51 protein-coding genes, 2 tRNA genes and 1 riboswitch (1 of these 54 only partly in view) are annotated in these 56,997 nt (G+C 63.8%); of the genes, 34 read left to right on the forward strand and 19 right to left on the reverse strand.

Annotated elements, in window-relative coordinates; translation table 11 throughout:
- The 4 genes from NGM99_RS19445 to rpsL all read right to left on the reverse strand — a co-directional run.
- Positions 1-123: GTP-binding protein (locus NGM99_RS19445; protein WP_252815864.1), on the reverse strand; the 123-nt coding region annotated here is incomplete at its 3' end.
- A 66-nt stretch (positions 124-189) separates the two neighbouring features.
- A complete protein-coding gene (gene fusA, locus NGM99_RS19450) occupies positions 190-2,280 on the reverse strand; it encodes an elongation factor G (RefSeq protein ID WP_252822058.1) in 2,091 nt (696 codons plus the stop codon).
- 30 nt (positions 2,281-2,310) lie between these two features.
- Complete coding sequence (rpsG, locus tag NGM99_RS19455; protein ID WP_252822060.1) at positions 2,311-2,781, reverse strand: 30S ribosomal protein S7; 471 nt, start codon at positions 2,779-2,781, stop codon at positions 2,311-2,313.
- Positions 2,782-2,835: 54 nt separating this feature from the next.
- Positions 2,836-3,207, reverse strand: coding sequence for a 30S ribosomal protein S12 (rpsL, locus tag NGM99_RS19460; protein ID WP_252822062.1), 372 nt, complete (start codon positions 3,205-3,207; stop codon positions 2,836-2,838).
- Positions 3,208-3,623: 416 nt separating this feature from the next.
- Here rpsL and NGM99_RS19465 point away from each other — a divergent pair, with 416 nt between their 5' ends.
- The 5 genes from NGM99_RS19465 to dprA all read left to right on the forward strand — a co-directional run bounded on the left by NGM99_RS19465 (position 3,624) and on the right by dprA (position 7,987).
- Positions 3,624-3,917: a transcriptional regulator gene (locus tag NGM99_RS19465; protein WP_252822064.1), complete on the forward strand. Its 294-nt coding sequence runs from the start codon at positions 3,624-3,626 to the stop codon at positions 3,915-3,917.
- A gap of 82 nt (positions 3,918-3,999) precedes the next feature.
- A complete protein-coding gene (locus tag NGM99_RS19470) occupies positions 4,000-4,962 on the forward strand; it encodes an aspartate carbamoyltransferase catalytic subunit (RefSeq protein ID WP_252822066.1) in 963 nt (320 codons plus the stop codon).
- Positions 4,959-6,257: a dihydroorotase gene (locus NGM99_RS19475; RefSeq protein WP_252822068.1), complete on the forward strand. Its 1,299-nt coding sequence runs from the start codon at positions 4,959-4,961 to the stop codon at positions 6,255-6,257. The genes NGM99_RS19470 and NGM99_RS19475 overlap by 4 nt, the downstream gene beginning before the upstream one ends.
- Positions 6,254-6,853 (forward strand): glycerol-3-phosphate 1-O-acyltransferase PlsY, encoded by a 600-nt coding sequence (gene plsY / locus NGM99_RS19480; protein ID WP_252822070.1) that lies wholly within the window; start codon positions 6,254-6,256, stop codon positions 6,851-6,853. Before NGM99_RS19475 ends, plsY begins: the two co-directional genes overlap by 4 nt.
- Before the next feature lie 3 nt (positions 6,854-6,856).
- Entirely contained in the window at positions 6,857-7,987 is a 1,131-nt protein-coding gene (dprA, locus tag NGM99_RS19485) for a DNA-processing protein DprA (RefSeq protein ID WP_252822072.1), read from the forward strand.
- Here dprA and NGM99_RS19490 read toward each other — a convergent pair.
- Positions 7,949-8,200, reverse strand: coding sequence for a hypothetical protein (locus NGM99_RS19490; RefSeq protein WP_252822074.1), 252 nt, complete (start codon positions 8,198-8,200; stop codon positions 7,949-7,951). The two genes, dprA and NGM99_RS19490, sit on opposite strands and share 39 nt — an antisense overlap.
- Before the next feature lie 248 nt (positions 8,201-8,448).
- Between NGM99_RS19490 and topA the strand changes: the two genes are divergently transcribed.
- From topA to rpmG, 4 genes are all read left to right on the forward strand, one after another.
- On the forward strand, positions 8,449-11,079 hold the full coding sequence (gene topA, locus NGM99_RS19495) for a type I DNA topoisomerase (protein ID WP_252822411.1): 2,631 nt from the start codon (positions 8,449-8,451) through the stop codon (positions 11,077-11,079).
- Between the two features lies 1 nt (position 11,080).
- Positions 11,081-13,381: a ribonuclease R gene (gene rnr, locus NGM99_RS19500; RefSeq protein WP_435371460.1), complete on the forward strand. Its 2,301-nt coding sequence runs from the start codon at positions 11,081-11,083 to the stop codon at positions 13,379-13,381.
- A 3-nt stretch (positions 13,382-13,384) separates the two neighbouring features.
- A complete protein-coding gene (locus tag NGM99_RS19505; RefSeq protein ID WP_252822076.1) occupies positions 13,385-13,840 on the forward strand; it encodes a DUF983 domain-containing protein in 456 nt (151 codons plus the stop codon).
- A gap of 132 nt (positions 13,841-13,972) precedes the next feature.
- On the forward strand, positions 13,973-14,140 hold the full coding sequence (gene rpmG / locus NGM99_RS19510; RefSeq protein ID WP_252822079.1) for a 50S ribosomal protein L33: 168 nt from the start codon (positions 13,973-13,975) through the stop codon (positions 14,138-14,140).
- A gap of 73 nt (positions 14,141-14,213) precedes the next feature.
- On the opposite strand, the gene NGM99_RS19515 is transcribed toward rpmG, so the two are convergent.
- Complete coding sequence (locus NGM99_RS19515) at positions 14,214-14,570, reverse strand: response regulator (RefSeq protein ID WP_289852587.1); 357 nt, start codon at positions 14,568-14,570, stop codon at positions 14,214-14,216.
- A gap of 125 nt (positions 14,571-14,695) precedes the next feature.
- On the opposite strand from NGM99_RS19515, the gene NGM99_RS19520 reads away from it, so the two are divergent.
- From NGM99_RS19520 to NGM99_RS19585, 14 genes are all read left to right on the forward strand, one after another.
- Positions 14,696-14,986 carry a DUF3572 domain-containing protein gene (locus NGM99_RS19520; RefSeq protein WP_252822083.1) on the forward strand — a complete coding sequence of 97 codons (291 nt, stop codon included), beginning with the start codon at positions 14,696-14,698 and terminating at the stop codon, positions 14,984-14,986.
- A complete protein-coding gene (locus NGM99_RS19525) occupies positions 14,983-15,639 on the forward strand; it encodes an HAD family hydrolase (protein ID WP_252822085.1) in 657 nt (218 codons plus the stop codon). Before NGM99_RS19520 ends, NGM99_RS19525 begins: the two co-directional genes overlap by 4 nt.
- A gap of 72 nt (positions 15,640-15,711) precedes the next feature.
- The gene (locus tag NGM99_RS19530; protein WP_252822087.1) at positions 15,712-17,085 is read left to right on the forward strand and encodes a DNA polymerase IV; all 1,374 of its coding nucleotides are present in this window, start codon (positions 15,712-15,714) and stop codon (positions 17,083-17,085) included.
- Between the two features lie 709 nt (positions 17,086-17,794).
- Complete coding sequence (gene dnaE / locus NGM99_RS19535) at positions 17,795-21,334, forward strand: DNA polymerase III subunit alpha (protein ID WP_252822089.1); 3,540 nt, start codon at positions 17,795-17,797, stop codon at positions 21,332-21,334.
- A 403-nt stretch (positions 21,335-21,737) separates the two neighbouring features.
- The gene (locus NGM99_RS19540) at positions 21,738-22,865 is read left to right on the forward strand and encodes an S-(hydroxymethyl)glutathione dehydrogenase/class III alcohol dehydrogenase (protein WP_252822092.1); all 1,128 of its coding nucleotides are present in this window, start codon (positions 21,738-21,740) and stop codon (positions 22,863-22,865) included.
- Positions 22,866-22,869: 4 nt separating this feature from the next.
- Entirely contained in the window at positions 22,870-23,331 is a 462-nt protein-coding gene (locus NGM99_RS19545; protein ID WP_252822094.1) for a YaiI/YqxD family protein, read from the forward strand.
- A complete protein-coding gene (locus NGM99_RS19550) occupies positions 23,328-24,005 on the forward strand; it encodes a DUF1345 domain-containing protein (RefSeq protein WP_252822096.1) in 678 nt (225 codons plus the stop codon). Before NGM99_RS19545 ends, NGM99_RS19550 begins: the two co-directional genes overlap by 4 nt.
- 104 nt (positions 24,006-24,109) lie before the next feature.
- Entirely contained in the window at positions 24,110-24,958 is an 849-nt protein-coding gene (locus NGM99_RS19555; protein ID WP_252822098.1) for a cytochrome b/b6 domain-containing protein, read from the forward strand.
- A complete protein-coding gene (locus tag NGM99_RS19560) occupies positions 24,955-25,743 on the forward strand; it encodes a molybdopterin-binding protein (protein WP_252822100.1) in 789 nt (262 codons plus the stop codon). The genes NGM99_RS19555 and NGM99_RS19560 overlap by 4 nt, the downstream gene beginning before the upstream one ends.
- Before the next feature lie 58 nt (positions 25,744-25,801).
- Positions 25,802-25,890: riboswitch (glycine riboswitch) on the forward strand.
- A gap of 149 nt (positions 25,891-26,039) precedes the next feature.
- Entirely contained in the window at positions 26,040-27,134 is a 1,095-nt protein-coding gene (gene gcvT / locus NGM99_RS19565) for a glycine cleavage system aminomethyltransferase GcvT (protein WP_353937441.1), read from the forward strand.
- 5 nt (positions 27,135-27,139) lie between these two features.
- A complete protein-coding gene (gcvH, locus tag NGM99_RS19570; RefSeq protein ID WP_252822102.1) occupies positions 27,140-27,508 on the forward strand; it encodes a glycine cleavage system protein GcvH in 369 nt (122 codons plus the stop codon).
- A gap of 14 nt (positions 27,509-27,522) precedes the next feature.
- Complete coding sequence (gene gcvP / locus NGM99_RS19575) at positions 27,523-30,306, forward strand: aminomethyl-transferring glycine dehydrogenase (protein ID WP_252822104.1); 2,784 nt, start codon at positions 27,523-27,525, stop codon at positions 30,304-30,306.
- A gap of 181 nt (positions 30,307-30,487) precedes the next feature.
- A complete protein-coding gene (parE, locus tag NGM99_RS19580) occupies positions 30,488-32,578 on the forward strand; it encodes a DNA topoisomerase IV subunit B (protein ID WP_252822106.1) in 2,091 nt (696 codons plus the stop codon).
- Between the two features lie 74 nt (positions 32,579-32,652).
- Positions 32,653-33,549 (forward strand): DMT family transporter, encoded by an 897-nt coding sequence (locus tag NGM99_RS19585; protein ID WP_252822108.1) that lies wholly within the window; start codon positions 32,653-32,655, stop codon positions 33,547-33,549.
- Between the two features lie 95 nt (positions 33,550-33,644).
- Here NGM99_RS19585 and NGM99_RS19590 read toward each other — a convergent pair whose 3' ends face one another.
- Both NGM99_RS19590 and NGM99_RS19595 read right to left on the reverse strand, forming a co-directional pair.
- A complete protein-coding gene (locus NGM99_RS19590) occupies positions 33,645-34,763 on the reverse strand; it encodes a DUF2336 domain-containing protein (RefSeq protein WP_252822110.1) in 1,119 nt (372 codons plus the stop codon).
- Positions 34,764-34,851: 88 nt separating this feature from the next.
- On the reverse strand, positions 34,852-35,433 hold the full coding sequence (locus NGM99_RS19595; protein ID WP_252822111.1) for a nitroreductase family protein: 582 nt from the start codon (positions 35,431-35,433) through the stop codon (positions 34,852-34,854).
- Between the two features lie 87 nt (positions 35,434-35,520).
- On the opposite strand from NGM99_RS19595, the gene NGM99_RS19600 reads away from it, so the two are divergent.
- Positions 35,521-36,657: an RgsD C-terminal domain-containing protein gene (locus NGM99_RS19600; protein ID WP_252822112.1), complete on the forward strand. Its 1,137-nt coding sequence runs from the start codon at positions 35,521-35,523 to the stop codon at positions 36,655-36,657.
- Here NGM99_RS19600 and NGM99_RS19605 read toward each other — a convergent pair.
- The 4 genes from NGM99_RS19605 to NGM99_RS19620 form a co-directional block, all read right to left on the reverse strand.
- Complete coding sequence (locus NGM99_RS19605; protein WP_252822115.1) at positions 36,584-37,477, reverse strand: lysophospholipid acyltransferase family protein; 894 nt, start codon at positions 37,475-37,477, stop codon at positions 36,584-36,586. The two genes, NGM99_RS19600 and NGM99_RS19605, sit on opposite strands and share 74 nt — an antisense overlap.
- Positions 37,478-37,611: 134 nt before the next feature.
- A complete protein-coding gene (gene thrS, locus NGM99_RS19610) occupies positions 37,612-39,609 on the reverse strand; it encodes a threonine--tRNA ligase (RefSeq protein WP_252822116.1) in 1,998 nt (665 codons plus the stop codon).
- A 97-nt stretch (positions 39,610-39,706) separates the two neighbouring features.
- On the reverse strand, positions 39,707-40,015 hold the full coding sequence (gene yidD, locus NGM99_RS19615) for a membrane protein insertion efficiency factor YidD (RefSeq protein WP_252822118.1): 309 nt from the start codon (positions 40,013-40,015) through the stop codon (positions 39,707-39,709).
- A complete protein-coding gene (locus tag NGM99_RS19620; RefSeq protein WP_252822120.1) occupies positions 40,015-40,455 on the reverse strand; it encodes an iron-sulfur cluster assembly scaffold protein in 441 nt (146 codons plus the stop codon). Before NGM99_RS19620 ends, yidD begins: the two co-directional genes overlap by 1 nt.
- Positions 40,456-40,599: 144 nt before the next feature.
- Here NGM99_RS19620 and folE point away from each other — a divergent pair, with 144 nt between their 5' ends.
- From folE to NGM99_RS19635, 3 genes are all read left to right on the forward strand, one after another.
- Positions 40,600-41,238, forward strand: a complete 639-nt coding sequence (gene folE, locus NGM99_RS19625) for a GTP cyclohydrolase I FolE (RefSeq protein ID WP_252822122.1) — start codon at positions 40,600-40,602, stop codon at positions 41,236-41,238.
- Positions 41,235-41,651, forward strand: coding sequence for a phosphoribosyl-AMP cyclohydrolase (gene hisI, locus NGM99_RS19630; RefSeq protein ID WP_252822124.1), 417 nt, complete (start codon positions 41,235-41,237; stop codon positions 41,649-41,651). The genes folE and hisI overlap by 4 nt, the downstream gene beginning before the upstream one ends.
- Positions 41,652-41,804: 153 nt before the next feature.
- Entirely contained in the window at positions 41,805-42,743 is a 939-nt protein-coding gene (locus tag NGM99_RS19635) for a patatin family protein (RefSeq protein WP_252822126.1), read from the forward strand.
- On the opposite strand, the gene recJ is transcribed toward NGM99_RS19635, so the two are convergent.
- The 4 genes from recJ to NGM99_RS19655 all read right to left on the reverse strand — a co-directional run bounded on the left by recJ (position 42,735) and on the right by NGM99_RS19655 (position 47,531).
- Entirely contained in the window at positions 42,735-44,516 is a 1,782-nt protein-coding gene (gene recJ / locus NGM99_RS19640) for a single-stranded-DNA-specific exonuclease RecJ (RefSeq protein ID WP_252822128.1), read from the reverse strand. The genes NGM99_RS19635 and recJ overlap by 9 nt on opposite strands.
- A 16-nt stretch (positions 44,517-44,532) precedes the next feature.
- Positions 44,533-45,846, reverse strand: coding sequence for a homoserine dehydrogenase (locus tag NGM99_RS19645; RefSeq protein ID WP_252822130.1), 1,314 nt, complete (start codon positions 45,844-45,846; stop codon positions 44,533-44,535).
- Positions 45,847-45,876: 30 nt separating this feature from the next.
- Positions 45,877-47,097 carry an LL-diaminopimelate aminotransferase gene (locus NGM99_RS19650; protein WP_252822132.1) on the reverse strand — a complete coding sequence of 407 codons (1,221 nt, stop codon included), beginning with the start codon at positions 47,095-47,097 and terminating at the stop codon, positions 45,877-45,879.
- 89 nt (positions 47,098-47,186) lie between these two features.
- Positions 47,187-47,531, reverse strand: a complete 345-nt coding sequence (locus tag NGM99_RS19655; protein WP_252822134.1) for a hypothetical protein — start codon at positions 47,529-47,531, stop codon at positions 47,187-47,189.
- A gap of 88 nt (positions 47,532-47,619) precedes the next feature.
- Between NGM99_RS19655 and NGM99_RS19660 the strand changes: the two genes are divergently transcribed.
- From NGM99_RS19660 to NGM99_RS19670, 3 genes are all read left to right on the forward strand, one after another.
- Positions 47,620-49,446, forward strand: a complete 1,827-nt coding sequence (locus NGM99_RS19660; protein WP_252822136.1) for a PHA/PHB synthase family protein — start codon at positions 47,620-47,622, stop codon at positions 49,444-49,446.
- Positions 49,447-49,649: 203 nt separating this feature from the next.
- Positions 49,650-50,834 carry a D-Ala-D-Ala carboxypeptidase family metallohydrolase gene (locus tag NGM99_RS19665; protein WP_252822138.1) on the forward strand — a complete coding sequence of 395 codons (1,185 nt, stop codon included), beginning with the start codon at positions 49,650-49,652 and terminating at the stop codon, positions 50,832-50,834.
- A gap of 145 nt (positions 50,835-50,979) precedes the next feature.
- A tRNA-Glu gene (locus NGM99_RS19670) sits at positions 50,980-51,055 on the forward strand.
- 93 nt (positions 51,056-51,148) lie between these two features.
- Here the strand turns inward: NGM99_RS19670 and NGM99_RS19675 are convergent.
- A complete protein-coding gene (locus NGM99_RS19675; RefSeq protein WP_252822140.1) occupies positions 51,149-51,733 on the reverse strand; it encodes a GNAT family N-acetyltransferase in 585 nt (194 codons plus the stop codon).
- A gap of 140 nt (positions 51,734-51,873) precedes the next feature.
- Between NGM99_RS19675 and NGM99_RS19680 the strand changes: the two genes are divergently transcribed.
- The 4 genes from NGM99_RS19680 (at position 51,874) to radC (ending at position 55,272) form a co-directional block, all read left to right on the forward strand.
- Positions 51,874-52,929, forward strand: coding sequence for an alpha/beta hydrolase (locus NGM99_RS19680; protein WP_252822142.1), 1,056 nt, complete (start codon positions 51,874-51,876; stop codon positions 52,927-52,929).
- 23 nt (positions 52,930-52,952) lie between these two features.
- Positions 52,953-53,486, forward strand: coding sequence for a DUF4142 domain-containing protein (locus NGM99_RS19685; RefSeq protein ID WP_252822144.1), 534 nt, complete (start codon positions 52,953-52,955; stop codon positions 53,484-53,486).
- Positions 53,487-53,644: 158 nt separating this feature from the next.
- Positions 53,645-54,472: a type I methionyl aminopeptidase gene (gene map / locus NGM99_RS19690; protein ID WP_252822146.1), complete on the forward strand. Its 828-nt coding sequence runs from the start codon at positions 53,645-53,647 to the stop codon at positions 54,470-54,472.
- Positions 54,469-55,272: a RadC family protein gene (radC, locus tag NGM99_RS19695; protein ID WP_252822147.1), complete on the forward strand. Its 804-nt coding sequence runs from the start codon at positions 54,469-54,471 to the stop codon at positions 55,270-55,272. Before map ends, radC begins: the two co-directional genes overlap by 4 nt.
- A 105-nt stretch (positions 55,273-55,377) precedes the next feature.
- Here radC and tig read toward each other — a convergent pair whose 3' ends face one another.
- Both tig and NGM99_RS19705 read right to left on the reverse strand, forming a co-directional pair.
- On the reverse strand, positions 55,378-56,850 hold the full coding sequence (gene tig, locus NGM99_RS19700) for a trigger factor (RefSeq protein ID WP_252822149.1): 1,473 nt from the start codon (positions 56,848-56,850) through the stop codon (positions 55,378-55,380).
- Between the two features lie 87 nt (positions 56,851-56,937).
- A tRNA-Leu gene (locus tag NGM99_RS19705) sits at positions 56,938-56,997 on the reverse strand (it continues 25 nt past the right edge of the window).

Consider the following 56,997-nt stretch of genomic DNA (forward strand, 5'->3'; position numbering starts at 1 on the left):
CGCCTTGAACTCACCGAAATACTTCGTGATCGCAGCCGTCAACGACGTCTTGCCATGGTCAACATGGCCAATCGTGCCAATGTTCACATGCGGCTTCGTCCGCTCGAATTTACCCTTTGCCATAGCAAATCTCCAATCAGTGTGCCCTTGCGGGCCTAGAGTCTGTGTGTGCCGACAGCGATGTCGGCGTTAGGCGTATTTCTTCTGGATTTCCTGGGCGACCGCGTTCGGCACAGGCTCGTAGTGGTCGAACTGCATCGAGTACTGGGCGCGGCCCTGAGACATCGAACGCAGGTTATCGACATACTTGAACATATTGGCGAGCGGGACCATCGCGTTGATGACCACGGCCACGCCGCGCGATTCCTGGCCCTGGATCTGGCCGCGACGACCGTTCAGGTCACCGATCACCGAACCCACATAATCCTCAGGCGTCACGACCTCGACCTTCATGATCGGCTCGAGCAGCTGGGCGCCGGCCTTCTGCGCACCTTCACGGAAGGCAGCGCGGGAGGCGATTTCGAAGGCGAGAACCGACGAGTCCACGTCATGGTAGGCGCCGTCGATCAGCGTGGCTTTCACACCGAGCATCGGGAAGCCAGCCAACGGACCGGAAGACAGAACGCTCGCGATGCCCTTCTGGACGCCCGGAATGTACTCCTTCGGCACCGCGCCGCCGACGATCTTGGACTCGAACACGAACTCTTCGCTTTCCGGGTTCGGCTCGAAGATGAGCTTCACGCGAGCGAACTGGCCCGTGCCGCCGGTCTGCTTCTTGTGCGTGTAGTCGATTTCCGCCGGACGCGTGATCGTCTCACGATACGCAACCTGCGGCGCACCCACATTGGCCTCGACCTTGAACTCGCGACGCATGCGGTCGACGATGATGTCGAGGTGAAGCTCGCCCATGCCGGCGATGATGGTCTGACCGGACTCTTCGTCGGTCTTCACGCGGAAGGACGGATCCTCGGCGGCCAGACGGTTGAGCGCGAGGCCCATCTTTTCCTGGTCGCCCTTGGTCTTCGGCTCGATCGCGATCTGGATGACCGGATCCGGGAACTCCATGCGCTCCAGGATGACGGGCTTCAGCGGATCGCAGAGCGTGTCGCCGGTGGTCGTGTCCTTGAGACCGGCCAGCGCGACGATGTCGCCGGCGAAAGCCTCTTCGATGTCTTCGCGGCTGTTGGAGTGCATCTGCAGCATGCGGCCGATGCGCTCCTTCTTGCCCTTCACCGTGTTGTCGAGCGAGGTGCCCTTGGTGAGCTTGCCCGAATAGATGCGGCAAAAGGTGAGCGAGCCCACGAACGGGTCGTTCATGATCTTGAAGGCGAGCATGGAAAGCGGCTCGCTGTCATCGGCGTGACGCTCGATCTCCGCTTCGGTCTTCGCATCCACGCCCTTGATGGCGGGAACGTCGATCGGCGAGGGCAGGAAATCCACCACGGCGTCGAGCAGCGGCTGAACGCCCTTGTTCTTGAAGGCCGAGCCGCAGAACATCGGGAAGAACTTGACCGCGATCGTACCCTTACGGATCAGCGCGCGGATCTCGTCGTTCGATGGCACATTGCCTTCGAGATAGGCGCTCATCGCGTCGTCGTCCATTTCGACGGCGGCTTCCACGAGCTTCTCGCGATACTCTTCGGCGCGATCCTTGAGGTCGGCCGGGATTTCCACGACGTCCCAGGCAGCGCCGAGCGACTCATCGCGCCAGACCAGCGCGTTCATCTCGATCAGATCGACAACGCCCTTGAACTCGCTCTCGGCACCGATGGGAAGCTGCATCACGACAGCCTGCGCGCCGAGACGCGAGCCGATCATCTCCACCGAGCGGTAGAAATCGGCGCCGATCTTGTCCATCTTGTTGCAGAAGATCATGCGCGGGACGTTGTACTTGTCAGCCTGACGCCACACGGTCTCGGTCTGCGGCTCCACACCGGCATTGGCGTCGAGCAGCGCGATGGCGCCGTCGAGCACACGCAACGAACGCTCGACTTCGATGGTGAAGTCGACGTGGCCGGGGGTGTCGATGATGTTGAAGCGACGCAGCTTCTCGTCACGGCCTTTCCAGAAGGTCGTGGTCGCGGCCGACGTGATCGTGATGCCGCGCTCCTGCTCCTGCTCCATCCAGTCCATGGTGGCGGCGCCATCATGAACTTCGCCGATCTTGTGCGACTTGCCCGTGTAGTAGAGCACGCGCTCGGTCGTGGTCGTCTTGCCGGCATCGATGTGGGCCATGATGCCGAAGTTACGGTAGTCTTCGATCTTATATTCGCGGGCCATGATGGTGCCTCGTCTCTCGTGTGACGCCGATTACCAGCGGTAATGGGCGAAGGCGCGGTTGGCTTCGGCCATCTTATGCGTGTCTTCGCGCTTCTTGACGGCGGTGCCACGGTTGTTGGCGGCATCCATCAGTTCGCCCGAAAGACGGTCGACCATGGTGGTTTCGTTGCGGTTGCGCGCCGCCGTGATCAGCCAGCGGATCGCGAGAGCCTGACGGCGCTCCGGACGGACATCGACCGGCACCTGATAGGTCGCACCACCGACGCGGCGCGAACGCACTTCGACGTGCGGCGCGACATTGTCGAGCGCCTGATGGAACACGCCGATCGGCTCCTGCTTCGTGCGGGACTGCACCTGGTCGAGCGCCCCATAGACGATCGTCTCGGCAACCGACTTCTTGCCGTCATACATAACGGCATTCATGAACTTGGTGACAACGAGATCGCCGAACTTCGGGTCCGGGTTGATCTCGCGCTTCTCTGCACTGTGGCGTCGTGACATGGGTTCTCGTCTCTCACAAGCGGCTCGGCATGATGAATGCCAAACCGGACTTCCTTACTTCGGACGCTTCGCGCCGTACTTCGAACGACGCTGCTTGCGGTTCTTCACGCCCTGCGTGTCGAGCACGCCGCGGATGATGTGATAGCGCACGCCCGGCAGGTCCTTCACGCGGCCGCCGCGGATCATGACCACGGAGTGCTCCTGAAGGTTATGGCCTTCGCCGGGGATGTAGCCGATCACTTCGAAGCCGTTGGTCAGGCGAACCTTCGCGACCTTGCGCAGAGCCGAGTTCGGCTTCTTCGGCGTGGTCGTGTAGACACGCGTGCAGACGCCGCGCTTCTGCGGGTTCTGCTGCATCGCCGGCACCTTGTTGCGCTTCACTGGCGCGGTACGCGGCTTGCGGATCAGCTGATTGACGGTAGGCATTCAACTTCCTTTGGTTCAATCCGTTGCCTGCATCGGAAGCCCTCTTCGCGACACGTCGTGCGGATGTGACAAACGACGATCCGGGCCCAAAACCGCACCTTGCGGTCTTCGCCCGAACAAAAAGCAGAGGAGACGTTCGACCGCCTCGTGCACGCCGGAAATAGTTTCACAGTCGCAAAACGAACCGTGTTTGAGGCCACCTTCAGAAGCGCGTCGCTTCCGACAATCGAGTCTCACATCGGTTCAGACAGGGCGGCACATATGGGGTTTTCCCCGCCTCGTCAACCATTTCCGCGCGGAAAAGCTGGATTTCTTGGCTTCCAGTGCCAAGCGGAGCGGAGCACATCATTTTCTTGCGCGCCAAGGCGCACAGAGGTCATAGAGTTGCTTGCCACTGATATATGCAGAGTATCGCGATGATGGAAGACAACGACAACGAACAGCCTCCGGTGACCATCATCACCGGCCGAGTCGTGCGCCGCGTGGGCGATTCCCCCGTCACCATGCATCTGATGCTGCTGGCACCCGACGACGATACCGCCGTCCGCCGCGCCCTCGAGGCGCTGCGTGAGAAGGGCTACGCCTCGGCCGAGCTGGACCAGATCGGCCAGCTCGACGACGCCCCCGACGACGAGCCCTTCGCCTCGGCCTATCAGGGCGCGCTGGAAGGGGAAGTCTCGCTGGTCACCATGAAGGAAGACAAACGGTGAGCGCTGAGGCGTGGAAAACCCGTTTCCCCTGTTCCTCGCGATTGCGCTTCACCCCGCACTTTGCCAATAGCTGCGCTTCAGGATGACTGCTGCACACGACTTCCCCCTCTACCCCCACCGACACCTTCTCGGCATAAGAGGCCTGTCGCCCGCCGACATCGAGATCCTTCTCGCCCGCGCCGACGATGCCGTGTCGCTCTCGCGCCAGCAGGACAAGAAGAGCAGCGCCCTGCGCGGCCGCACGCAGATCAACCTCTTCTATGAAGCCTCCACCCGCACGCAGGCCTCGTTCGAGCTCGCGGGGAAACGCCTCGGCGCCGATGTCATGAATATGAGCGTCGCGTCCTCCTCGGTGAAGAAGGGCGAAACGCTGATCGATACCGCGATTACGCTCAACGCCATGCGGCCCGACATCCTCGTCATCCGCCACCATTCGGCGGGTGCGGCAGCGCTTTTGTCGCAGAAGGTGGGCTGCTCCGTCGTCAACGCGGGCGATGGCGCGCATGAGCACCCGACCCAGGCCCTTCTCGATGCGCTCACCATAAAGAGAGCCAAGGGCCGCCTCGCCCGCCTCACCGTCGCCATATGCGGCGATGTCCTCCACTCGCGCGTCGCACGCTCGAACCTCATCCTGCTCGGCGCCATGGGCGCGCGGCTGCGCATCGTCGCGCCATCGACGCTCCTGCCCGCCGGGATCCGCGAGATGGGCGTCGAGGTCACCAATTCCATGGCGGAGGGCCTGCGCGACGCCGATGTCGTCATGATGCTCCGCCTCCAGCGCGAGCGCATGGCCGGCAGCTTCGTGCCGTCGAGCCGCGAATATTTCCGCTATTTCGGCCTCGACAAGGAAAAGCTGAAAGCCGCCAAGGACGACTGCCTCGTGATGCATCCCGGCCCCATGAACCGTGGCGTCGAGATCTCGTCGGCGGTCGCTGACGGCCCGCAAAGCGTCATTCAGGAACAGGTCGAGATGGGCGTCGCCGTCCGCATGGCCGTGATGCAGGCGCTTCTCGATCCGCGCCGCAACGACGAGATTGCCGCATGAGCGCGAGCCTTTTCGAACGCGCCCGGATCGTCGATCCCTTGCGCGGGCTGGATGAAACCGGCTCGGTTCTCGTTGTCGATGGCAAGATCACCGCCTCCGGTGCCGACGCGCTCAACCAGGGCGCGCCCGAAGGGGCAACGCGAATCGACTGCGCCAACAAGCTGCTCGTTCCCGGCCTGATCGATTCCTGGGTCTTCATCGGCGAGCCCGGCGGCGAGCACCGCGAAACCATCGCCTCGGCCGGCAAGGCTGCGGCGGCTGGCGGCGTCACCTCCCTCGTGATGATGCCCGACACCAACCCCGTCATCGATGATGTGGCGCTCGTCGAGTTCGTCTTGCGCACCGCCCGCGCCTCGGCCGAAATCAACATCCACCCGGCGGCCTCGGTCACCAAGGGCCTCGAAGGCCGCGAGCTGACCGAGTTCGGCCTTCTCAAACAGGCCGGTGCCGTCGCCTTCGCGGAAGGCCGCCACAGCATCCGCTCATCGCTCGTGATGCGCCGCGCGCTCACCTACGCGCGGGACTTCGATGCCGTCGTCGCGCACCAGACCACCGATGCCGATCTTGCCGCCGATGGCGTGATGAACGAAGGCCTCTACGGCACATGGCTCGGCTTGCCCGGTATTCCGCGCGAGGCCGAGCTTCTGCCGCTCGAACGCGACCTGTCACTCGCCCGGCTCACCGGCGCGAAATACCACGCCGCCAAGCTGTCCACCGCGCTCTCGGCTGATGCCATCCGCCGCGCCAAGCAGGACGGCGCGGATGTCACCGCCGGTGCGGCCATCGCCAACCTGTCGTTGAACGAGAACGATGTCGGCGAGTATCGTACCTTCTTTAAGCTCGACCCGCCATTGCGCGCGGAGGAAGACCGCCAGGCCATGATCGAGGCCTTGCGAGACGGCACGATCGACATTCTTGTTTCATCCCACGATCCGCAGGATGTCGACACCAAGCGCCTGCCCTTTGCCGACGCCGAAGCCGGCGCCATCGGCCTCGAAACGCTTCTCGCCGCCGCCCTGCGTCTCTACCATAGCGGCGAGGTGCCCCTGCTTCGCCTGGTCGATGCGCTGTCCACCGCGCCCGCCAGGCGCTTCGGCCTCGAAGGCGGCACCCTGCGCCCCACCGCAGTCGCCAACCTTGCTCTGATCGACCTCGACGAGCCGTGGATCGTGCGCGAGGAAGCCCTTCTCTCGCGGTCCAAGAACACCTGCTTCGAAGGCGCACGCATGCAGGGGCGCGTTCTGCAAACCATGGTCGCAGGCCGAACGGTCTTCCAGGCGGAGAGTTACCGATGAGCCAGGGATACGGCCTTCTCCTCGCCGCCTTCGTCTTCGGCTACCTGCTCGGCTCCATCCCCTTCGGCCTCGTGCTCACGCGGCTCGCCGGCATGGGCGATGTGCGCAAGATCGGCTCAGGCAATATCGGCGCCACAAACGTTCTGCGCACCGGCAACAAGAAGCTCGCCGTCGCCACGCTTTTGCTCGATGCCTTCAAGGGCACCGTCGCGGTGCTTGTCGCCCACCACTTCTTCGGCCTCGAGGCGGGCCTCGCCGCAGGCTTCGGCGCGTTTCTCGGCCACCTCTTCCCCGTCTGGCTCGGCTTCAAGGGCGGCAAGGGCGTCGCGACCTATCTCGGCCTTCTTCTGGCCATCTGCTGGCAGGCGGCGCTGGCTTTCGCTGTCGTCTGGCTCGCCGCCGCCTTCGCCTTCCGCTACTCGTCGCTCGCCGCCCTTCTCGGCGTCGTCGCAGCCCCGCTCGCAGCGCTCTATTTCAGCCTGCCGATGGTCACTGTGCTGCTCGCGGTGATGAGCCTCATCGTCTTCAGCAAGCACCACGCCAACATCAAGCGTCTGCTGGCCGGCACCGAATCGCGCATCGGCTCGAAGGGCTGAGCGGTGGAGGACACCGAGCGCCTCGACTGGCTGCGCCTGATCCGCACGCCGCGCATCGGCCCCGTCACCTTCCACGAGCTTCTCGCGCGCTACGGCACGGCATCCCAAGCCATCGAAGCCCTGCCCGACCTCGCGAAACAGGCGCGCAACCCGCTGCGCATTCCGTCTCGCAATGACGCCGAACGCGAAATCGCCACAGCCACCAAGGCCGGCGCACAGATCCTCACTCTCCGCGACCCCGCCTACCCGGCGCATCTGCGCCAGACCGACACCCCGCCGCCTGTCCTTTCGGTCCTCGGCGACACCGCGTCGCCCGCCCGGCCCGCCGTTGCCATCGTCGGTGCCCGCAACGCCTCTGCCGCCGGCACGCGCATGGCCCGCCAGCTCGCCACCGAACTCGGCCGCGCCGGCATGGTGGTCGTGTCCGGCCTCGCCCGCGGCATCGATGCCGCCGCCCATCAGGGCGCGCTGGAAACCGGCACGGTCGCAGTCCTCGCGGGCGGCCTCGATCGCCCCTATCCGTCCGAGAACATCCCCCTGATGCGCGAGATCGCCGCGAAAGGCGGCGCCGTCATCTCCGAAATGCCGTGGGGCTGGGAACCGCGCGCGCAGGATTTCCCCCGCCGCAACCGCATCGTCGCCGGCCTCTCGCTCGGCCTGCTCGTGGTGGAAGCCGCCATGAGCTCCGGCTCGCTCATCTCGGCGCGCCTCGCCAACGAGCTCGGCCGCCTCGTCTTCGCCGTCCCGGGCTCCCCGCTCGATCCACGCGCCGCCGGCACCAACAAGCTTTTGAAGGACGGCGCAGTTCTCGTCACCGAGGTCGCCGACATCCTCGACCAGCTCGGCACCCAGATCACTCGCGCCCCGATCCCCACCACACCGAACAGTGAGACCGCCCAACGCTCCTTCTTCACTGAAGCGATCACGCTCCCGCCGCTCGCTCCCGAAGATGGATCAGTCAACCTCGCGGTTCAAAGCGCCCTGAGTCCTGTCCCCACCAGCATCGACGAACTCGTCGCCCATACCGGCCTCAACGCGGCACAGATTCGCGGCGCCCTTCTCGAGCTCGACCTCGCCGGCCGGCTCGAGCGTCACTCAAACGGTGGGGTATCTCTGGTCGCCATCGAGCGTTGAAGCGAGCGTTAAAGGCCGCTCGCCGCGGATGATGTCGCTCGCTTCGACATATGACATCTCGATCAGATAGGCGAGCATGTCGCAGCGCTCGGCCTTCGCCATGGTACGCAACTGCCCGAGCATGGCCTGAATGTAATCGAGCTGTTCCGTCCTCCTGCGCGGGAAGGGCCGGCGCACGACATGGCTTGCTGAACTATGGCTCGCTTGACTCATGGTCCTCAGCATTCGCAAGTAATTCTCGAGGCGAACCACTGCGGCAGCCCCAAGTATGAGTTGTATATCGAGCAAGATATACAACCTATTATTGCAGTCTTGGCAATCACCAAATGACGGTCTCACCACCTTGTCAAAAGGCGGCGACGACCGAACGCACTTGACCCCGAGGCGCCGCGCGGCCATTTGACGGGCAGCGAATATCAATGGCCGCTCTTCGGCCCTCTCCCGAAAACACACAGGTTCTGATGGACGTCGTCGTCGTCGAGTCGCCTGCAAAGGCGAAAACGATCAACAAATATCTTGGCCGCAACTACAAGGTGCTGGCCTCTTTCGGCCATGTGCGCGACCTGCCGCCCAAGGACGGCTCCGTGCGTCCGGACGAGGATTTCGCCATGTCCTGGGAGGTCGATGGCCCCTCCTCCAAGCGCCTTGCCGACATCGCCAAGGCGGTGAAGGAAGCCGATGGCCTGATTCTCGCGACCGATCCGGATCGCGAGGGCGAGGCGATTTCCTGGCACGTTCTCGAAGTGCTGCGCCAGAAGCGCGCCATCAAGGACAAGCCGGTCAAGCGCGTGGTGTTCAACGCCATCACCAAGCAGTCCGTGCTCGACGCCATGGCCAATCCGCGCGAGATCGACGCGCCGCTGGTCGATGCCTATCTGGCCCGCCGCGCGCTCGACTACCTCGTCGGCTTCAACCTTTCCCCCGTTCTGTGGCGCAAGCTGCCGGGCGCGCGTTCCGCCGGCCGCGTGCAGTCCGTCGCCCTTCGCCTCGTCTGCGACCGCGAAGCCGAGATCGAACGCTTCGTTCGCGAGGAATACTGGCAGATCGCCGCCCACCTCGCGACGCCGCGCCAGGAAGGCTTCATCGCCCGCCTGACCGCCTTCGAAGGCAAGAAGCTGCAGAAGCTCGACATCGCCAACGAGACGCAGGCCCTCGACATCAAGAGCATGCTCGAAGGCGCCACCTTCTCGGCAACCTCGGTCGAAGCCAAGCCCACCAAGCGCAACCCGGCCCCGCCCTTCACCACCTCCACGCTGCAGCAGGCCGCCTCGTCGCGCCTCGGCTTCTCTGCCAGCCGCACCATGCAGGTCGCCCAGCGCCTCTACGAAGGCGTCGATATCGGCGGCGAGACCGCCGGTCTCATCACCTATATGCGTACCGACGGCGTGCAGATGGCGCCCGAAGCGCTCGACAATGCGCGCCGCGTGATCGGCTCGGAATTCGGCAAGAACTACCTGCCCGAAAAGCCGCGTTTCTATTCCACCAAGGCCAAGAACGCGCAGGAGGCCCACGAGGCCATCCGCCCGACCGACTTCGCCCGTACGCCGGCCTCCGTCCGCAAATATCTCGAAGGCGATCAGGCCCGCCTCTACGAGCTGATCTGGAAGCGCGCCGTCGCGAGCCAGATGCAGCCCGCCGAGATCGAGCGCACCACCGTCGAGATCGACGCCCGCAACGGTTCGCGCACAGCAAGCCTGCGTGCAGTCGGCTCGGTCATCCGTTTCGACGGCTTCATCGCCGCCTACACCGACCAGCGCGACGAGGATTCGGAAGACGAAGAGAATCGTCGCCTGCCCGAAATCCGCGTCGGCGAGCCGCTCAAGCGCGACGGCATCGAAGCCACCCAGCACTCCACCGAACCGCCCCCGCGCTACTCGGAAGCCTCGCTCATCAAGCGCATGGAAGAGCTCGGCATCGGCCGTCCTTCGACCTACGCCGCCACGCTCAAGACGCTGGAAGACCGCGAATACGTCACCATCGACAAGCGCCGCCTGATCCCGCAATCCAAGGGCCGCATCGTCACGGCGTTTCTCGAAAGCTTCTTCGAGCGCTATGTCGAATACGACTTCACCGCCGCCCTCGAAGAGAAGCTCGACGAGATCTCCGACGGTCGCCTCTCGTGGAAGGCCGTTCTTCAGGATTTCTGGAAGGACTTTTCCGCCGCCATCGGCGACATCAAGGAACTGCGCGTCACCGACGTTCTCGATGCGCTCAACGACGACCTCGCGCCGCTCCTTTTCCCGGCTCGCGAGGACGGCTCCGACCCGCGCTCCTGCCCCAAATGCGGCACCGGCCAGCTTTCGCTCAAGCTCGGCCGCTACGGCGCGTTCGTGGGCTGCTCGAACTACCCAGAATGCGGCTTCACGCGTCAGCTCGGCGACACCGGCGAGCAGTCTGCGGAAGGCGGCGCTGAGGGCGACGGCAACAAGGCGCTCGGCACCGATCCCACCACGGGCGAGGAAGTCACCCTGCGCGCCGGCCGCTTCGGTCCCTACGTTCAGCGCGGCGAAGGCAAGGAAGCCAAGCGCTCCAGTCTCCCCAAGACCTGGGCGCCCGCAAGCATCGACTTCGACCGCGCCATGCAGCTCCTGAGCCTCCCGCGCGATGTCGGCCTGCACCCCGAGTCGGGCAAGATGATCTCGGCGGGCTTGGGCCGCTACGGCCCCTTCCTGCTTCACGACGGTGCCTATGCCAATCTCGAAACCATCGAGGATGTGCTGACGGTCGGCCTCAACCGCGCCGTCACCGTGATCGCCGAGAAAAAGGAAAAGGGCGGACGCGGGCGCGGCTCGACGCCTGCGGCCCTGCAAACCTTCGAACACCCGGATGGCGGTTCCATCACCGTGCGCGAGGGCCGTTTCGGCCCATACGTCAACCACGGCAAGATCAACGCTACCCTGCCCAAGGGCAAGGACCCGGCTTCGGTGACAATCGAGGAAGCGCTCGCGCTTCTCGCCGAACGGGCCGAAAAGGCCCCGAAGTCGGCCCGCAAGGCGCCGGCCAAATCGGCCTCAAAGACCACCAAGACCACGGCGGCCAAAAAGGCCCCCGCAAAGAAACCCGCAGCCAAGAAGGCGGCGAAGGCAGGATAGATTGGCGCGCAGCATCTCGGGCCGCAAGAAACCCACCAAGAGCGAGCGGGCGGAAAGCCCCTCGCAATTCCTGCCCTCGCGCGAGGAAATCCTCCGCTTCATCTCGGAAAACCCGGAGCAGGCGGGCAAGCGCGAGATCGCGAAAGCCTTCAACATCAAGGGCTCCGACCGCACCTGGCTGAAGGACCAGCTCCGCGGGCTGGAAGATGACGGTGCCATCACCAAGCGCCGCAAGCGCCTGAGTCGCCCCGGCGAACTGCCGCCCGTCGGCACGCTCGTCATCTTCGGCCGCGACGCTCACGGCCACCTCCTCGCCCGACAGGATGGCAACGAAGCATCGGACGCCGTCGTTTCCATCGCCCCGCCACGCGGCGAGCGCGGCGCGAAGACGCCCACGGCTGGTGTCGGCGACCGCGTTCTCGCCAAGATCTTCCGTGGCCGCGAGGAAGATGGCGCACCGGTCTGGACCGCGCGCGTCATGAAGGTTCTCGCCAAGCGCGAAGCCGCCCTTCTCGGCATCCTGCGCCAGACCGCAGACGGCTCCTTCCGCCTCGATCCGACCCAGAAGCGCCAGAGCGAAATGGCGATCGACGCCGAAGACCTCGGCGGCGCTGTCGCCGGCGATCTGGTCGAGGCCGAATCCCTTCGCAGCTCCGGCTATGGCCTGCCCCGTGCCCGCGTCACCGCCGTTGTCGGCTCGCTCGCCAACGAAAAGGCCGTCTCGCTCATCGCGCTGCACGAGCACGGCATCCCCTACCGCTTCCCGCAGGAGGTCTTGGACGAGGCCAACGAAGCCAGACCCGCAAGCCTCGCCAACCGCGAGGACTGGCGCACGCTTCCCCTCGTCACCATCGATCCGGCCGACGCCAAGGACCACGACGACGCCGTCCATGCCGAGCCCGACCCGGATGAAGCCAATCCCGGCGGCCACATCGTCACGGTCGCCATCGCCGATGTCGCCGCCTATGTCCGCCCCGGCACCCCGCTCGACCGCGAAGCGCTGCGGCGCGGCAATTCCGTCTATTTCCCCGACCGCGTCGTGCCGATGCTGCCCGAGCGCATCTCGAACGACCTCTGCTCGCTTCGCCCCCTGGAAGACCGCCCGGCCCTTGCCGTCCGCATGTTCTTCACGGCGGATGGCCGAAAGCTCCGCCACACCTTCCACCGCATCATGATGCGCTCGCATGCCAGGCTCGCCTATGCGCAGGCGCAGGCGGCCATCGACGGCCAGACGGACGAGACGACCGCTCCGATCCTCGAGACCATCCTGCACCCTCTCTGGGATGCCTACCGCGCCATGGCGCGCGGCCGCGATACGCGCCAGCCGCTCGACCTTGACCTGCCCGAACGCAAGATTCTCCTGAAGCCCGATGGCACCGTGGATCGCGTAATCGTGCCCGACCGCCTCGAAGCCCATCGCCTCATCGAGGAGATGATGATCCAGGCCAACGTCGCGGCCGCCGAAACGCTGGAAGCCAGGAAGCAGGCGCTCATCTACCGCATCCACGACGCGCCCTCGCTCGCCAAGCAGGAATCCTTGCGCGAATATCTGCAGACCATCGGCATGTCGCTGGCGCGTGGACCCGCATTGCGCCCGGCGCAGTTCAATTCCATCCTCGAACGCGTGCGTGGCGCTTCCACCGAGCAGCTCACCAACGAAGTCGTGTTGCGCTCCCAGAGCCAGGCCGAGTATGCGCCGGCCAATATCGGCCATTTCGGCCTCAACCTGAAACGCTACGCGCATTTCACCTCGCCGATCCGCCGCTATGCCGACCTGATCGTCCACCGCGCGCTGATCACGGCGCTGTCGCTCGGCCATGACGGCATGCGCCCCGGCGACGAAAGCCGGCTCGAAGAGGTCTCGACGCTGATTTCCGCCAGCGAGCGCCGCGCCATGGCGGCCGAGCGCGACACGGTGGATCGCCTCGTGGCCGGCTACCTCGCCGGCCGCCTCAACGAGACCTTCGAGGGCCGCGTGTCGGGCGTCACCAAGTCCGGCCTGTTCGTTTCCCTGCCGCAATATGGCGCGGATGGCTTCGTGCCCATTTCAACGCTGGGCGACGATTACTATATCTTCGACGAGGCCGCGCGCGCACTTGTCGGGCAGCGCACCGGCCAGGGCTACCAGCTTGCCGACCCCGTGACGGTCAAGCTGGTGGAGGTCGCACCGGTCGCAGGCGCCATGCGTTTCGAGATCGAAAGCGATGCGAAGCAACTTTCGCCCGGCCAGCGCAGTTTCCACAAGGCAGTCCGCGGCAAGGCCCGCCAACGCGCCTCCGTGGGGAAACGCCGCAGGAGTTAGCAGATGACCGATACCGCCTATGGGGAAACCATCGAAGTCAGCCCCGCCCGCTCCTTGCCGCTCGCCATGTGGCGCGGCGCCTGTTCGCGCTGCCCGAATTGCGGCGAGGGCAAGCTCTTCGCTTCCTTCGTCAAGACGGTGCCGGCCTGCGAGCATTGCGGCGAGGTGATCGAGCACCATCGCGCCGACGATCTGCCCGCCTATCTCACCATGTTCGTGGTCGGCCACGTGGTCGTCGGCCTGTTCATGGGCTTCGAGGCGACGACCAACCTTTCGGCCTGGCAGCACCTCGCCATCTGGGTGCCGATCACCATCGTCATGTCGCTCGCTCTCCTTCGTCCCATCAAGGGCGCGACCGTCGGCCTGCAATGGGCGCTGCGCATGCACGGCTTCGGCGAGCACAAGGATGAGATCGAGACCCATCCCGAGGCGAGCGGCAACACGCGAAACGCAGTCTAGCCGTTGCGAATGCTTGACTTTTGGCGACTCCCCGGTCTATGTCGCCGCCGAACGTCGCGTCTCCGTGCAGCCGATCCGAGCTGTTCCGATCCGGCCGCGGCACATCAACCATCAGATTAGTGGACCGCGACGATGGCAAAAGCAGCCAATATCAAGATCAAGCTTCTTTCGACCGCCGACACCGGCTTCTTCTATGTGACGAGCAAGAACAGCCGCACCAAGACCGACAAGATGTCGTTCCGCAAGTACGACCCGATCGCGAAGAAGCACGTCGAATTCAAGGAAACCAAGATCAAGTAAGAGCTTGGACCTACAAACAGCAAAGCCGCCCTCGGGCGGCTTTTTTGTTGGGCTGTTGTCTGATCGATGCGGCTCAGGAATCGCCGAGATAGGAGCGGATCGTCTCGATGAAGCGCGGCACGGAGATGGGCTTGGAGATATAGGCCTCGCACCCGCCCTGCCGGATACGCTCCTCGTCGCCCTTCATGGCGAAGGCCGTCACCGCGATCACCGGGATCGTGTGCAGATCGTCGTCCTGCTTGAGCCATTTGGTCACTTCCAGCCCCGACACTTCCGGCAGCTGGATATCCATCAGGATCAGGTCGGGCCGGTGGCTGCGCGCCAGGTCCAGCGCCTCGAGCCCGTTGCGGGTCCGGACCGTCTGGTAGCCGCTCGCCTCGATCAGGTCGCGGAACAGCTTCATGTTGAGCTCGTTGTCTTCGACGATCATAACCTTCTTAGACATGCGAGCCCCGAATCGTTTTCCCGTGTGCTTCTAGCATCTGTGTCGCGGGCCGCATCTCCCCAAAAATTGAACGCCCGGACACGAAACGGAACAAGGGAGAACGGCGCGCCATGAAGCTCGACCAGGAGGCCGCCCAGGCCTTGGCGATACAGGCCTTGGCCTTTGTCGCCAGCGATCCGGATCTCTTGCCGCGTTTCCTGTCAATCACCGGGATTGAAGCCGACACCATCAGATTGGCCGCGCGCGAGCCCGGCTTCCTGGCCGGCGTTCTGCAATTCGTGGCGAACCACGAGCCCACTTTGTTATCCTTCGCGGAAAGTGCGGGCATCAAGCCGCAGACCGTGATGGATGCCATGCGCGCCCTGCCCCTCGGCACTGAAGACTATGACAGGTCCATATGAGCGAAGATGAAGAAACCCGCCGCCAGATCGGCGAACTGCAGCACGACGACCGTCCGCTTCTGGTGGTCGATGTCGACGAGGTCGTGCTCGAATTCGTCACGCCCTTCGGCAATTACCTCGCCTCGCAGGACCTCGATCTCGGCCTCGACAAGTTCGCTCTGCACGGCAACATCTTCGCGCGGGGCACGCGAGAGGCCATCGCCGACGAGCGCGTCACGGCCCTCATCGACGAATTCTGGGACGTGCAGGCCGATTGGCAGCAACTCGCGCTCGGCGCGCCCGAAGCGCTCGCCGCACTCTCCAACGACGCACAGGTGGTGCTCCTGACCGCCATGCCGCACCGTGCCCGCGAGCATCGACGCAAGCATTTGGAATCGCTCGGCCTGCCCTACGCGCTTCTCACCACGGAGCGCGCCAAGGGCCCGGCCGTCGCCCAGATCCGCAACGGTTCGCGCCCCGTCGCCTTCGTGGACGACATCGTGCGCAATCACCTCTCCGTCCGCGATACCGTGCCCGACGCAGCCCTCTTCCAGCTCATGGCCCACGGGGGCCTGCGCGCGCTGATGGGCGAAATCCCCGCCGGCATCACCGCCGTCGCCGATTGGGAAGAGGCGCAGCCGCTCATCGCGCAGTCGCTGGGCATCGCGGCCTGACCAAGTCAACGGTGGAGACCGACGCCGCCCCGATTGCGACTCTCCGCACATCGGCGTAGCTTCGTTCTTCCAATGTTCCGCCTGAACGACCCCAAGCTCGGCTTCTGCCGTGACTGCCTGGCGCCCCGCCGGGCAGCCGCGTCACGCCGCTGCGCCGGCTGTGGTTCCCCCCGCGTTCTCGTTCATGACGAACTCTACGAGCTGCGCATCGCCCATATCGACTGCGACGCCTTTTACGCGTCCATTGAAAAACGCGACCGGCCCGAGCTGCGCGACAAGCCCTTGATCGTCGGCGGCGGCAAACGCGGCGTTGTTTCCACCGCCTGCTACCTCGCCCGCATCAAGGGCGTGCGCTCGGCCATGCCCATGTTCAAGGCCTTGGAGCTCTGCCCCGAGGCCGTCGTCGTCAAGCCGGAAATGGAGAAATATGCGAGTGCTGGCAGGCAGGTCCGCGCCATGATGCAGGCGCTGACTCCCTTGGTCGAACCCGTTTCCATCGACGAAGCCTTTCTCGACCTGTCGGGCACCGAGCGCATGCACGGCGCCCCGCCCGCCTTCATCCTCGCCCGCTTCGCGCAGGATGTGGAGCGCGAGTTGGGCATCTCGGTCTCGGTCGGCCTGTCCTACTGCAAGTTCCTGGCGAAGATGGCGTCGGACTTGAAGAAACCGCGCGGCTTCGCCGTGATCGGCAAGGCCGAGGCGCCCGCCTTCCTCGCCGAGCAGCCCGTCACCATGATCTGGGGCGTGGGCCAGGCCTTTGCGCAGGTGCTCCATCGCGACGGCATCCGCACCATCGGCCAGCTCCAGCGCATGGAACAGGGCGACCTCCTGCGCCGCTACGGCTCGATGGGCAACCGCCTCTTCCGCCTGTCGCGTGGCGACGACACGCGCCGCGTGGAGCCGAGCAACGAGCGCAAGAGCGTGTCGGCCGAAACCACCTTCGACAACGATCTCGCCACCGCCGCCGACCTCGTTCCCGTCTTGCGCGCCCTCAGCGAGAAGGTCTCGGCCCGCCTGAAGAAAGGCGACACCGCCGGACAAACGGTCACGCTCAAGCTCAAGACGCAGGACTTCAAGACCCGCACCCGCAACCAGCGCCTTCCCGACCCCACCCGCCTCGCCGACCGCATCTTCGAGACCGGTCTCGGCCTGCTGCGCAAGGAAACCGACGGCACCCGCTTTCGCCTGCTCGGCATCGGCGTCTCCGACCTCAGCGACACCGCGCGCGCCGACCCGCCCGACCTCATCGACCTGCGCAGCCGCAAGCGCGCTCTCGCCGAAACTGCCGTCGACGCGCTCCGCGAGAAATACGGCCTCCGCGCCATTGAGACAGGCTACACTTTCGGCAAAGGCACCAAAGGCCGCCCACCCCGCGCCGAAAGCACCGACACCCCCAGCATGCGCCCGCCCGAATTCTGGGACGAAATGGACCTGCCGGACGCGTGACGGCCGCTCCGGCAACGACAAACAGGTGGATTGATCACTCGCCCCATACCCCTCCCCACAAGGAGGAGGGGAACGTCGCCGTGGCTTTCTCTCCTGTCAGCCAGACCTCAAGCTTCAAGGTAAATCACAGCGCCGACGCCCTCCCTCCCCCTTGTGGGGAGGGATACAGGGTGGGGGTAACCTCTCCACCCGCACAGCTTTCCAAGCAAAAGCCCACCAAGAACCCAAAAAATCTCATCCACCCCCTCCCACCCCTCCCTTACCCTCCTCCTCGCGTCCTCCACGGGGCATCGGTCATGACGGTGATTGCGTGGGAGAAGCCGGTGCCGGGCTGGGGAAGTTGACGAATGACCCTGGGTGATGAGCCCCTAAGCCCGGGCCCCAAGTGAGGAGCGTGGGTAGCGCCGCGTTCTGTGGACCTAGGGCAAGAACACCGAAGCGGGCGGCCGCGAGGTTGCACCACTCATACCATCTGCCGAGCGACCAAGCGGCCGCCCGCTCCCCGATCTTTTCCAGAACTCGGCCCCGCGGCGCGAGATCGCACTGCCATGGAATCGCGCTAATATGTCCGCGTCACCCGATCACAATCGCCTCGCCGGCGAAGCTTTCCCCCGCTTATTCCCCATGCCAATTAGACTCTCTTCATCGAAATACGGACACTGTGCGTTCAAGCGGGATGAGTCTTTGCGATTCCCCGCAAGGAGACGGCATGGCATCTGAACGGCAATCGCGGGACCCCATCGTCCGCGCGGCGGAAGCGGCAAAGCTGCCCAAAGCCCCCCCGCCGCCGGAGAAACCCACCTTCATCCACTTGCGGGTCCATTCCGCCTATTCGCTGCTGGAAGGCGCGCTGACCGTCGGCAAGACGCTCGGCTATGCGGTCGCCGACCGCGCGCCCGCCATCGGCATCGCCGACACCGGCAACATGTTCGGTGCCATGGAATTCGCCCAGAAGGCCACCAAGGAAGGCGTGCAGCCGCTCATCAGCCTGCAGCTCGATGTCTGCTTTCCCGTCGAGCCGGAGGATCCCACCAGGAAGAGCTTCCGCAAGGAGAAGCTCGAATGCCACCCGATCGTGCTGATCGCCGCCACTGAAACCGGCTACCGCAACCTCGTGATGCTGGTCTCGAAGCTCCATCTCGAAAACGAGCAGGGCGACCCGATCCACATCAAGCACTACAAGCTCGAAACCTGGTCCGACGGCCTGATCTGCCTCACCGGCGGCCCGCGCGGCCCCATCGGCACGGCAGTCGCCCAAGGCAACATGGACGCCGCTGAACAGCGTCTCAACGAGCTCAAGCGCTATTTCGGCGACCGTCTCTATGTCGAGATCGAGCGCGTCGGCGCCTATGACCGCCGCATCGAGGCCGCGACCGTCGCCCTCGCCTACCGCCACGACCTGCCCATCGTCGCCACCAATGAGGCCTTCTTCCTCAAGCGCGAGGACTACGAGGCGCATGACGCGCTGCTCGCCATCGCCGAAGGCTCGGTCGTCGCCGAAGACAACCGCCGTCGCCTCTCGCCCGACAACCACCTGCGCCCGCAGGCCGAGATGGCGGCACTCTTCGCCGACCTGCCGGAAGCGCTCGAAAATACCGTCGAGATCGCGCGCCGCTGTTCCTACTACCCGAAAAAGCGCGCGCCGATCCTGCCGCGCTTCACCACCGGCAATGCCTCAACCCCCGAGGAGGCCGAAAAGGCGGAAGCCCTCGAACTGCGGCGCCAGGCCCAAGAAGGCCTGAAAATGCGCCTCGACGCGCACGGCCCCACCCAAGGCTTCACCCCCGAAGACTACGAAAAGCGCCTCGATTTCGAGCTCGGCATCATCGAGCGCATGAAGTTCCCCGGCTACTTCCTGATCGTCGCCGACTTCATCAAATGGGCCAAGGCGCATGACATACCCGTGGGCCCCGGCCGTGGCTCGGGCGCCGGCAGCCTCGTCGCCTACGCGCTCACCATCACTGACATCGACCCCTTGCGCTTCTCGCTCCTCTTCGAGCGCTTCCTCAATCCCGATCGCGTGTCGATGCCCGACTTCGACATCGACTTCTGCCAGGACCGCCGCGAAGAAGTGATCCGCTATGTGCGAGACCGCTACGGCCACAAGCAGGTCGGGCAGATCATCACCTTCGGTTCGCTCCAGCCGCGCGCCGTGCTGCGCGATGTCGGCCGCGTGCTGCAGATGCCCTACGGACAGGTCGATCGCCTGTGCAAGATGGTGCCCGCGATCCCGTCCAACCCGGTCACGCTGACGCAGGCCATCGAAGGCGACCACCGCTTCGCGGAAGAAGCCGAGAAGGAGCCCATCGTCCAGACTTTGCTCGACATGTCGCTGAAGCTCGAAGGCCTCTACCGTCACGCCTCGACCCATGCGGCCGGCGTCGTCATCGGCGGCCAGCCGCTGGAAGAGATCGTGCCGGTCTATCGCGACCCGCGCTCCGACATGCCGGTCACGCAGTTCAACATGAAATATGTCGAGGATGCGAGCCTCGTTAAGTTCGACTTCCTCGGCCTCAAGACGCTCACCACCATCGACCGCGCGGTGAAGCTCGTGCGCCGGCGCGGCATCGATATCGACATCGCCAAGATCCCGCTCGACGACGAGAAGACCTACGGGATGCTCTCGCGCGGCGAAGTGGTCGGCGTGTTCCAGGTGGAATCCGCCGGCATGCGCAAGGCGCTGATCGGCATGAAGCCCGACCGCATCGAGGACATCATCGCGCTCGTCGCCCTCTACCGTCCGGGCCCGATGGAGAACATCCCGACCTACAACGCCCGCAAGCATGGTGAGGAGGAGATCGCCTCGATCCATCCGATGATCGACCACCTCGTCAAGGAAACGCAGGGCGTCATCGTTTACCAGGAACAGGTGATGCAGATCGCGCAGGAGCTGTCGGGCTATACGCTCGGCGAGGCCGACCTGCTCCGCCGCGCCATGGGCAAGAAGATCCGCGCCGAGATGGAAGTGCAGCGCGTGCGCTTCAACGAGGGCGCGGTGAAGAACGGCCTGAAGAAAGAACAGGCGAACATGATCTTCGATCTGCTCGCCAAGTTCGCCGATTACGGCTTCAACAAGTCCCACGCTGCGGCCTACGCCGTCGTCTCCTACCAGACGGCCTATCTCAAAGCGCATTACCCGGTCGAATTCCTCGCCGCCTCGATGACGCTCGACATGGGCAACACCGAGAAGCTGAGCGATTTCCGCCAGGACGCGATGCGCCTCGGCATCACCGTCGTGCCGCCCTCGGTGCAGACCTCGGACAGCCTGTTCGAAGTGGGCGAGAACAAGATCTTCTACGCGCTCGCCGCCATCAAGGGCGTGGGCGAAGCTGCCGTCGATCACGTCGTGGCGCTGCGCAAGGAAAAGCCCTTCCAGAACCTCGCCGATTTCGCCTCGCGCATCGATCCCAAGATCGTCGGCAAGCGCGTGCTCGAAAGCCTGATCGCCGCCGGCGCGCTCGATTGCTTCGGCTACGACCGCGCCTCGCTGATGGGCGGCGTGGACCGCATCATGGGCATGGCGTCGCGTGCCCGCGAGGACGAAGCGTCGGGCCAGGTCGATATCTTCGGCGCCGCGATGAGCGCCACCCCGCCCACCCTCCATCTCGCGCCGACCGAGACATGGTTGCCCGCCGAGCGGCTCCAGCGCGAGTTCCAGGTGGTCGGCTTCTACCTTTCGGCGCACCCGCTCGACGACTACAAGGATTCGCTCGCCAAGATGCGCATCCAGACCTGGACCGAGTTTTCGGCTGCCGTGAAGAAGGGCGCCACCGCCGGCCGCCTCGCCGGCACCGTCACATCGCGTCAGGAGCGCAGGACCCGCACCGGCAACCGCATGGGCATCGTGATGTTCTCCGACACCACGGGCCAGTACGAGGCCGTGATGTTCTCCGAAGTGCTCGGCCTCTACCGCGACATGCTCGAGCCCGGCAAATCGGTCGTCATCACGGTCGCCGCCGAAGACCGTCCCGAAGGCATCAACCTGCGCATCGGCACGGTCCAGTCGCTCGAAGACGAAGCCGTCCGCGTCCAGAAGGCGCTCCGCGTCTTCCTGCGCGATATCGCCCCGCTCGCCAGCGTGCAGTCGCAGCTTTCTGCGAGAGGCGACGGCCAGGTCAGCTTCATCGTCCTCAAACCCGACGCCGCCGGCGAGATCGAAATCTCCCTGCCCGACAAATACCGCCTCTCCCCCCAACTCGCGAGCTCGCTGCGGGCCGTGCCGGGCGTGGTGGATGTGGAACTCGTTTAAGGCACGGTTGGTCGCAGATACGTGCGACAGCCTCGGAGGATGTTGAAAGCGAACGGCATGGATTCTCGGGTCAAGCCCGAGAATGACGAAGCGAGGAGTGAGACGTCCAGTTGATGACTGAACTGATAAGCACTGCGCGTGAAGGTTTGCCCCATTCTTCTTTTCGTTCGTCATTCTCGGGCTCGACCCGAGAATCCATGCCGTTCCCTCTCCACCGACAGCCAACGTCGTTAAGCCACCGAGTCCAGACAGTCCTCGCTCATAAGGTCCAAGGGCTCCCGAGCCCAAACAATCTATCCACCCCCTCCCCACCCGACCTACACTCTCCACATCACCCACCCGCCTTGCACCCCACCCCCAAACCTGAAATCCCTTCCCCATCCCGATTCGCAAGGAGCCGCCCATGAAGACCCGTGCCGCCATAGCCGTTGCCGCCGGCAAGCCGTTGGAGATCATGGAGGTGGACCTTGAAGGTCCGCGCGCGGGCGAGGTGCTGGTCGAGATCAAGGCCACCGGCATCTGCCACACCGACGAGTTCACCCTGTCTGGTGCCGATCCCGAAGGGCTGTTCCCGGCGATCCTGGGTCATGAGGGTGCCGGCATCGTGGTCGATGTGGGCGCAGGCGTCACGAGCGTGAAAAAGGGCGATCACGTGATCCCGCTCTACACGCCCGAATGCCGCCAGTGCCCGTCCTGCCTGTCGCGCAAGACCAATCTCTGCACCGCGATCCGCTCCACCCAGGGCCAGGGCCTGATGCCCGATGGCACCTCGCGCTTCTCGATCGGCAAGGACAAGATCCACCACTATATGGGCTGCTCGACGTTTTCGAACTTCACCGTCCTGCCCGAGATCGCGGTGGCCAAGGTCGATCCGAACGCACCCTTCGACAAGATCTGCTATATCGGCTGCGGGGTGACCACCGGCGTGGGAGCTGTGATCAACACCGCCCAGGTCGAGATCGGCGCAACCGCTGCCGTCTTCGGCCTTGGCGGCATCGGCCTCAACGTCATTCAGGGCCTCAAGCTCGCCGGCGCCGACATGATCATCGGCGTCGATCTCAACAATTCCAAGAAGGAATGGGGCGAGCGCTTCGGCATGACCCATTTCGTCAACCCCTCCGAGATCGAGGGCGACGTGGTCGCCCACATCGTCAACCTGACCAAGCGCGGCGCCGACCAGATCGGCGGCGCCGATTACACCTTCGACTGCACCGGCAATGTCAGGGTGATGCGTCAGGCGCTCGAATCGGCGCATCGCGGCTGGGGCCAGTCCATCGTCATCGGCGTCGCGGGCGCAGGCCAGGAGATTGCCACCCGCCCCTTCCAGCTCGTCACCGGCCGCGTCTGGAAAGGCACGGCGTTTGGCGGCGCGCGCGGCCGCACCGATGTTCCCAGGATCGTGGACTGGTACATGTCGGGCAAGATCGAGATCGACCCGATGATCACCCACACCATGCCGCTCGAAGACATCAACAAGGCCTTCGACCTGATGCACAAGGGCGAAAGCATCCGCAGCGTGGTGATCTACTGATCCCATGACCACCATCTACGTCGATGCCGATGCCTGCCCCGTGAAGGAGGAAATCCTGCGCGTGGCCGAGCGCGTCGGTGTCGTCGTGGTGATGGTCTCGAACGGTGGCCTGCGCCCCTCCCGCGACCCGATGGTTCGCCACGTCGTGGTGTCCAAAAGTGCTGATGCGGCCGACGACTGGATCGTGGACAATGCCGTCGCCGCCGATGTCGTGATCACGGCGGATGTGCCCCTTGCCGCGCGCACCGTCGAAAAAGGCTGCTTCGTGCTCGGTCCCACCGGGCGGCCTTTCACGCCCGAAACCATCGGCATGGCCGTGGCCATGCGCGATCTCAAGCAGCACCTGCGCGAGACGGGCGAGTCGCGCGGACTCAATCCGAGCTTTTCGCCCAGGGACCGGTCGAGCTTCCTGCAAGCGCTCGACCGCACCGTGCGCCGTGCCATGCAGGGAACGAGCGCCGCGTGAGTTCTGCCCCGAAAAAGCGCAAGACGCGCCCTCACCTCGAATTCATTCTCGCCTCGCTCGGCGGCGTGGCGGTTGGCGGGCTCACGCATCTCGTGGACAAGAACCTGTCCTTCGTCGCGGGCACCAGCGCCTTCTTCGCGATCTTTCTCCTCGGCCAGGCGCGCCAGCTGAAACGGCTGACGGCGAGCTATCTCAGCCAGAATGCGCGGAAGGCCGACGAACCCGTTTTCGTCATCTTCCTCGTCACCCTCGTGGTGGCGGCCGCCGCCTTCACCTCGCTCTTCCTGCTCCTGAGCGAGCAAGGCGCACCGAACCCGATCGAGCTCGGCATTTCGCTTCTCTCCGTCCTGCTCGGCTGGTGCACGATCCAGGCGACATTCGCCATCCACTACGCCCATCTCTGCTGGCTCGACCATGAGGCGACGGAACAGCGCGGCGAGCCGGTGGCGCGCAAGAGCGCCGAGGGCCTCGACTTTCCCGGCGACGACGAACCCGGCGGCTGGGATTTCCTTTATTTCTCGATCACCATCGGCATGACCGCGCAGACGGCGGATGTGGACACGACCTCGACCCGCCTGCGCAAGGCGGTCTCGATCCACGCCATCATCTCGTTCTTCTTCAACGCGGTGATCGTCGCCGCCGCCGTGAATATCGCCGTCAATCTCGGCCAGTAGCGCCGCCCGCAGGCGCGCTCTTCGCGAAACTTTGATCCACCTGCCTTTGAAACAGCGTAAGCCTGCTTTCCGTATCAAGGATAAGCGGGCAGCGGGATCGAGGCATGAGCGACGTGGCACAAGACGAGATGGCGGTGGCGCATGAGCCGCCCGCGCGCCGCCTGATCTACCGCCAGTCGATCTGGACGAGGGTCACGCACTGGGTCTGGGCCATTGCCCTCTTCTTCCTGCTGTTGAGCGGCCTCAACATCTTCAATGCCCACCCCACGCTCTATGTCGGCCGCGACAGCGGCTTTCAGTACGACAACGCCGTTCTCAAAATAAATGCCGACTTCAACCAGACGCCAGCCGCAGGCTTCGTCGAAGTGCTCGGCCATCGCGTCGCCACGACCGGCGTCTTCGGCATCTCCGAGCATGACGGCGAACGCGAGTTTCGGGCCTTCCCCCACTGGATGACGATCCCTTCCTTCTACGACCTCGCCACCGCCCGCGTGGTCCACTTCTTCTTCGCCTGGGTGCTCTCCGGCACCCTGCTCGTCTGGCTCGTCGCAAGCCTCCTGAACGGCCATGCACGCCGCGATGTCGTGCCCGGCCGGACAGACCTGCGCCGCCTGCCTCGCGACATCGCCGACCACCTCCGCCTGCGGTTCCGCCACACGCGCGACTACAATCCGCTCCAGAAGCTTTCCTATGCCGGTGTGCTCTTCGTGGCCTTTCCGTTGATCATCCTGACGGGCCTCGCCATGTCGCCCTCATTCAATGCCGTCGCACCCTTTCTGCTCGACCTGTTCGGCGGACGTCAGACGGCGCGTACGATCCATTTCGTCACGATGCTGGCTCTCGTCCTGTTCGTCGTCGTCCATGTCGTGATGGTGCTCGCCGCAGGTCCCATCAACGAACTGCGCTCGATCATCACCGGCTGGTATCGCGCGGATGAGGAGACACGGCCATGAGCGCTTTCAAGCTCAACCGTCGCCGCTTCCTTTCCGCCGGTGCGCTCGGCGCGTCCTCGCTGGCGCTCGGCGGCTGCGACGTGTTCGACGGTTTCGCCGACCGAGCGCACCCCTTGCGCGAATTCATGACGGGTGCCAACGACCTGACCTACCGCGCCCAGCGCCTTTTGGCCGGCAACCGGCTCGCGCCCGAATTCAGCGAAAGCGACATCCGCCAGCCACAGCGCCCCAACGGCGTGACGCGTCCCGAGGATGACGACTATCAGGCCCTCCTCGCCAATGATTTCCGCGACTGGCGGCTGGAAGTGACGGGGCTGGTCGAGAACCCGCTATCGCTCTCGCGCGAACAGCTCATGGCGATGCCCTCGCGTACCCAGATCACCCGCCACGACTGCGTGGAAGGCTGGAGCTGCATCGCGAAATGGACCGGCGTGCCACTTGCCCTTGTGCTCGAGCATGCCCGCGTAAAGCCAACGGCGCGCTACGTCATGTTCTGGTGCATGGACACGATCGAGCGAGGCCTGTCGGGCAATGTCCGGTATTCGAGCTCCATTGACCTGATCGACGCCCGCCATCCGCAAACGATCCTCGCCTATGGCTGCAACAACGAGGCGCTGGCCGTCGCCAACGGTGCGCCCTTACGCGTGCGTGTCGAACGCCAGCTCGGCTACAAGATGCCGAAATATCTGCGCCGCATCGAACTGGTCGACAGCTTCGCCGCCATCGGCCTCGGCAAGGGCGGCTACTGGGAAGACCGGGGATATGATTGGTACGCCGGAATCTGAGAGGTGACAGCGATAACCGATTGAGCTACGGATACGACGTTCGGAGTCGCAAATGGCTCCGCCGCGCGCGGGAGAGAGTGGCCGCTTGGCCACCGCCGAAGGGGAAATCGCCCGAAATCTCTCAGGCAAAAGAACCGCGCGGGGTTCAGGACGCTCTGGAAAGTCGGGAGCAATCCCGCGCCGAAGGTGTAAGCGCCGCTCGACGAGCCGGCGCGAGTCTCTCAGGCTTCAGACAGAGGGGCACGAAGTGCGGCAGCCATTCCGGCTGCGGCAAACGTGCGATTCTGGAGAACCGAGTGACAGCGGGCGACACGAAGACCCTTCCCTTAGAAGATATGCATCAGGCGGCCGGCGCGCGCTTCGGCACGTTTGCCGGCTGGCACATGCCGCTGACTTATCCGCTCGGTGTCTTCAAGGAGCACCTGTGGACGCGCCAGGATGCCGGTCTCTTCGACATCTCCCACATGTGCCTCTTCGCCGTCGATGGCCCGCAGTCCGCGAAGCTCCTGAGCCGCGCCTGCCCGTTGGAAGCCGAACCGCTTGCCGTCGGCCAAGGCAAGCTCTCCTTCTTCCTCGATGAGAATGCCGGTATTCTCGACGACCTGATCGTCACGCGAACGGGGGCCGAACGCTTCATCGTCGTCGCCAATGCCGGCAATGCGGAAAGCGACGAGAAGCACCTGCGCGAAATCGCAGCCGGCTACGACTGCAGCATCGCAGTGCTGCCTTTCGTGTTCCTCGCCCTGCAAGGACCGAAAGCAGAAGACGTTTTGAAGCGCGCCGGTTTCGGGCCGTTGCCCGAGCGATTCATGACCGGCCTCGAACTGGATGGCGGCGGTTTCGTCAGCCGATCCGGCTACACCGGCGAAGACGGTTTCGAGATCGGCCTGCCCCTCGACCACGCCACCACACTCGCGGAAAAACTCCTGACGGATGAACGCGTCCGCTGGATCGGCCTCGCCGCCCGCGACAGCCTGCGCCTCGAAGCCGGTCTCTGCCTGCACGGACAGGATATCTCGCCCGAGACCGACCCGGTCATGGCGGGCCTCCTCTGGGCCATCCCGAAACCCTTGCGCGAAAAAGGCGGCTTCATCGGCGCCGAGGCGCTGGCCTCGCTCGGGAACCCGAAGCGCCGACGCACCGGCTTGCGGCCGGAAGGCCGGTTGCCGGTACGCGCCGGTGCGCCGCTTTTCGATCCCGCCGGCAAGCCTGTCGGTACCGTGACCTCGGGCGGTTTCGGACCGAGCGTGGATCACCCGGTCGCCATGGGCCTGCTCGATGCCGAACTCGTCCTCCCGAGACAGCCGCTGCACACGGAAGTGCGCGGACAGAAAATCCCGATAACCGTTCATTCTCTTCCGTTTACGCCCCATCGTTACCGCAAAGGATAAGCCCCATGTCGGCAACCTATTTCACTGAAGACCACGAATGGCTGCGCGTCGAGGATGGCCTGGCGACGGTCGGCATCACCGATTACGCGCAGGAGCAATTGGGCGATCTCGTTTTCGTCGAACTCCCCGAAATCGGTCGTTCGCTGTCCAAGGGCGACACGGCGGTGGTCGTCGAATCCGTGAAGGCAGCATCTGACGTTTACGCGCCGGTCGATGGCGAGATCACCGAAGCCAACGACGCGCTGTCCTCCGAGCCTGCGCTCGTCAACTCATCCCCGCGCGACGGCGGCTGGCTCTGGAAGATGCGGCTGAGCGACAAAAGCCAGCTCGAAGGCCTCATGGACGAGGCCGGCTACAAGGCGATGATCGGCTGAAGGCTGTCGTGCACATGACCCATTCCCCGCAGAACTTTGCCGACCGCCATATCGGCCCGCGCGACCCCGACCGACGCGCCATGCTCGCAGCTATCGGCGCACCGTCTGTTGAAACGCTCATCGCGCAATCCGTGCCGAAGTCCATCCGGCTGGACCGCCCGCTCGCTCTGCCCGCGCCGGCTTCGGAAGCGGACGCATTGGCCGAACTCGGCACGATGATGCGCGACAACCAGGTGCTGAAAAGTTTCATCGGGCAGGGCTATCACGGCACATTCACGCCGCCCGTCATCCAGCGGAACTTGTTCGAAAATCCCGCTTGGTACACGGCTTACACCCCCTACCAGGCAGAGATCAGCCAGGGCCGTCTCGAACTGCTGTTCCACTTCCAGACCCTGGTGGCCGAACTGACCGGCCTGCCGGTCGCCTCCGCCTCGCTCCTGGACGAGGCGACGGCGGTCGCTGAAGCCGTCGGCATCGCCTATCGTCACGGTCGCGAGAAGCGCACAAAGGTCGTCTTCGCCGGCACGCCGCACCCGCAGACGCTCGACGTCGTGAAGACGCGCGGCGAGCCGCTGGGCATCACGGTCGGCGTCGATGGCGATATTGACGGCGAAACGGCGGCGCTCATCGTGTCGTGGCCCGACACGTTCGGAATTCGCGGCGACCATGCGGCCCGTATCGCGGCGGCGCGTGAGACGGGCGCGGTGGTTATTTTCGTGGCCGACCCTCTGGCACTCACGATCGGACAAACGCCGGCCGAGCTCGGCGCCGATATCGCGGTCGGCTCCATGCAGCGCTTCGGCGTGCCGATGGGCTTCGGCGGGCCGCACGCGGCCTATTGCGCGGTCAGCGATAAGCTGACGCGCCTGATGCCGGGGCGGCTGGTCGGCCAGTCCGTCGATGCCCATGGACGGCCCGGCTACCGCCTCGCCCTGCAGACGCGCGAACAACATATCCGCCGCGACAAGGCGACCTCGAACATCTGCACCGCGCAGGCGCTTCTGGCGAACATGGCGGCGGCCTACGCGATCTGGCATGGGCCCGAGGGCTTGCAGGCTATTGCAAGCCGGATCAACGGCTTGGCGAACGATCTTGCTACGACGCTCGACAGCGTGGGAACGGTTCGCGGCGGCGATCAGTTCGACACGGTCTGCGTGTCCGGCATCGATGCAGCGGCGATTGCGGCCAAGGCAGAGGAAGACGGTCGGCTGCTTCGCGTGATCGACGGCGAAACCATTTCGATCAGCTTCGACGAGACCTCGACCGAAGCGGATCTTGCCGCGCTTGCCGCGCTCTTCGGCGCAGAGGTGAAGCAGGCGGAGGCCTTGAAGGCAGCGCCGCGCAAGAGCTTCCTGTCGCAGCCGGTCTTCCACGAGAACCGCTCGGAAACCGAGATGATGCGCTTCCTGCGCCGACTGGCGGACAAGGATCTGGCGCTCGACCGCGCGATGATCCCGCTCGGCTCCTGCACCATGAAGCTGAATGCGGCCGCCGAGATGATGCCGGTGAGCTGGCCTGAAATCGCCAACCTGCACCCCTTCGCGCCGGAAACGCAGACGCGCGGCATCCGCGCGATGATCAGCCAGCTCGAAGCATGGCTTTGCGAGATCACGGGCTTTCATGCCGTATCGCTGCAGCCCAATGCCGGCAGCCAGGGCGAATATGCGGGCCTGCTGGCCATCCGTCGCTATCATGAGTCTCGCGGCGAAGCGCATCGCGACATTTGCCTGATCCCGTCTTCCGCGCACGGCACCAACCCGGCCAGCGCCTCCATGGCAGGCATGCGCGTCGTGGTGGTGCGTTGCACGGAGAATGGCGACGTGGACGCGGACGATCTGGAAGCCAAGGCCAAGGAATACGCCGACAGGCTCGCCGCCTTGATGATCACCTACCCGTCCACGCATGGCGTGTTCGAGGAAAATGTGCGCGACATCATCAAGATCGCACACGATCACGGCGCGCAGGTCTATTTCGACGGGGCGAACCTCAACGCACTGGTCGGCCTCGCGCGGCCCGGCGACATCGGCGCCGATGTCTGCCACATGAACCTGCACAAGACCTTCTGCATCCCGCATGGCGGCGGTGGTCCGGGCGTGGGCCCTATCGGCGTGGCCGAGCACTTGGCGCCCTTCCTGCCGGGCCATGTGGTGGAAGGCGAGGCACATGCGGTGTCCGCCGCCCCGTTCGGCAGCGCATCGATCCTGCCCATCACCTGGATGTATATCCGCATGATGGGCGCCGAAGGCCTGCGCCACGCCACGGAAACCGCGATCCTCTCGGCCAACTACATCGCCGCTCGGCTCGACAAGGTGTTCCCCGTGCTCTTCCGCAACCACCACGGCCGGGTCGCGCATGAATGCATCCTGGACACGCGCGTGGCGAAAACCCAGGCCGGGATCGGCGTCGAGGACATCGCCAAGCGCCTCATCGACTACGGCTTCCACGCGCCCACCATGTCCTGGCCGGTTGCCGGCACGTTGATGGTGGAGCCGACGGAGTCCGAGCCCAAGCGCGAGATCGACCGCTTTTGCGATGCGATGCTGGCGATTGCTGCGGAAGTCGCCAAGGTCGAGAAAGGCGAATGGCCAAAGGACGACAACCCGCTGGTCAGCGCCCCGCATACGGCCGCCGAGGTGACCGGCGACGCATGGTCCCACGCCTATCCACGCTCCGTGGCAGGCAAGATCGCGGACGACGGAGCCACCAAATACTGGGCTCCGGTCTCCCGCATCGACAATGTGGCGGGAGATCGAAATCTCGTTTGTGCATGCCCGCCGGTGGAGGCGTTGGCGAGTTGAACCCACCGCGGAGAATGTTGATGAGGTGGGGGCATCACCCCCACCCCCGACTCTTATGATTTTCTTGACGTAATCCCCATATCTTAAGAGATCAGCACTCGAACGAAACGAGAACATCTCTAGCCATCGGACGCGAGGCATGGCATTGTCCGAAGGCAAAAAGAACGGGTAACCCGCCAGCATGAAGAATCTTGCCGCACAGCTGGACCTCCTTGGACTGTCCACGCCCCCTGCTCCCGCCGCGCCCCGTGCGCCGGCGGCACAGCCTGCCGCACGCCCGGCGACCGAAGCGCGCAAGCCTGCGCCGGTCGCGAAGCTACCGACTTCGAGCAACGACGCGACCGAGAGCTATAGCGCTGCCGACATCGAGGTGCTCGAGGGGCTGGAGCCGGTTCGGCGGCGGCCGGGCATGTATATCGGCGGCACGGACGAGAAGGCGCTGCACCATCTCTTCGCCGAGGTGATCGATAACTCGATGGACGAAGCGGTTGCCGGCCACGCCACCTTCATCGATGTCGAGCTCGGCGCGGACGGCTTCCTGACGGTGACCGACAACGGGCGCGGCATTCCGGTGGACCCGCATCCGAAGTTCAAGAACAAGTCCGCGCTCGAAGTGATCATGACCACCCTCCATGCGGGCGGCAAGTTCGATTCCAAGGTTTACGAGACTTCGGGCGGCTTGCACGGCGTCGGCGTTTCGGTGGTCAACGCGCTCTCGGAGCTTCTGGAAGTCGAAGTTGCCCGCAACAAGCAGCTTTATCGCCAGCGCTTCGCCCGCGGCATTCCGCAGGGCCAGCTGGAAGCGCTCGGCGATGTGCACAACCGGCGCGGCACGCGCGTGCGCTTCAAGCCCGACGGGCAGATCTTCGGCGACGCCGCCAGGTTCGAGCCGGCGCGGCTCTACCGCATGGCGCGCTCGAAGGCCTACCTCTTCGGCGGCGTTGAAATCCGCTGGTCGTGCGATCCGAGCCTGATTACGGGCAAGGACAACACGCCGGAAAAGGCGGTTTTCCGCTTCCCTGGTGGCCTTAAGGACTATCTCGCTGCCTCGCTCGAAGGCGAGCATCAGGTCACGCGCGAGATCTTCGCCGGCAAGAGCGAGCGCCAGGGCGGGCACGGTTCGCTCGAATGGGCCGTGACCTGGTATGGCGGCGACGGCTTCCTCAACTCCTACTGCAACACGATTCCGACCGCCGAAGGCGGCACGCACGAGACCGGCCTGCGCAATGTCCTGACGCGCGGCCTCAAGGCCTATGCCGAACTGACCGGCAACAAGCGCGCCAATGCCGTGACCAGCGAGGACGTGATGATCTCGGCGGCGGGCATGCTGTCGGTGTTCATCCGCGAGCCGGAATTCGTCGGCCAGACCAAGGATCGTCTCGCCACCATGGAAGCGATCCGCCTGGTCGAGCAGGCCGTGCGCGATCCATTCGACCATTGGCTCGCCGACAATCCGCAGGAAGCCACCAAGCTTCTCGACTGGGTGATCGCGCGTGCCGACGAGCGCCTGCGCCGCCGGCAGGAGAAGGAAGTCAGCCGCAAGTCGGCCGTGCGCAAGCTCCGCCTGCCGGGCAAGCTAGCCGACTGCACGCAGAATGCGGCGGCGGGCGCGGAAATCTTCATCGTGGAAGGCGATTCGGCCGGCGGCTCGGCCAAGCAGGCGCGCGACCGCGCGATGCAGGCTGTGCTTCCCCTTCGCGGCAAGATCCTGAACGTGGCCAGTGCTGGCACCGACAAGCTCGGCGCCAACCAGCAGATCGCCGACCTCATCCAGGCGCTCGGCTGCGGCACGCGCTCGAAATATCGCGATTCGGACCTGCGCTACGACCGCGTGATCATCATGACCGACGCCGACGTGGACGGCGCGCACATCGCCTCGCTGCTCATCACCTTCTTCTACCAGGAAATGCCGCAGCTGGTCCGCGACGGGCATCTCTACATGGCCGTGCCGCCGCTCTACCGCATCAGCCAGGGCGGCAAGACGATGTATGCGCGCGACGATGCCCACAAGGACGAGCTGCTCAAGAAGGAGTTCAGGAGCGGGCGCGGCAAGGTCGAGATCGGGCGCTTCAAGGGCCTCGGCGAAATGATGGCCGCGCAGCTCAAGGAAACCACGATGGACCCGAAGAAGCGAACGCTTCTGCAGGTTCAGGTGGACGAGAGCACCGGCGACACCAAGAGCCGCGTCGACGAGTTGATGGGCACCAAACCCGAAATGCGTTTCCGTTTCATCCAGGAGCGTGCCGAGTTCGTGGGCGAACTGGATATCTGAGCCGGCCGGAACAAGCTTATCGAGCTGCGGTTGGAGCTGCTGGCGAAATTCGGGGGTGAGACGTGGCAGAGGCCTTGGCAGGCACGAGAAGCAGGGCCGAGGCACATGCGCTCGGCGTGTTTCTGCTGCTGGTCTCGAACCTCTTCTTCGCGCTTTCGGGCGTCTTCACCAAGAGCATTCAGGCCGATCTCTGGACGATCCTCGGATGGCGCGGCCTCGTCGGCGGTGTGCTCGTCGCCCTCTATGTGGCGCTCAAGCAGCGCCGCGCGGGACAGCCCGTCGATCTGAGGCTCGACCGGCGGGGCTGGTTGATCGCCGTCGTGAGCGCGGGCGCCAGCGTCCTCTTCATCGGCTCATTCAAGCTTACCAGCGTAGCGAGCGTGGTCGTGATCTACGCGACCATGCCTTTCATGGCAGCCGCCCTCGCCTTTTTCGTGTTCGGCGAGCGCTTGGGATCGCGCACCCTGATTGCTGCCGGGCTTTCATTTCTCGGCGTGGTGATTTCGGTGCGTGGCGGCCTGGGCGAGGGCCAACTTTTCGGTGATCTCGTCGCCGTCGCGATGACCTTCGCCTGCGCCGTCTATATCGTCATGGTCCGCGCATTCCAGAACACGAATTCGGTCTGGGCCAGCGGCGTCGCAGCTCTCATCCTCGTGCCGGTCGGTCTTTTGTTCGGCGATTACAGCGCGATATCGTGGCAGGATGCCCTGCTGATGACCCTGTTCGGCGCGAGCTTCGCAGCGGCGATCATACTCTGGACCGAAGGCGGCAGGCTCGTGCCTTCGGGCGAAGCGGGGCTGTTGGGTACGGCGGAAATGCCCATCGCGGTCGGGCTCGCTTGGATCTTCATCGGCGAGGTTCCCGGCACGTGGAGCCTCGCCGGTGGTGTGATCGTGCTCGCGGCGGTCGCCTGCCACGCATGGTTGGACATGCGAGCGCGGCAGAAAGCTGCGCCTCAATCGGTGAGATAAATTCGATCCACCCCCAACTGTCTGAATGGATACTGCTCCAAAGTCTTCAGACGGAGAGAGCGGTGATCTGCACCACTCAGAACAGGCAAGTCGCGTCAGGCCGCCATCACTGCGAGCGCATGTTGCCGCGCATTGGCGCGCAACGCGTCGAGGTGGATGGATTTCAGCAATGCGACGAGTTCGGGCGACAGCTTGGCGCCGCAGGACTGGAGCAGCAGATAGGCAATCTCTTGCGTCCCCGCGATCCGCCTGCCCGTTTCGACCTCGCACCAAAGCGCCAGCGCCTGAAGAAGGACGATGTCGAGAGCCGCACTGATGCCGGCTTTGCGGAACAGCGCGACGATAGCCCTTTGCTGGCCACCGGCGAGCAGGGTTGCAACGCGCGAGCCGTCAGTTCCGGTAAGAGCCGCAACCGCGGCGGCGAGGAAGTCCGTTCGTCCGGCGGCGACAGCGCGAACCAGAAGCGATTCGGTCAGCTGGCCCCGCAGGCGCAGGTGCTCGACAAGCGCGGGATATTCGGCGTTCGGCACGGTGTCGATAAGCGACGGCACTGCGCGGGTGCAGGCATCGTGCACGACCGCCTCGGCCCAGAGCTTACCCATCGAAGCGGCGATGAGAGGAGCGGTTTTCAGCGCTTCGCCGAGTTGCATCAGGAGAAGCAGGCGGCAGTCAGCCGGCAGGCGCGGATCACGGATCAGCGCTTCGCGGACGGTGCCGCAGGAACCGAGGCGTTCAGCGACGCGGCGGAAGCTCAGCGGCGCGATTTCGGCACCTTCATTGGCAAGCAAAGCCAGCACCGCCTCGCTTGCGCCGAGCTCGGTGATGGCGGCGGAAACCGCGATGGAAACGGTAGGTCTTGCGGCAACCATAGCCTGGATCGCAGGCGTACCGAGTGCAACGCGCTCGATGAGGTCGGCATCGGCGAGAAGCGGCGAGCGGGCGATGACCATGCCGGCGATTTCCGGCTGGTCGGCGGCAAGTGCGGCGATCACCTGCAGCGGCGCGTTGCGGCTCATCGACAGCGCGTCCGCGAGCGCCATGCGGACGCGGGGCGACGGGTCATCGAGCAGAAAGGTCAGCGCGGCTTCTGCGGCGCAGCGGTCATCGAAGTTGGGCCGGCCCGCGCAGAAGGCCCGTGCCAACGCCGCACTGGCAGCGGCCCGCTCGGTCACCGGAGCCGTGCGGACCCACTTCAAGAAGAATTCCACGATCATGACCGGCTCGCCCCCCGGGTCACCAACCCCAGGCGACCACAGCACAACCTTAGCGAGCCAATGGTTTACGAAACGTTTACCATATCTCTTAAGAAGTCGGCGCGACCCATTCCGACAACACATCGGAAACGGCCGGACGCGGCCGCTCGGGCACCTCGCCCTGGTGGGTCCCGATATGGACGAAGCCCACGATCCGTTCGTGAGGCGCGAGCCCGAACAGGTCGCGGCTTTCAGGGATGTCGGAATACCAGTTGGTGATCCAGTTGCCCTTATAGCCGAGCGCATGCACGGCATTGAGCAGGTTCATGGCCGCGGCACCGCCCGACAGGAACATTTCCCATTCGGGGATCTTGGGGCTTTCCTTGGTGCAGGAGACGATGCCGATCACCAGTGGCGCCCGGGAAAAGCGGGAAAGCTCCTGATTGCGCCGGCCCTCGCTCAACGGCCCTTCCCGCGCTTCCGCGAGTGCCGCGAGCCTCTGACCGACCGTGATGCGCGCGTCGCCGCGAAACAGGATGAACCGCCAGGGTGCCAGCCGGCCGTGATCGGGCACACGGATGGCGGCGCTGACGATGCGCTCGATCTCGCTGTTAGAAGGCGCAGGCTCGACCAGCTCATGGATCGGGGGCGATGTACGGGAAAGGAGGAGATCGAGTTTGTCAGCTTGCATGGTGCTTCAGATATGGGATCGGTCAGGTTGGAGCAAGACGACAGGATCCGCCTTGAATTCACCACCGAGAGAGGCTTGAAAGAGCGCATGCAAATCAGCCGCCGCAGCCATCTCGCCGCCTTTGCCTTCGGGTTGGCCATGGCTGTCGCGATTCCCGCATCCGCCCAGCAGGGCGGCCCCGGCGGTGGCGGTGGACCCGGAGGTCCCGGCGGCGGCATGGGCGGTCCGGGCGGAGGCCCCGAGGGCGGGCGCAGGGTGCGCGGCGAGTTCGGCTCGGACCAGCTTCTTTTCACGCCTGCCGCGCCGCGGCCACCCGCCGAACGCGAGCCCCTGCCCGATTTCGGTGCGGCACGCGATCCGGGCCGCGATCTCCAATTGCCGAGCATCACGGGTTACGCCCCGCAGCAGACGACGAAGCCGCTTTCCCAGCAGGGTCTCGGGAGCGTGACGCTTTCCGCCAAGATGGTTGAGAGCGGCAGTGACATCACACGCGGGATCGTCTGGCGCGTGTTCAAGCCTGAGCCGAACAAGGAAGGCAAGCTGCCGCTGGTGGCATCCGCACGCGGCGGCACGAGCACCTTTCAGATCGAGCCAGGGTCCTATCTCGTCCATGCCTCCTTCGGCCGCGCGGGCGCCACCAAGCGCATCACCGTGGGGCGGGATGGCAACAAGGAATCGCTGGTGATCGACGCCGGCGGCCTCGAACTGAACGCTGTTCTGCCGGGCGGCGGGCCGATCGACCCGGCCAAGCTCAAATTCTCGATCTATGAGGCCCAGGAAGGTCCGACCGGCGAGCGCGCACTGATCGTCCCCGACGTGGCGCCGAACACCGTCGTGCGCCTGAATTCCGGCGTCTACCACATCGTTTCGAACTACGGTGCGGTGAACGCCGTGGCGCGCTCGGATATCCGCGTGGAAGCCGGCAAGCTGACACAGGCGACGGTGGAGCACCGTGCGGCGCAGATCACCTTCAAGCTCCTGCGCGACGCCGGCGGCGAGGCTATGGCAGATACGTCGTGGTCGGTGCTCACCGATGGCGGCGATTCGATTCGCGAAGCGGTCGGGCCTTACGCGTCGATGGTGCTGGCGGAGGGCGACTATGTGGTGATCGCCAAGAACCGCGAGCGCATCTATCAGAAGGAACTTTCGGTCAAGCCGGGTGACGATGAGGAAGTCGATGTTCTGGCAAACGACGCATCCTCGGCCGACGAAGGCGCCGACTAGCGGAGAGTTTCGGAATCTCCAGCTCGAAAACGCGCTCCCGCAACAATGCGATGATCGCCTTGCGGTCTTTGATTTCGGCAAGCTCATCCCAGCGGACCAGTTTGCCGAGGCGCGCGGTAATGGTCTTGCCTGCGAGACGACGGAACTCGCGAATGATGAGCGAAAGCCGCAAGGTCAGCGAGAACCGGCTGACCGCGTGAAACGAGAAGCCGTTCTGGCCTTCGAAGAAAACTGGCAGCACATCGGCCCGCGCCTCCTGAATGAGCTTGGCGACGAAGAGTTTCCACGGCAGATCCTCGGCACGACCGAACACTTTCGGCGCGGTCGCAACGGCACCCGCTGGGAAGATCGCGATGATCGTGCCGGCATTCAGTAGCGCGAGCGCTTCCCGGCGCATTTCGAGATTGCGCTTCTGCGCCTCCTTGGTCTCGTCGAAATCGACCGCGAGCGCGTAAGGGCGGAGTTCGGGGACGCGCAGGAGATCGGCGTGAATGAGAACGCGGAACGGGCGGCCGAGCTGTTCGGCAATGGACAAAAGCGCGATCCCGTCGGCCAAGCCGAACGGATGGTTGGCGACGATCACAAGCGGGCGTTGCGGTTCATTCTCCGGAAGCCTCGCGCCTTCGAGGGAGAGACCGACGCCCGCTAGCGAGAGCATGTGTGTGAAGACCTGCTCCCCGGTCGGAACCACATTGCGGCGCCACCAGTCATAGCTTTCCGCGTAGCGATTGCGCCCCGAAAGCTGCTCGATCGTGCGGATCACGGCGCGCTTGATCAGCGGCTGCTGCGGGCTGGCGTAAGACAATTCGGCAAAGCGCATCCGGGCCTCGCAAGGAATGAGTTTTGCGAGGTTTATGGCCGGGCTGTGCGACGGGGGTATGAAGGTCGGTGTGAAGCGCGTCGCAGGTGGGGCGAGGTGAACGCTTCGATCACCTCACCGGCTCCAAGGACGAACTAAGCGACGTAAGCCGCTTCCACCTTCCGCTTCACATCCGGCGGCGTCGCTTCCGCCGTCAGTTCCGCGATCGCATCGGTCAGCGACAGAGAACGCCCGTCGCGCGAACCGAGCCGGCGCATGTTCACCGTGCCCTCTTCCGCTTCGCGCTTGCCGCAGACGAGGATCACCGGGACCTTGGCAAGACTGTGCTCACGGACCTTGTAGTTGATCTTCTCGTTGCGCAGGTCGATCTCAACGATCAAGCCTGCCGCGCGGAGCTTGCGGGCGACGTCCTCGGCGTAGGCGTCAGCCTCTGACGTGATCGTTGTGACAACCACCTGCGCTGGCGCGAACCAGAGCGGGAAGTGGCCGGAATAGTTCTCGATCAGGATGCCGAGGAAGCGCTCCATGGAGCCGCAGATGGCGCGGTGGACCATGACGGGCTGCTTCTTCTCGCCATCGGTGTCGATGTAGAACGCGCCGAAGCGTTCGGGCAGATTAAAATCGACCTGCGTCGTGCCGCACTGCCAGTCGCGGCCGATCGCATCGCGCAGGACATATTCGAACTTCGGCCCATAGAACGCACCCTCGCCCGGGTTGACCGAGGTCTTGATCTGGCCGCCCGAGGCTTCCTGAATGCGCTCGAGCACGCGCGCCATGATGCTCTCCGCCAGGTCCCATGCAGCGTCCGAGCCGACGCGCTTTTCGGGGCGCGTGGAGAGCTTCACATGGAATTCCGTGAAACCGAAATCGGCATAAACCGAGAGGATCAGGTCGTTGATGCGCAGGCACTCGGCTTCGAGCTGTTCTTCGGTGCAGAAGATGTGCGCATCGTCCTGTGTGAAGCCACGCACGCGCATGAGCCCATGCAGCGCGCCGGACGGCTCATAGCGGTGGACATTGCCGAACTCGGCGAGCTTCACGGGCAGATCGCGGTATGACTTCAAGCCGTGCTTGAAGATCTGGACGTGGCCCGGGCAATTCATGGGCTTCAGCGCAAAAACGCGATCATCGTCGGTGTCGTCTCCGGCGACCGTGACCTTGAACATGTTGTCGCGATACCAGCCCCAGTGGCCGGAGATTTCCCACAGCGACTTGTCGAGCACCTGCGGGGCGTTGACCTCCTCGTAGTCCTGCTCGGCCAGGCGGCGGCGCATATAGGCAACGAGGTTCTGGAACATGCGCCAGCCCTTGGAGTGCCAGAACACGACGCCGGGGCCTTCCTCCTGGAAGTGGAACAGATCCATCTCGCGGCCGAGCTTGCGGTGGTCGCGCTTCTCGGCCTCCTCCAGCATGGTGATATACTGGTCGAGCTGCGCCTGGTCGGCCCAGGCAGTCGCGTAGATGCGCGTGAGCATCGGCTTGGTGGAGTCGCCGCGCCAGTAGGCACCCGCCACCTTCATCAGCTTGAAGGCGCTTCCGATCTGACCCGTCGAGGCCATATGGGGACCACGGCACAGGTCGAACCAGTCGCCTTGCGCGTAAATCTTGAGGTCCTGATCGGCGGGAATCGCGTCGATCAGCTCGACCTTGTAGCCCTCGCCTTTATCGGCAAAGACTTTCCGCGCCTTGTCGCGATCCCAGACGTCAACCGTGAACGGCTTATTGCGTGCGATGATCTCGCGCATCTTCTTTTCGATGGCGGGGAAGTCTTCGGGCGTGAAGGGCGTTGCGCGGGCGAAGTCGTAGTAGAAGCCGTTCTCGATCACCGGGCCGATGGTGACCTGCGTGTCGGGCCAAAGCTCCTGTACGGCTTCGGCGAGCACGTGCGCGGCATCGTGACGGATCAGTTCCAGAGCGCGCGGGTCTTCGCGCGTGACGATCTCGATCTTGCCATTGGATTCGATGGGTACGGAAAGATCGCGCAAGCTTCCATCGAGCGCGATGGCGACGGCCTTCTTGGCGAGCGACTTGGAGATGCTCTCGGCAACATTCGCGCCGGTCGTGCCGGCGGGGAAGTCACGAACAGAGCCATCAGGGAATGTGAGCGAAAGGGCGGACGCGTCGAGCGTCATGGCGTGAACTCCTATCCAATCCTGCCTACGAGCGCAGGTGGTTGATATGCAGGCTTGCGGGGTTGGCCTTAAAGGCTGAGCCTCGAGCCGTAAAGGCTCAGTGTCGCGCCAGCCGCCAAGGCGCCCACCAGCGCCAAGTCTGATGTGGGCCGGTCGGCACGCGGTCGATGCCATGGGTGCCAAATGGGCCGCAGCGGGTCACACGGAAAACGGAAAGCCAGCCACCGGTCCAGAGGCCGTACCGCGCAATGGCCTCATAAGAATATTCGGAACAGGTGGGCAGATGGCGGCAGCTGTTGCCGATGAATCCAGACAATGTGAGCTGATAAAGTCGCACGAAGCCGGTGCCGAAGAGCCGGCCGGGCGTCTTACGCCACGGTCCCTCCCAATTGCGGGAGCCGGCCATCAGGCGGCCTGCGCGCCCTTCTCGATCTGGTCGAGCGCATCGACCACGGCGTCGAAGGTGAGCATGGTGGAAGCGTGGCGGGCTTTATAGTCGCGCACGGGTTCAAGATAGCGCAGATCTTCGAAGCGGCCTTGCGGTGGCACGCCGTTTTCCTTCAGCATCGCAAGCATGGTCCGTCGAAGAGCACGGAGCTCTTCTGCACTCGTTCCGACGATATGGCTTGCCATGATCGAGGAACTGGCCTGCCCAAGCGCGCAGGCTTTCACGCGGTGGGCGAAGTCGGAGACCACGCCGTTTTCGAGCTTGAGATCGACCGAAACGGTCGAGCCACAGAGCTTGGAATGCGCAGTCGCAGTGGCATGCGGCGCATCAAGCTTGCCGATCCGGCCGATATTTCCCGCGAAACCAAGAATCTTGGCGTTGTAGACATCGTCGATCATGAGCACTAATCCGATGCCGGACGGTGAACGGGCTGTGTCGCCTCTTTGCCTTTCATCCGGCGTTTGCCGTCAATATATAGAGACCGTGCGTCACGCGCGGCAAGGTTCGCGCTTTTCAGAAAACGGGCGCAGCGGGAAATGTCGATGGACGCCGTGATCAAGACCATCCAGCCGAAAGCTCTCAACGATGACCGTCCGGCCGTGAAGCAGCCGACGCAGGCGGAAGTGGAGGCGGCGGTGCGCACGCTCATCCAGTGGGCGGGTGACGATCCATCGCGCGAAGGGCTGCTCGATACGCCGGCACGGGTGGCGCGCGCCTATCGCGAAATGTTCAACGGCTATGTGCAGGACCCGGTGGCCGAACTCGGCCGCACTTTCGAGGAAGTGTCGGGCTTCGACGACATGGTGCTGATGAAGGACATCGCCTTCCACTCGCACTGCGAGCACCACATGGTGCCGATCGTCGGACGCGCGCATGTCGCGTATCTTCCGGCAGGCCGCGTGGTGGGATTATCGAAGATCGCACGCGTCGTGGACATTTTCGCACATCGTTTGCAGACGCAGGAATCGATCACCGCGCAGATCGCCGAGACGATCCAGGATGTGCTGGCTCCCCGCGGCGTCGCCGTGATGATCGAGGCTGAGCACATGTGCATGGCGATGCGTGGCATCCGCAAGACCGGCTCGACCACGTTGACCTCGACCTTCACCGGCGAATTCAAGGACCGGCCCGAGGAGCAGATCCGCTTCATGACCATGCTGCGCGGAGTGAACGCGAAGTGACGCTGCGGTTTGCGGCGCCACGTTCGGACAAACACGCGAACGAAGAAGGCCTCGAGTTCGCGCCGCGCTTTGGGACGGATGGGCTGCTGACGGCCGTTGTCACGGATGCGCAGTCCGGTGAACTTCTGATGGTCGCGCATATGAACGAGGAAGCGCTGCGGCTGACACTTGAAACCGGAATCGCGCATTACTGGTCGCGGTCAAGAAGTGAACTCTGGAAGAAGGGTGAGACTTCGGGAAATTTCCAGAAGGTCAAAGAGCTTCGGACGGATTGCGATCAGGATGCGGTCTGGCTGAAGGTGGATGTGCAGGGGGATGGCGCGACATGCCATACGGGACGGCGGTCGTGTTTTTATCGGCGAATTGATGTTGAGGGGGATGATGTAAAGCTGGTGAGGGACGCGTCACAGTGAGTGGTCCGGGGTGGCGGTGACGCCGCTACATTCTCAACATCCGCAGTCAGTCCTCCAAACCAGATCCCTGATCCCCCCTTCGTCCAACTTCCGCCTATTCACCAATCTATATTGTCTGCCTGTGTAGCGTGGCGTTGAGTCGTGGAGGCGTCGATGCTCGATTGGGCGGGCTTGAGGGGACGAGGTGAGGTAAAGGCGGCGGAAGGCGCGCCTTCTGCGCCGGCGGTCATCAAACCCAAAGCCAGACGCGGCATCGCTTTGGCGCTCGGTGGTGGTGCGGCGCGAGGCTGGGCGCATATCGGCGTGCTGCGAGCGCTGGATGAGGCGGGCATTCGCGTCGATATGATCGCGGGTACCTCCATCGGCGCACTGGTGGGCGGCTGCTATCTCGCAGGCAAGCTCGATGCGCTGGAAGAGTTCGCACGCAACCTCACGCGACGGCGGATGCTCAATTTCATGGATTTCACGCTGCGCGGCTCCGGCCTGCTCGGCGGCATGCGCCTCAATGCGCGCATGGAAGACCATATGAAAGGGCTACGCTTCGAAGACCTGCCGAAGCCGTTGGTCTGTGTCGCAGCTGAGATCCGCACCGGGCATGAGGTCTGGCTGTCGTCGGGTTCGCTGATCACGGCGATGCGGGCATCATACGCGCTGCCAGGCGTGTTCGAGCCGGTGATGTGCAACAACCGGATGCTGGTCGATGGCGCACTGGTCAACCCGGTGCCGGTATCGGTTTGCCGCGCCTATGAGCAGCCGGTCGTGGTCGCGGTGAACCTGCATTACGACCTGTTCAGCCGCGCGGCGATCATCCGGCATTCATCGGCGGAAGCCGAGACGCAACTGCCGGCGGAGATGCGCTTACGCGAATCGAAACTCGGCGTGCTGACGGTGATGGTGGAGGCCTTCAACATCATCCAGGACCGCATCACGCGGGCGCGGCTGGCGGGCGACCCGCCGGATATCTCGCTGCAGCCGAAGCTCGGGCATATCGGCTTGTCGGAATTTCACCGTGCGGATGAGCTGATCCGCATCGGATATGAGACGGCGAAAGCGCAAGTCGCGGACCTGGCGAAGCTTCAGGAATTACTCTGACAACGCCGCGTCGCTGACGCGGAATTCGGCACGCCGCGCACCGTTCCAATAGTTCGCTGAGAGCGAGCCTGCGAAATGCAGCGGGCGGCCCATGTGGGTGCGGAAGAATTGGCCAAGCTCGGAATCGGCCGCGCGGAATGCCATCGCCTTGATGCGGCCGCCACCCTGCGAGGAAAGCTGAAGCTGGACGTGATTGGCGCCGACCACGCGCATGTCGGCGATGCGGTGTCGGGGCAGTGCGAAGGTCGGCGATGGATGACCCGAGCCGTAAGGGCCAGCCTGCTCGATCTCGTCGAGAAGCGCGAGATTGGCGCCTTCGGCTGAGACTGCGGCATCAATCAGCAGTGCTTCCTCGGCGCGGATCTTCTTGACGGCTGCAGCGGCTTCCGCTTCGAAGAAGGCGCGAAGATCGCCAAGCTTCTCGCGACGAACGGTGATACCGGCAGCCATGGCGTGGCCGCCACCCTTTTCGAGCAGGCCGGTTTCAACCGCGCGACGGACAAGGCCGCCGAGATCGATGCCGGAAATCGAGCGGCCGGAACCGGTGCCGATGCCTTGCGGGTTGAAGGCAATGGCGAAGGCGGGGCGGCGGGCGTGGTCTTTGAGGCGCGAGGCGAGGAGGCCCACGACACCGGGATGCCAGCGCTCGCTGCCCGTGACAAGCACGCCGGGTCCCTCGCCCATCAATTCGGCGTCGGCTTCGGCCCGGGCTTCTGCAAGCATTACAGCTTCAAGCTCCTGCCGCTCCTTGTTGAGGCCTTCGAGCGTGAAAGCGATACGGTCGGCCTCGCCGGCGTCTTCCGTGGCAAGCAACCGGCTGCCGAGGGCCGCATCGCCGATGCGTCCGCCGGCATTGATACGGGGCCCAAGGAGGAAGCCAAGATGATAGGCGTTCACGCGTTCGGACAGACGGCTGACGCGGCCGAGCGCGGCAAGGCCGAGATTGGCGCCGCCTGCAATCACGTCGAGCCCGCGCCGGACGAAGGCGCGGTTGACGCCGAGCAGCGGAACCACATCGCAGACGGTGGCGAGCGCGACGAGATCGAGCATCTGCATGAGATTGACGGGCTCGACGTACGGCAGGCGCTCGGCCAACACGCGGCGGGTGCGGACGAGCGTGAGGAAGACGACCCCGGCAGCGCAGAGATGGCCCTGCCCCGACAGGTCGTCGTGTCGGTTGGGATTCACGACCGCGACCGCGGCGGGCAGCGCGCCGCTGACCTGATGATGATCGAGCACCACCACATCGACGCCCAATTCGTTGGCGGCAGCAATCGACTCCTGGCTGTTGGTGCCGCAATCGACCGTGACGATGAGCTTCGCGCCGCGCTCGACCAGCGCACGCATGGCAGCGGGGTTCGGGCCGTAGCCTTCGAAGACACGGTCGGGAATGTAGATTTCGCTCGAAACGCCATAATGGCGAAGGAAGCGGTGCATGAGCGCGGAAGAGGATGCGCCGTCAACGTCGTAGTCGCCGAAGATGGCGACGGGTTCCTTACGGAGGACGGCGTCAGCTAGGCGATCGGCAGCCTTGTCCATATCCGTCAGCGAGGACGGATCGGGAAGGAGGTCGCGCAAGGTGGGGTGGAGGAAACTTTCGGCCTTCTCAGACGGAACACTTCGCCCGATCAGAACGCGCGCGATGGTTTCCGAAATGGCAGTGGTTTGTGCCAAGGCCAGCGCCTGACGCTCGCCGCGTTCATCCAGCCTCGGGCGCCAGGCAATGCCGTTGGCGGATTGCCGGACGCCGAGAAAATTGCGTTTTTCTGCCATTTCGGGCGGCGTGCCGTCAGGCGGCGCGCTCGATGCGGATGACCTGCGGCTTGGCCGTGAGGTGACCATCGGCGGTCACACCGTCCACTGCCTTACGCACGGCAAACTCGGTGGTTTCATGAGTGACGAGGATGATGGTCTTTTCGTCGGTTCCGTTGCCATCGACTGCGCGCTGCACGATCGATTCGAGCGAGATGTCGTTCTCCGCCATGCGCTTGGCGACGGCTGCGAAGACGCCGATGCGGTCGTGCACGGTAAGGCGGATGAAGTAGCCGCCCGCATGGGACTGGATTTCCGCTTGCTGATAGGGCGTCAACTCGTTGACCGGACGACCGAAGACGGGACCATGCTGGAAGCCGGGACGGCTCTTCGCGATATCGGCGATGTCGCCGATCACCGCCGAGGCAGTGGCATTGCCGCCGGCACCAGGCCCTGACAGAAGCAGTTCGCCAAGGATGTCGGTTTCGACCGAAACGGCATTGGTGACGCCATGGACCTGCGCGATCACGGATGCAGTCGGCACCATGGTCGGGTGCACACGCTGCTCGATGCCGGTCGTGGTGCGCTGGGCGACGCCGAGAAGCTTGATGCGGTAGCCGAGATCGGCGGCGGCGCGGATATCGGCCTGCGTGATGTTCGAGATGCCTTCGAGATAGATGTCTTCGGCCGAAATGCGCGTGCCGAAGGCAAGGCTCGTCAAAATCGCCAGCTTGTGCGCGGTATCGTTGCCTTCGATGTCAAAGGTCGGATCGGCTTCGGCGAAACCGAGACGCTGTGCGTCGGCAAGGCACTCGTCAAAGCTGAGACCCTCGGCTTCCATGCGCGTCAGGATGTAGTTGCAGGTGCCGTTAAGGATGCCGAAGACGCGGGTCGGCGCATTGCCTGCGAGCGACTCACGCAAGGTCTTGATGACAGGAATGCCGCCCGCGACCGCCGCCTCATAGTTGAGGAGTACGCCTTGCCGTTCGGCGATCTCAGCGAGTTCCAAGCCGTGCGCGGCGAGCAGCGCCTTGTTGGCGGTGACCACGTGGCTGCCCGCACTGAGCGCGGAGATAACGGCTTCGCGTGCAGCCCCTTCCGCGCCGCCGATCAGTTCCACGAACACGTCGATCTCGGCCTCCCGGGCGAGTGCGACGGGGTTGTCGAACCACTGGACGGCGGAAAGGTCGAGCCCCCGATCCCGCGCGCGATCACGTGCGGAAACGGCGGTGATCTCGATCGGACGGCCGCATTGCCGGGTGAGTTCGGCTGCCTTGGTGGTCAGCACCTTGACGACGGCCGCACCGACCGTGCCGAGACCTGCGATGCCGATACGCAACGGGTCAGCCATGAACTATATCCTGAATATTGGTACTGAAACTCAGCGCCGCGCTTTGAGCGGCACCACATTATCGGCCTGTTCGCCGCCTTGCGACGACAGGAAGCGCTTGATGGACCGCGCCGCCTGACGCAGGCGATGCTCATTCTCGACGAGCGCAATGCGCACATGGTCGTCACCGTGCTCGCCGAAGCCGACGCCGGGTGCGACCGCGACCTCGGCTTTCTCGATCAAAAGCTTCGAGAATTCGAGCGAGCCGAGCGAACGGAACGGCTCGGGGATCGGCGCCCAGGCGAACATGGTGGCTCTGGGTGCGGGCACGTTCCAGCCGGCGCGCGCGAAGGCGTCCACCATCACGTCGCGGCGCTTGTGATAGATATTGCGCACCTCGGCGATGTCCTCGCCATCACCGTTGAGCGCAGCCGTCGCCGCAACCTGGATGGGCGTGAATGCCCCATAGTCGAGATAGGATTTCACGCGCGTGAGAGCTGCGATGAGGCGCTCATTGCCGACCGCGAAACCCATGCGCCAACCGGGCATGGAGAAGGTCTTGGACATCGAGGTGAATTCGACGGCCACGTCGATGGCGCCGGGCACCTGAAGGATCGAGGGCGGCGGGGCGGTGTCGAAATAGATTTCGGCATAGGCCAAGTCGGACAAGACGATGATGTCGTGCTTCTTCGCGAAGGCCACGACGTCTCTGTAGAAGTCGAGATCTGCAACGAACGCCGTGGGGTTCGACGGGTAGTTGAGGATGACCGCCAAGGGCTTGGGGATCGAATGCTTCACGGCGCGCTCGAGCGCTGGCAGAAGCTCCGAGTCGGGAGCGGCTGGGATCGAGCGGATCACGCCTCCCGACATGATGAAGCCGAAGGCGTGAATCGGATAGGTCGGGTTCGGGCAAAGGATCACGTCGCCGGGCGCGGTGATGGCCTGCGCCATGTTGGCAAAGCCTTCCTTTGAACCGAGCGTGGCGACGATCTGCCGATCAGGGTCGAGCTTCACACCGAAGCGGCGCGCATAATAGTTTGCTTGCGCGCGGCGCAGGCCCGGAATGCCGCGCGACGAGGAATAGCGGTGGGTGCGCGGGTCGCGCACGGTTTCCACCAGCTTGTCCACGATGCCCTTGGGCGTGGGAAGATCCGGGTTGCCCATGCCCAGGTCGATGATGTCCGCGCCACGGGCTCGCGCGGCGGCCTTGAGCCGGTTAACCTGCTCGAACACGTAAGGCGGAAGCCGCCGGACCTTGTGGAACTCTTCCATGGGGCGCTCCTAGCGCGCGTGGTGGTGAAAACAGCTGAAAGCCTTCGGCGCTCTACACTGATTTGCCGAAGGGGTCGAGAAAGTGGATGTTACTCGGCTTCGATGGCGTCGAGCGTCGCCTGACCGTGGGTCGCGGCAAGCCGGCGAAGCTCTGCGGGCGAGCGCGTCTGGCCGCCGGTGGCAGGTGCACCCTGCCTGCCCTTGGCTGAAGCAAGCTTGGCCTGCTGGGCTGCCTTTTCCTCATTGTTGAACTGCGGCGCGGCCTTCTGCGGGGGCACGTTCAGATTCGGAAACGTGCCGGTGTCGGTGGCGCCCGGAAAATTGGCCGCGTCCGTCGAGCCCTCAGGGATGTTGGCGCAGGCCGAAGCCAAAGATGCGGCCGTCAGTGCGGCTGCCACAGAAAAGGCACGACGAGGCTTTTTGAGAATGCTCATTCTGGACACCATTTCGGGAACCGGAATTGGACCCTATCCGATTAAGCATGATAGCGTGTCAACCGGAGGATCGGGAGGAAATCTGACCATGGCCGACGCGCCACGGACCGAGGCCACGCAAGAAGAGGCTCAAGCGGAGCCGGGCCCCTATGCGATCAAGGATTTCGATGCCTTTGCGCTGAACATGGCGCGTGCGCTCGAGCAACTCGGCAAGGCGGCGGGGAACTGGGCCGAGCCTCGCAGCAAGGGCGAAGCGGCGGGCGGCATAGAGCCGGCTACCGACATGGTGAAGACGCTCTCCAAACTCGCCGAATACTGGCTGGGGGATCCCTCGCGTGCCTTCGCCGCTCAGAGCAAGCTGATGGGCGGGATGATGTCGCTTTGGATGAACGCGGCGCAGCGCATGGCGGGCGAGAAGGTTGCGCCCATCGCGGAGCCCGATAAGGGCGACAAGCGCTTTCAGGACAAGGACTGGCAGGAACAGGCGCTGTTCGATTTCCTGAAGCAGGCCTATCTCGTGGTGTCGCGCTGGGGGTCGGAGCTGATCACGGACGCTGAGGGGCTGGACGAAAGGACACGGCACAAGGCCGAGTTCTATATGCGCCAAGTCTCGAACGCGCTGTCGCCTTCCAACTTCGTCCTGACCAATCCGGAACTATGGCGCGAAACCGTGGAAAGCGGCGGCGAGAACCTCGTGCGCGGCATGACCATGCTGGCGGAAGATATCGCGCTCGGCAAAGGCGATCTGCGGCTACGGCAAGCGGATCGCTCGAGTTTCGAACTCGGGCGCGACATGGCTTTAACGCCGGGCAAGGTGATCGCGCGCTCGGAACTGGCCGAGATCATCCAATATGAGCCGGCGACGGACACCGTGCTGAAACGCCCTCTGCTGATCTGCCCGCCTTGGATCAACAAGTTCTACATCCTCGACCTGAACCCGAAGAAGTCTTTCATCCGCTGGGCGGTGGAACAGGGCCACACGGTATTCGTCATCTCGTGGGTGAACCCCGACGAGCGGCATGGAACGATGGCGTGGGAGGCTTACATCGAGCACGGCTTGCGCTTCGCGCTCGACACTGTCGAACAGGCAACGGGCGAGAAGAAGGTGAACGCAGTCGGCTACTGCGTCGGCGGGACGCTGCTGGCCGCCGCTCTCGCGCTGATGGCCAAGGACAAAGACCGCCGGATCAAGACCGCGACTTTCCTGACTACGCAGGTCGATTTCACCCATGCCGGCGATCTCAAGGTGTTCGCGGACGAGGAGCAGATCGAGGCGCTCGAAAAGGCAATGGGCGTAAAAGGGTATCTCGACGGCAACCGCATGGCGACGGCGTTCAACATGCTCCGTCCGGGCGATCTGATCTGGCCCTACATGGTCAACAACTATCTGCGCGGGAAAGAGCCGGCGGCCTTCGACCTGTTGTTCTGGAATGCCGATGCCACGCGAATGGCGGCCGCCAATCACTCTTTTTACCTGCGCAACTGCTATCTCGATAATCGCCTATCCAAGGGCGAGATGAAGCTGGCGGGGCGGAAGATTTCACTGAAGGACGTGAGAATCCCCATCTTCAATCTCGCCACGCGCGAAGACCATATCGCTCCGGCACGCTCGGTCTTTGTTGGTTCATCGCTGTTCGGCGGCGAGGTGCATTATGTGCTGAGCGGGTCGGGGCACATCGCTGGTGTGGTCAATCCCCCCTCCTCCGGCAAATATCAATACTGGACGGGCGACGCCCCCGACGGGGATTTCAATCACTGGCTTGAAAACGCGACCGAACATTCGGGATCATGGTGGCCGCATTGGCAGAGCTGGATCGAAAGCCAGCATGCCAAGCGCGTGGCCGCACGCAAGCCCGGCGCAAGCACGCCTATTCTAGGTGAAGCCCCGGGCGAATATGTGCGCGTCAAAGCCTGACGGCCATCGCCTCGATCTGTGGAAAAGTGGCGTCACTGTGGCGCCCAAGACACGAAGCCGCCTTATTTGAAGCTTAGGTGGCACCACCCCGGGGGATTGCGGGGATCCGGCAGGTGTCGCGTCATGCAGACGTGACCCGTCGCTTCATGGGCCTTGCCGCAACTGCTTTCAGCGTGCGGCTTGGGAACACAGAGGGGACAGGCTTGAAGCCAGATCGAAAGCCCGCCGCGGCGGCACTCTCGCGGACTGCTCTCGCGCCGCTGCTTGCAATACTCCTTGCCTCTTGCACCTCTGCAAGCGGGCCGCAGCTTCAAACGGCGGGCGTTTCTCACTCCGGCGCGGCAGCGCTGAGTTCGGTCGAAACGAAAGCGGACGCGAAGCCAACGGTTACGGCCGAAGGCGATGCTGTACCGGCTGCCCAGGCCTTTGCCGAGGCTGCCGACAAGCCTCTCCCCGAGAAGGTCTCTTCAGCACCCGGCGCACGACCCGAGACAGCCGCCGAGGCGGCGAAACAGGAAAACTCTCAGACGCAGGTCGCGTCCGCCGAAGAGCCGGCCAAGCCGCAAGCCGTAGCCAGTGAATCGCGCCTGCCCACGGCACCTGCCGGCGCACCACCTCTGGTAGACAAGAACAAGGAAAGCTTCCTGTCCGCCTTTTTTGGTAATGGGGCGAACGGCAGCAAATCCGACACGACCACCAAGCCGCTGCTTGCCAGCGAGCGAGAGGCAACACCAGAGGCCATCCCGGCAGTCGCGGTGAAGCAGGACCGGATGCGTCCTCCGGGCTCCGGCTCTGTCGGTGAGAACGACGCGCCGAAGCCGATCATCCGGTTGGCTTCGGTTGAGAAGCCGATCTCGGCTTCCGCGACTAATCTGCAATATGACAAGGACAACCCTCTGCCCGGCGTCCGGCAGTCCTCGCTCTTTGAGATCAAGCGCAAGAGTGGGCTCAACGACGACAGCGATGTGGATGTGAACGAGGACACGGTCGAGGGCGGGTATCAGGTCGCGTCGGCTTCAGGGCTTGCGCGCCTCGCACCGAACGGGCTTTTGAAACAGCGTGAATCGGTCGACACGGCCTGTCTGAAGCCCGGCCTTGTCCGCTCTTTGAAGCAGGCTGAGGCGCATTTCGGGAAGAAGCTGGTGATCACGTCAGGCTATCGCAGCCCGTCCTACAACCGCAAGGTCAACGGTGCGCGCAAGTCGATGCATATGCAGTGCGCGGCGGCCGATATCCAAATGGCCGGCGTCAGCAAGTGGGAGCTGGCGAACTACTTCCGTGCACAGCCCGATCGGGGCGGCGTGGGCACCTACTGCAACACACAGTCGATCCACGTCGATGTCGGACCGGAGCGCGACTGGAATTGGCGCTGCAGCCGCAAAGGCTGAAATTCGCTCTTCGCGTCGGATGCGGCCAAGCCGGTGACACGAATTCCGGTCACGTCGGAAGCCTTCGGAAAAAGTTTTCCAAAGCGACCGAATGCCTGTTGTGGTCGGCAAAATGTCTGCGTATAAGCCCGCCCACAAGACCTGCGCGCCCATCGTCTAGCGGTCTAGGACGCCGCCCTTTCACGGCGGAAACACGGGTTCGATTCCCGTTGGGCGTGCCAGTCTTGTGTTTCCACAAGTCGCTTTGAATGCGCTGGGTCGGAGCTCCGCCTCCCCTCACCAATTTTATTGCACTCATCGATATGGCGCTTCGTTCAATCGACTTCGCTGCCGTCGAGAGACAAGCGCATTTCCTTCACGTGCTGAAAGCCGAGGCCGAGATAAAGGCTCTCGCCTGCATCCGATGAGTTAAGCACCGCCGTCGTACAACCGATAGCGCGGAGATAGTCCATTGCGCGCTGCATGAGTGCTTTGGCGATGCCTTTGCCACGATGGGCATCATCCACGAATACGCTCCAGACATATCCGTTTGTGCGAGTCTCGGGCTTGAGGAGGTTTGGATAGTTTGCAGTTTGGAGTTGGCACGCGACAGAACCGACAGGTTCGCCTTCTATGAACGCGACAAACACTCCGAGCTTCTGACTCAAGCGGCCTTCGGCAATGAAGGCGCGGACCATGTCCTCGGCATCGGCGCGGTAGCGTTCGTGCGGAATTGCATAGCTTGCCCAAACGGCGAGGTAGTGAGACACGAGAATCGGGTCCTCGACGGCTTCGATCTGCCTAATTTCCATGCGCGCTCCCGCAAAACACTCAATCGACATAAGCGAGCAGATTTGGTCAAGGCGCAGGCGCGTGTCAGGCGAGAGATCGGAACGTGTCGCTTCGGAGGTAGCAGTCACTCAGCCCCCTGCAAGGACCATCCTATGTTAAAGATCACCCCTAATTGACCGGTTTCACCTGCTGATGTGGCGCAGGCCAGCCGCAGCGCGGAACCATCTTTCCTGACCACGGTTCGCCGAGGCCTCACGGAGAGAATATAATGACGAGACTTTTAAAACAGAGCTGCTTCGCGCTCGCGATAGCGCTGCCGGCTTTTACCTTTACAACGATCCCCTCTTTTGCCGAGCCTCCCAAGGCCGCACCTGAAATGCAGGCTGTGGTCGACAAGCTGAAGTCGCTCGAAGCCAAGCCCGTCTCGCAGTTGTCGGTGCCCGAGGCCCGGTTGCAGGCGAGCCCTGCCGATGCCGCCAAAGCCGTTCAACGCGACAAGAAGATCCCTTCCAAACCGGAAGCCGAGGTCGTCACCAAGGATATCGCGATTCCCACCGCGAACGGCGCTCTCCCGGCGCGCATCTACACGCCGAAAGGCGACGGCCCGTTCCCGGTTATCGTCTATTATCACGGTGGCGGCTGGGTGATCGCCGACCTTAACGTCTACGATGCAACACCGCGCGGCCTCGCGCTGAACACCGGCGCGGTCGTGGTTTCGGTCGATTATCGCCACGCCCCTGAAAGCAAGTTTCCGGCGCAGCATGAGGATGCCTGGAACGCTTACAAGTGGGTGGTCGAGAACGCCGGTTCTTTCAACGGCAACTCGGACAAGATTGCCGTGGCCGGTGAGAGCGCGGGTGGCAACCTCGCGGCGAACGTCGCGCTTGCGGCCAAGGAAAACAAGACGGTCATGCCGGTGCATCAGTTGATCGTCTATCCGATTGCATCCAACGATCCAAACACGCCGTCCAAGAACGAGAACAAGGAAACCATCCCGCTTTCCACGCCGGATCTCGACTGGTTCATCGGCAATGTCTTCGCCTCAAAGGGTGAGACTGCCGACAAGCGGATCAACTTGGTCAGTCGCGACGACCTCGCCGGCCTGCCGCCTGCAACGGTGATCGCTGCCGAGCTCGATCCGCTGCGTTCCGAAACCGAGATGTTCGCCGATAAGCTCAAGGAAGCCGGCGTTCAGGTGAACGAGAAGACCTTCCCCGGCGCCACGCACGAGTTCTTCGGTATGGCCAAGGTCGTGCCGCAGGCAAAGGAAGCGATGGATCTCGCTGTCACCGATCTCAAGGCGGCCTTCGCCAAAGCCAAGTGAACAGAGTTTCGAGGAGAATCCCGATGAGAAAGATGATCGTCCCCGCCCTCGCCGCTCTGATGCTGGCATCGGGCGCTGCCGTGGCGCAGAAGGCTGAGAACCCGGATAAGGCCGAAGCTGTCTACAAGGTCGCCACGCCTGACTTCGCCAAAACCGTTATGAGCTCGAACGAGTTCGAAATCCAGTCGAGCAAACTGGCGGAGGAAAAAGCGGCGGCGACGGATGTGAAGGAATTCGCTAAGCAGATGATCGCCGACCATACCAAGGCCGGCGAAGGCCTGAAGGCCGCACTCGAAAAGAGCAACATGACGCCCGAAGCGCCCAAGCTGTCGCCCAAGCACGCCGCAATGGTCGAGCAGTTGAAGGCGGCAAGCGGCGAAGACTTCCAGATGCTTTACATCGACATGCAGACGCAAGCGCATATGGAAGCAGTCACGCTGTTCCGAACCTATTCAGGTTCAGGCGACGACCAGAACGTGGTGGCCTTCGCCAAAAAAACGCTGCCGACGCTCGAAATGCACCTGATGCACGTCAAGGAACTGGTCGCGGCACACTGAGCGCCTCGGCAGATCGATTCGAGGGCCCCCGCGAGGGGCCCTTGTCTTTTGTGGGCCGACTCCACCACATGTGAGCCGCTGGCGGCTTGAAGCCGCGCTCTCGCAATGTCAAAACCAGCATAAATCAGGAAGCGGCGGTCCCGCTCACTCGGGTTGATATGGTCAATTACATCGACGCGGCCGTCATGCCGCCCAAAAATACCGGTCAAATCAGACTTTATGGCCCAGAAGCCTTCGAGGGCATGCGTAAGGCTTGCCAGCTAACGGCGCGCTGCCTGGACGAATTGGCATCCATCGTGAAGCCGGGCGTGACGACGAACGCTCTCGACCGCTTCATCTTCGAGTTCGGCGTGGACAACGGCGCCCTGCCCGCGACGCTGAACTATCGCGGCTACACGAAGTCTTCGTGTATCTCGATCAACCATGTGGTGTGCCATGGCATTCCGGATGACAAGCCACTCAAGGAAGGCGACATCGCCAATATCGACGTGACCTTCATCGTCGATGGCTGGCATGGCGACGCGAGCCGCATGTATCCGGTCGGCACGATCAAGCGTGCGGCCGAGCGGTTGTGCGAGGTGACCTACGAGTGCTTGCTGCGCGGCATAGCGGCAGTTAAGCCGGGCCTGCGCACGGGCGTCATCGGCGCTGCGATCCAATCTTATGCCGAAGGCGAGCGCTGTTCGGTAGTCCGCGACTTCTGCGGCCATGGCGTGGGCGCGATCTTTCACGACGCACCGAACATTTTGCACTACGGCAGCGCCCATGAGGGCATAGAGATGAAGCCGGGCATGATCTTCACGATCGAGCCGATGATCAATCTCGGCCGCCCGCATGTGAAGGTGCTGGGAGACGGATGGACTGCCGTCACTCGCGACCGTTCGCTCTCTGCTCAATACGAGCATACGGTAGGCGTGACCGACACTGGCTGCGAGGTCTTCACCCTTTCGCTCGGCAATCTCGACAGGCCCGGCCTGCCGCAATGAGCGATGGCGGAGACCGTGAGCAGGGTTTGAGCGAGGCGCCTTTTGCCATTCCTGCCGATTCTCCGCCGATCGAGATCGTGGTCCCGAAGGCCAAAGTCTCGAAGCGACCTAAGAAACAGACCGTAGAGAAGCCGCATTTCTATGGCCATCGTGATCGCCTGCGAGAACGCTTTCGCGAGGCAGGGCCTAATGCGCTCGCCGACTATGAGCTTCTGGAACTGATGCTGTTCCGCTCGATTCCACGCGCCGACACCAAGCCGTTAGCGAAAGCGTTGATCACACGCTTCGGCTCGCTGCCGGAAGTGCTGGCCGCACCCGAGGCACGGCTGCGCGAGGTGCAAGGCATCGGCGAGGCAACAGCGCACGATATTACCGTGGCAGCAGCGGTAGCCCAGCGGATGGCGCGGGGCCTCGTCATGAAGCGCGAGGTATTATCGAGTTGGAACGCCGTGCTCGAATATTGCCGCGCGGCCATGGCCTTCGAGGCCAAGGAGCATTTCCGTATCTTGTTTCTCGACAAGAAGAACGCGCTGGTCGCTGATGAAGTGCGGCAGTGGGGCACGGTCGATCATGCGCCGGTCTATCCCCGTGAGGTGGCCGAGCGCGCGCTGCAACTTGCGGCGTCCGCGATCATCCTCGTGCATAACCATCCGTCGGGCGATCCGACGCCGTCAAAGGCGGATATCGAGATGACCAAGCTGATCGTAGCCGCAACCAAACCCCTCGGCATCGTGGTGCATGATCATCTGGTGATCGGCAAGAACGGCCATGCGAGCTTCAAAGGGCTGATGTTGCTTTAGGGACCGCTGCCCCGAACCGGGCAGTCCGACTGCGCTAGCAGGTTCACGCACCTGGAAATGAAAAGGCCGCCCGGAGGCGGCCTTTTTTGCATCTCGAGCGAACGCTTACTGAGCGCCTTCGTCCGTAGCGGTTTCTTCCTCTTCGGCTGCGGCCTTCTTCTTTTTCGGCGCAGCCTTCTTCTTCGGCTTCTCCGCGGAAGCTTCTGCCGCGTTCTCTTCGCCGCTGTCCGAGGTTTCCGCCTCGTCGTCTGCCATCAGCTCTTCCTTGGAGACCTTCTTGTCGGTCACGTCGATCTGGCCAAGCAGATGATCGATCACTTTCTCCTCGAAGAGCGGGGCACGGATGGAGGTCAGCGCGTTCGGATTGTTGCGGTAGAACTCGAAGACCTGCTGCTGCTGATCGCCGGGGAAGCGGCGGACGGTCTCGAAGAGCGCGCGCTGCATTTCCTCGTCCGACACCTGCACGCCAGCGGCTTCACCGATTTCAGCAAGCACGAGGCCCAAACGAACGCGGCGCTCGGCGAGCTTCTGGTAATCCTCTCGCGCCTTTTCTTCCGTGGTGTCCTCGTCTTCGAAGGAGCGGCCGGCCTGCTGGAGGTCGTTGGTGACCTGGTTCCAGATGTTGCCGAACTCGGCTTCGACGAGCTTGGAGGGCGCCTCGAACTTGTATTCGGCGTCGAGCTGGTCGAGCAGCTGGCGCTTGACCTTCTGACGCGTCATGCCGCCGAAATTGCTTTCGATCTGGCCGCGCACGATCTCGCGCAGACGGTCGAGCGACTCGATGCCGAGCTTCTTAGCGGCTTCGTCGTCGAGGGTGAACTCGCCGGGACCCGCGACTTCCTTGACGGTCACCTCGAACTCGGCGTCCTTGCCGGCAAGGTTGGCCGCGCCGTAGTCCTCGGGGAAGGTCACCTTTACGGTGCGCGCGTCGCCAGCCTTGGCGCCGATCAGCTGATCTTCGAAGCCGGGGATGAATTCCTTGGAGCCGAGCACCAGCGGCTGGTCGCTGCCCTGCCCACCCGAGAAGGCCTCGCCATCGATCCGGCCGAGATAATCGATGGTGACGCGATCGCCCTCGGCGGCGCCGCTTTCCTTGGGCTCGAAGCTCTGCGCCGACTTCGCCACGCGCTCGACCTGCTCGTCGATCTCGCTTTCCGGCACGTCATAAACAGGACGCGTGACCTTAATGTTCGAGAAGTCCTTGACCTCGATGGGCGGGAGCACTTCGTAAGCGAGATCGAACTCGAAATCGGCATTGCCGGCGAGTACCTTCTCGGCTTCATTCTCGTCCTCGGTCATCTTGATCTCAGGCTGCATCGCAGCCTTTTCGCCGCGGTCGGCGATGATCGAGCGGGGCGAGTCGTTCAGGATCTCGTTCACGACCTCGGCCATGAAGGATTTGCCATAAACTTTGCGCAGGTGCGACATCGGCACCTTGCCGGGGCGGAAGCCGTTGATGCGAACCTTGCCCTTAACGTCATCGAGGCGCTTGGCGAGGCGATCCTGCAGGTCGGTGGCGGGCACCGTGACCTTGATCTCTCGCTTCAAGCCTGAATTCAGCGTTTCGGTGACCTGCATCGTGTTACCTTTTCTTCCATTGCATCGGGCGAGTGGCTTTTGCCTGCTCTGCCCGAGAAAATTCGTGAGTGCCGGGAATGTTTGCCTTGGTGCGGGTGGAGGGACTTGAACCCCCACGGCTTGCGCCACAGGAACCTAAATCCTGCG

The sequence above is a fragment of the Mesorhizobium liriopis genome, from assembly GCF_024053505.1.
In the GTDB taxonomy this organism is placed as follows: domain Bacteria; phylum Pseudomonadota; class Alphaproteobacteria; order Rhizobiales; family Rhizobiaceae; genus Mesorhizobium_B; species Mesorhizobium_B liriopis.

Bases quoted from the DNA above. Each gene is read 5' to 3' on its own strand.
- NGM99_RS19590 (WP_252822110.1), bottom strand. From the start codon at position 34,763: ATGATCGTGGAATTCTTCTTGAAGTGGGTCCGCACGGCTCCGGTGACC.
- NGM99_RS19555 (WP_252822098.1), top strand. From the start codon at position 24,110: ATGAGCGACGTGGCACAAGACGAGATGGCGGTGGCGCATGAGCCGCCC.
- topA (WP_252822411.1), top strand. From the start codon at position 8,449: ATGGACGTCGTCGTCGTCGAGTCGCCTGCAAAGGCGAAAACGATCAAC.
- NGM99_RS19475 (WP_252822068.1), top strand. From the start codon at position 4,959: ATGAGCGCGAGCCTTTTCGAACGCGCCCGGATCGTCGATCCCTTGCGC.
- NGM99_RS19470 (WP_252822066.1), top strand. From the start codon at position 4,000: ATGACTGCTGCACACGACTTCCCCCTCTACCCCCACCGACACCTTCTC.
- folE (WP_252822122.1), top strand. From the start codon at position 40,600: ATGGACGCCGTGATCAAGACCATCCAGCCGAAAGCTCTCAACGATGAC.
- rpsG (WP_252822060.1), bottom strand. From the start codon at position 2,781: ATGTCACGACGCCACAGTGCAGAGAAGCGCGAGATCAACCCGGACCCG.
- gcvH (WP_252822102.1), top strand. From the start codon at position 27,140: ATGTCGGCAACCTATTTCACTGAAGACCACGAATGGCTGCGCGTCGAG.
- NGM99_RS19515 (WP_289852587.1), bottom strand. From the start codon at position 14,570: ATGATCGTCGAAGACAACGAGCTCAACATGAAGCTGTTCCGCGACCTG.
- gcvP (WP_252822104.1), top strand. From the start codon at position 27,523: ATGACCCATTCCCCGCAGAACTTTGCCGACCGCCATATCGGCCCGCGC.
- thrS (WP_252822116.1), bottom strand. From the start codon at position 39,609: ATGACGCTCGACGCGTCCGCCCTTTCGCTCACATTCCCTGATGGCTCT.
- NGM99_RS19465 (WP_252822064.1), top strand. From the start codon at position 3,624: ATGATGGAAGACAACGACAACGAACAGCCTCCGGTGACCATCATCACC.
- NGM99_RS19540 (WP_252822092.1), top strand. From the start codon at position 21,738: ATGAAGACCCGTGCCGCCATAGCCGTTGCCGCCGGCAAGCCGTTGGAG.
- parE (WP_252822106.1), top strand. From the start codon at position 30,488: ATGAAGAATCTTGCCGCACAGCTGGACCTCCTTGGACTGTCCACGCCC.
- dnaE (WP_252822089.1), top strand. From the start codon at position 17,795: ATGGCATCTGAACGGCAATCGCGGGACCCCATCGTCCGCGCGGCGGAA.
- recJ (WP_252822128.1), bottom strand. From the start codon at position 44,516: ATGGCAGAAAAACGCAATTTTCTCGGCGTCCGGCAATCCGCCAACGGC.
- NGM99_RS19605 (WP_252822115.1), bottom strand. From the start codon at position 37,477: ATGCGCTTTGCCGAATTGTCTTACGCCAGCCCGCAGCAGCCGCTGATC.
- NGM99_RS19560 (WP_252822100.1), top strand. From the start codon at position 24,955: ATGAGCGCTTTCAAGCTCAACCGTCGCCGCTTCCTTTCCGCCGGTGCG.
- NGM99_RS19600 (WP_252822112.1), top strand. From the start codon at position 35,521: ATGCAAATCAGCCGCCGCAGCCATCTCGCCGCCTTTGCCTTCGGGTTG.
- NGM99_RS19645 (WP_252822130.1), bottom strand. From the start codon at position 45,846: ATGGCTGACCCGTTGCGTATCGGCATCGCAGGTCTCGGCACGGTCGGT.
- radC (WP_252822147.1), top strand. From the start codon at position 54,469: ATGAGCGATGGCGGAGACCGTGAGCAGGGTTTGAGCGAGGCGCCTTTT.
- NGM99_RS19490 (WP_252822074.1), bottom strand. From the start codon at position 8,200: ATGAGTCAAGCGAGCCATAGTTCAGCAAGCCATGTCGTGCGCCGGCCC.
- fusA (WP_252822058.1), bottom strand. From the start codon at position 2,280: ATGGCCCGCGAATATAAGATCGAAGACTACCGTAACTTCGGCATCATG.
- NGM99_RS19530 (WP_252822087.1), top strand. From the start codon at position 15,712: ATGTTCCGCCTGAACGACCCCAAGCTCGGCTTCTGCCGTGACTGCCTG.
- yidD (WP_252822118.1), bottom strand. From the start codon at position 40,015: ATGGCCGGCTCCCGCAATTGGGAGGGACCGTGGCGTAAGACGCCCGGC.
- NGM99_RS19660 (WP_252822136.1), top strand. From the start codon at position 47,620: ATGGCCGACGCGCCACGGACCGAGGCCACGCAAGAAGAGGCTCAAGCG.
- NGM99_RS19650 (WP_252822132.1), bottom strand. From the start codon at position 47,097: ATGGAAGAGTTCCACAAGGTCCGGCGGCTTCCGCCTTACGTGTTCGAG.
- rpmG (WP_252822079.1), top strand. From the start codon at position 13,973: ATGGCAAAAGCAGCCAATATCAAGATCAAGCTTCTTTCGACCGCCGAC.
- NGM99_RS19655 (WP_252822134.1), bottom strand. From the start codon at position 47,531: ATGAGCATTCTCAAAAAGCCTCGTCGTGCCTTTTCTGTGGCAGCCGCA.
- map (WP_252822146.1), top strand. From the start codon at position 53,645: ATGGTCAATTACATCGACGCGGCCGTCATGCCGCCCAAAAATACCGGT.
- tig (WP_252822149.1), bottom strand. From the start codon at position 56,850: ATGCAGGTCACCGAAACGCTGAATTCAGGCTTGAAGCGAGAGATCAAG.
- NGM99_RS19620 (WP_252822120.1), bottom strand. From the start codon at position 40,455: ATGATCGACGATGTCTACAACGCCAAGATTCTTGGTTTCGCGGGAAAT.
- NGM99_RS19520 (WP_252822083.1), top strand. From the start codon at position 14,696: ATGAAGCTCGACCAGGAGGCCGCCCAGGCCTTGGCGATACAGGCCTTG.
- NGM99_RS19505 (WP_252822076.1), top strand. From the start codon at position 13,385: ATGACCGATACCGCCTATGGGGAAACCATCGAAGTCAGCCCCGCCCGC.
- NGM99_RS19595 (WP_252822111.1), bottom strand. From the start codon at position 35,433: ATGCAAGCTGACAAACTCGATCTCCTCCTTTCCCGTACATCGCCCCCG.
- NGM99_RS19545 (WP_252822094.1), top strand. From the start codon at position 22,870: ATGACCACCATCTACGTCGATGCCGATGCCTGCCCCGTGAAGGAGGAA.
- NGM99_RS19635 (WP_252822126.1), top strand. From the start codon at position 41,805: ATGCTCGATTGGGCGGGCTTGAGGGGACGAGGTGAGGTAAAGGCGGCG.
- NGM99_RS19685 (WP_252822144.1), top strand. From the start codon at position 52,953: ATGAGAAAGATGATCGTCCCCGCCCTCGCCGCTCTGATGCTGGCATCG.
- plsY (WP_252822070.1), top strand. From the start codon at position 6,254: ATGAGCCAGGGATACGGCCTTCTCCTCGCCGCCTTCGTCTTCGGCTAC.
- NGM99_RS19680 (WP_252822142.1), top strand. From the start codon at position 51,874: ATGACGAGACTTTTAAAACAGAGCTGCTTCGCGCTCGCGATAGCGCTG.
- rpsL (WP_252822062.1), bottom strand. From the start codon at position 3,207: ATGCCTACCGTCAATCAGCTGATCCGCAAGCCGCGTACCGCGCCAGTG.
- NGM99_RS19525 (WP_252822085.1), top strand. From the start codon at position 14,983: ATGAGCGAAGATGAAGAAACCCGCCGCCAGATCGGCGAACTGCAGCAC.